Annotated in this window: 48 protein-coding genes, 4 tRNA genes and 1 pseudogene (1 of these 53 running past the window's edge); 30 read left to right on the forward strand and 23 right to left on the reverse strand. The window is 55.2% G+C overall.

Translation table 11 applies throughout. The annotated features are described in order from the left end of the window. Positions 1-99 precede the first annotated feature (99 nt). The 3 genes and pseudogenes from ACOTX3_RS16480 to ACOTX3_RS16490 all read left to right on the forward strand — a co-directional run. Positions 100-720: pseudogene (locus ACOTX3_RS16480) on the forward strand (LysR substrate-binding domain-containing protein); the annotation flags it as partial. 217 nt (positions 721-937) lie between these two features. Next, on the forward strand, positions 938-1,000 hold the full coding sequence (gene yoeI / locus ACOTX3_RS16485) for a membrane protein YoeI (RefSeq protein WP_099458931.1): 63 nt from the start codon (positions 938-940) through the stop codon (positions 998-1,000). Beyond that, the gene (locus ACOTX3_RS16490) at positions 990-2,348 is read left to right on the forward strand and encodes an APC family permease (RefSeq protein WP_013097840.1); all 1,359 of its coding nucleotides are present in this window, start codon (positions 990-992) and stop codon (positions 2,346-2,348) included. The genes yoeI and ACOTX3_RS16490 overlap by 11 nt, the downstream gene beginning before the upstream one ends. A 121-nt stretch (positions 2,349-2,469) precedes the next feature. On the opposite strand, the gene sbcB is transcribed toward ACOTX3_RS16490, so the two are convergent. Beyond that, positions 2,470-3,906: an exodeoxyribonuclease I gene (sbcB, locus tag ACOTX3_RS16495; RefSeq protein ID WP_155686931.1), complete on the reverse strand. Its 1,437-nt coding sequence runs from the start codon at positions 3,904-3,906 to the stop codon at positions 2,470-2,472. Positions 3,907-4,104: 198 nt separating this feature from the next. Between sbcB and dacD the strand changes: the two genes are divergently transcribed. From dacD to ACOTX3_RS16515, 4 genes are all read left to right on the forward strand, one after another. After that, entirely contained in the window at positions 4,105-5,271 is a 1,167-nt protein-coding gene (dacD, locus tag ACOTX3_RS16500) for a serine-type D-Ala-D-Ala carboxypeptidase DacD (RefSeq protein ID WP_127869095.1), read from the forward strand. A gap of 118 nt (positions 5,272-5,389) precedes the next feature. Further along, positions 5,390-5,863, forward strand: coding sequence for a DNA gyrase inhibitor SbmC (gene sbmC / locus ACOTX3_RS16505; RefSeq protein WP_013097837.1), 474 nt, complete (start codon positions 5,390-5,392; stop codon positions 5,861-5,863). Between the two features lie 92 nt (positions 5,864-5,955). Next, the gene (locus ACOTX3_RS16510) at positions 5,956-7,014 is read left to right on the forward strand and encodes an FUSC family protein (RefSeq protein ID WP_013097836.1); all 1,059 of its coding nucleotides are present in this window, start codon (positions 5,956-5,958) and stop codon (positions 7,012-7,014) included. A 168-nt stretch (positions 7,015-7,182) separates the two neighbouring features. Continuing rightward, the gene (locus tag ACOTX3_RS16515; RefSeq protein ID WP_010432067.1) at positions 7,183-7,518 is read left to right on the forward strand and encodes a DUF496 family protein; all 336 of its coding nucleotides are present in this window, start codon (positions 7,183-7,185) and stop codon (positions 7,516-7,518) included. Between the two features lie 49 nt (positions 7,519-7,567). On the opposite strand, the gene ACOTX3_RS16520 is transcribed toward ACOTX3_RS16515, so the two are convergent. Then, positions 7,568-7,900 (reverse strand): gamma-glutamylcyclotransferase family protein, encoded by a 333-nt coding sequence (locus ACOTX3_RS16520; protein WP_029881834.1) that lies wholly within the window; start codon positions 7,898-7,900, stop codon positions 7,568-7,570. Between the two features lie 54 nt (positions 7,901-7,954). After that, a tRNA-Asn gene (locus ACOTX3_RS16525) sits at positions 7,955-8,030 on the reverse strand. A gap of 161 nt (positions 8,031-8,191) precedes the next feature. On the opposite strand from ACOTX3_RS16525, the gene emmdR reads away from it, so the two are divergent. Both emmdR and ACOTX3_RS16535 read left to right on the forward strand, forming a co-directional pair. Continuing rightward, positions 8,192-9,646 carry a multidrug efflux MATE transporter EmmdR gene (emmdR, locus tag ACOTX3_RS16530; RefSeq protein ID WP_120727113.1) on the forward strand — a complete coding sequence of 485 codons (1,455 nt, stop codon included), beginning with the start codon at positions 8,192-8,194 and terminating at the stop codon, positions 9,644-9,646. Between the two features lie 103 nt (positions 9,647-9,749). Further along, positions 9,750-9,825 (forward strand) — tRNA-Asn (locus tag ACOTX3_RS16535). A gap of 137 nt (positions 9,826-9,962) precedes the next feature. Here the strand turns inward: ACOTX3_RS16535 and ACOTX3_RS16540 are convergent. The 3 genes from ACOTX3_RS16540 to shiA all read right to left on the reverse strand — a co-directional run bounded on the left by ACOTX3_RS16540 (position 9,963) and on the right by shiA (position 14,595). Beyond that, a complete protein-coding gene (locus ACOTX3_RS16540; protein ID WP_058679659.1) occupies positions 9,963-11,735 on the reverse strand; it encodes an aminopeptidase P family protein in 1,773 nt (590 codons plus the stop codon). Between the two features lie 18 nt (positions 11,736-11,753). After that, entirely contained in the window at positions 11,754-13,208 is a 1,455-nt protein-coding gene (locus tag ACOTX3_RS16545; protein WP_013097832.1) for an AMP nucleosidase, read from the reverse strand. Positions 13,209-13,281: 73 nt separating this feature from the next. After that, a complete protein-coding gene (shiA, locus tag ACOTX3_RS16550; RefSeq protein ID WP_058679658.1) occupies positions 13,282-14,595 on the reverse strand; it encodes a shikimate transporter in 1,314 nt (437 codons plus the stop codon). A gap of 192 nt (positions 14,596-14,787) precedes the next feature. Between shiA and ldtA the strand changes: the two genes are divergently transcribed. After that, a complete protein-coding gene (gene ldtA, locus ACOTX3_RS16555; protein WP_058679657.1) occupies positions 14,788-15,723 on the forward strand; it encodes a L,D-transpeptidase in 936 nt (311 codons plus the stop codon). Between the two features lie 85 nt (positions 15,724-15,808). On the opposite strand, the gene ACOTX3_RS16560 is transcribed toward ldtA, so the two are convergent. Further along, a tRNA-Asn gene (locus ACOTX3_RS16560) sits at positions 15,809-15,884 on the reverse strand. A gap of 320 nt (positions 15,885-16,204) precedes the next feature. Here ACOTX3_RS16560 and nac point away from each other — a divergent pair. From nac to ACOTX3_RS16625, 13 genes are all read left to right on the forward strand, one after another. Further along, a complete protein-coding gene (gene nac / locus ACOTX3_RS16565) occupies positions 16,205-17,122 on the forward strand; it encodes a nitrogen assimilation transcriptional regulator NAC (RefSeq protein ID WP_058679656.1) in 918 nt (305 codons plus the stop codon). Between the two features lie 96 nt (positions 17,123-17,218). After that, positions 17,219-18,169 (forward strand): HTH-type transcriptional regulator Cbl, encoded by a 951-nt coding sequence (gene cbl / locus ACOTX3_RS16570; protein WP_058679655.1) that lies wholly within the window; start codon positions 17,219-17,221, stop codon positions 18,167-18,169. Positions 18,170-18,641: 472 nt separating this feature from the next. Next, positions 18,642-19,082, forward strand: coding sequence for a Rid family hydrolase (locus ACOTX3_RS16575; RefSeq protein WP_058679654.1), 441 nt, complete (start codon positions 18,642-18,644; stop codon positions 19,080-19,082). Then, the gene (locus ACOTX3_RS16580) at positions 19,075-20,265 is read left to right on the forward strand and encodes an MFS transporter (RefSeq protein ID WP_052516069.1); all 1,191 of its coding nucleotides are present in this window, start codon (positions 19,075-19,077) and stop codon (positions 20,263-20,265) included. The genes ACOTX3_RS16575 and ACOTX3_RS16580 overlap by 8 nt, the downstream gene beginning before the upstream one ends. Positions 20,266-20,313: 48 nt before the next feature. Next, positions 20,314-21,564: a cation:proton antiporter gene (locus ACOTX3_RS16585; protein WP_161496914.1), complete on the forward strand. Its 1,251-nt coding sequence runs from the start codon at positions 20,314-20,316 to the stop codon at positions 21,562-21,564. 4 nt (positions 21,565-21,568) lie between these two features. Beyond that, the gene (locus ACOTX3_RS16590) at positions 21,569-21,832 is read left to right on the forward strand and encodes an acyl carrier protein (protein WP_014884442.1); all 264 of its coding nucleotides are present in this window, start codon (positions 21,569-21,571) and stop codon (positions 21,830-21,832) included. Positions 21,833-21,834: 2 nt separating this feature from the next. Beyond that, positions 21,835-23,280, forward strand: coding sequence for a class I adenylate-forming enzyme family protein (locus ACOTX3_RS16595; protein WP_080396571.1), 1,446 nt, complete (start codon positions 21,835-21,837; stop codon positions 23,278-23,280). Positions 23,281-23,289: 9 nt separating this feature from the next. After that, positions 23,290-23,973, forward strand: a complete 684-nt coding sequence (locus ACOTX3_RS16600) for a hypothetical protein (protein ID WP_058679651.1) — start codon at positions 23,290-23,292, stop codon at positions 23,971-23,973. Between the two features lie 57 nt (positions 23,974-24,030). Next, positions 24,031-25,146, forward strand: coding sequence for a beta-ketoacyl synthase N-terminal-like domain-containing protein (locus ACOTX3_RS16605; RefSeq protein ID WP_058679650.1), 1,116 nt, complete (start codon positions 24,031-24,033; stop codon positions 25,144-25,146). Positions 25,147-25,161: 15 nt separating this feature from the next. Next, positions 25,162-25,650, forward strand: coding sequence for a hypothetical protein (locus tag ACOTX3_RS16610; RefSeq protein WP_105826581.1), 489 nt, complete (start codon positions 25,162-25,164; stop codon positions 25,648-25,650). 19 nt (positions 25,651-25,669) lie between these two features. After that, on the forward strand, positions 25,670-27,361 hold the full coding sequence (locus ACOTX3_RS16615) for an NAD(P)/FAD-dependent oxidoreductase (protein ID WP_058679648.1): 1,692 nt from the start codon (positions 25,670-25,672) through the stop codon (positions 27,359-27,361). Positions 27,362-27,403: 42 nt separating this feature from the next. After that, positions 27,404-28,729 carry an aminotransferase class III-fold pyridoxal phosphate-dependent enzyme gene (locus ACOTX3_RS16620; RefSeq protein WP_058679647.1) on the forward strand — a complete coding sequence of 442 codons (1,326 nt, stop codon included), beginning with the start codon at positions 27,404-27,406 and terminating at the stop codon, positions 28,727-28,729. Next, entirely contained in the window at positions 28,716-29,210 is a 495-nt protein-coding gene (locus ACOTX3_RS16625) for a flavin reductase family protein (RefSeq protein WP_065187072.1), read from the forward strand. The genes ACOTX3_RS16620 and ACOTX3_RS16625 overlap by 14 nt, the downstream gene beginning before the upstream one ends. 41 nt (positions 29,211-29,251) lie before the next feature. Here the strand turns inward: ACOTX3_RS16625 and ACOTX3_RS16630 are convergent, their stop codons facing one another. Further along, on the reverse strand, positions 29,252-29,860 hold the full coding sequence (locus ACOTX3_RS16630; protein WP_040019886.1) for a glutathione S-transferase family protein: 609 nt from the start codon (positions 29,858-29,860) through the stop codon (positions 29,252-29,254). Between the two features lie 170 nt (positions 29,861-30,030). Between ACOTX3_RS16630 and ACOTX3_RS16635 the strand changes: the two genes are divergently transcribed. Beyond that, positions 30,031-30,924 carry a LysR substrate-binding domain-containing protein gene (locus ACOTX3_RS16635; RefSeq protein ID WP_058679645.1) on the forward strand — a complete coding sequence of 298 codons (894 nt, stop codon included), beginning with the start codon at positions 30,031-30,033 and terminating at the stop codon, positions 30,922-30,924. A 129-nt stretch (positions 30,925-31,053) separates the two neighbouring features. On the opposite strand, the gene ACOTX3_RS16640 is transcribed toward ACOTX3_RS16635, so the two are convergent. After that, positions 31,054-31,983, reverse strand: a complete 930-nt coding sequence (locus ACOTX3_RS16640; RefSeq protein WP_058679644.1) for a LysR family transcriptional regulator — start codon at positions 31,981-31,983, stop codon at positions 31,054-31,056. A 141-nt stretch (positions 31,984-32,124) separates the two neighbouring features. Between ACOTX3_RS16640 and ACOTX3_RS16645 the strand changes: the two genes are divergently transcribed. Continuing rightward, positions 32,125-32,514, forward strand: a complete 390-nt coding sequence (locus tag ACOTX3_RS16645) for a RidA family protein (RefSeq protein ID WP_013097827.1) — start codon at positions 32,125-32,127, stop codon at positions 32,512-32,514. A gap of 165 nt (positions 32,515-32,679) precedes the next feature. Here the strand turns inward: ACOTX3_RS16645 and ACOTX3_RS16650 are convergent. From ACOTX3_RS16650 to ACOTX3_RS16675, 6 genes are all read right to left on the reverse strand, one after another. After that, a tRNA-Asn gene (locus ACOTX3_RS16650) sits at positions 32,680-32,755 on the reverse strand. Between the two features lie 168 nt (positions 32,756-32,923). Beyond that, entirely contained in the window at positions 32,924-35,113 is a 2,190-nt protein-coding gene (locus ACOTX3_RS16655; protein WP_013097826.1) for a TonB-dependent siderophore receptor, read from the reverse strand. Positions 35,114-35,139: 26 nt separating this feature from the next. Then, positions 35,140-36,465: a lysine N(6)-hydroxylase/L-ornithine N(5)-oxygenase family protein gene (locus ACOTX3_RS16660; RefSeq protein ID WP_023620164.1), complete on the reverse strand. Its 1,326-nt coding sequence runs from the start codon at positions 36,463-36,465 to the stop codon at positions 35,140-35,142. Further along, on the reverse strand, positions 36,462-38,204 hold the full coding sequence (gene iucC, locus ACOTX3_RS16665) for an IucA/IucC family protein (RefSeq protein ID WP_072205209.1): 1,743 nt from the start codon (positions 38,202-38,204) through the stop codon (positions 36,462-36,464). The genes ACOTX3_RS16660 and iucC overlap by 4 nt, the downstream gene beginning before the upstream one ends. Further along, the gene (locus ACOTX3_RS16670) at positions 38,201-39,148 is read right to left on the reverse strand and encodes a GNAT family N-acetyltransferase (RefSeq protein WP_058679643.1); all 948 of its coding nucleotides are present in this window, start codon (positions 39,146-39,148) and stop codon (positions 38,201-38,203) included. The genes iucC and ACOTX3_RS16670 overlap by 4 nt, the downstream gene beginning before the upstream one ends. Next, positions 39,148-40,890: an IucA/IucC family protein gene (locus ACOTX3_RS16675; protein WP_127869252.1), complete on the reverse strand. Its 1,743-nt coding sequence runs from the start codon at positions 40,888-40,890 to the stop codon at positions 39,148-39,150. The genes ACOTX3_RS16670 and ACOTX3_RS16675 overlap by 1 nt, the downstream gene beginning before the upstream one ends. A 138-nt stretch (positions 40,891-41,028) precedes the next feature. Here ACOTX3_RS16675 and ACOTX3_RS16680 point away from each other — a divergent pair, with 138 nt between their 5' ends. Beyond that, positions 41,029-42,240, forward strand: coding sequence for an MFS transporter (locus ACOTX3_RS16680; protein WP_058679641.1), 1,212 nt, complete (start codon positions 41,029-41,031; stop codon positions 42,238-42,240). On the opposite strand, the gene mtfA is transcribed toward ACOTX3_RS16680, so the two are convergent. Then, positions 42,237-43,034 carry a DgsA anti-repressor MtfA gene (gene mtfA, locus ACOTX3_RS16685; RefSeq protein ID WP_029881844.1) on the reverse strand — a complete coding sequence of 266 codons (798 nt, stop codon included), beginning with the start codon at positions 43,032-43,034 and terminating at the stop codon, positions 42,237-42,239. The two genes, ACOTX3_RS16680 and mtfA, sit on opposite strands and share 4 nt — an antisense overlap. A gap of 384 nt (positions 43,035-43,418) precedes the next feature. Between mtfA and ACOTX3_RS16690 the strand changes: the two genes are divergently transcribed. Beyond that, positions 43,419-44,321: a LysR family transcriptional regulator gene (locus tag ACOTX3_RS16690; RefSeq protein WP_029882549.1), complete on the forward strand. Its 903-nt coding sequence runs from the start codon at positions 43,419-43,421 to the stop codon at positions 44,319-44,321. Here the strand turns inward: ACOTX3_RS16690 and ACOTX3_RS16695 are convergent. From ACOTX3_RS16695 to ACOTX3_RS16705, 3 genes are all read right to left on the reverse strand, one after another. Then, the gene (locus tag ACOTX3_RS16695) at positions 44,293-45,084 is read right to left on the reverse strand and encodes a substrate-binding domain-containing protein (RefSeq protein ID WP_058679640.1); all 792 of its coding nucleotides are present in this window, start codon (positions 45,082-45,084) and stop codon (positions 44,293-44,295) included. The genes ACOTX3_RS16690 and ACOTX3_RS16695 overlap by 29 nt on opposite strands. Position 45,085: 1 nt before the next feature. Next, positions 45,086-46,384 (reverse strand): MFS transporter, encoded by a 1,299-nt coding sequence (locus ACOTX3_RS16700; RefSeq protein ID WP_040019901.1) that lies wholly within the window; start codon positions 46,382-46,384, stop codon positions 45,086-45,088. Positions 46,385-46,724: 340 nt separating this feature from the next. After that, complete coding sequence (locus ACOTX3_RS16705; RefSeq protein ID WP_045292555.1) at positions 46,725-48,023, reverse strand: serine hydrolase domain-containing protein; 1,299 nt, start codon at positions 48,021-48,023, stop codon at positions 46,725-46,727. 94 nt (positions 48,024-48,117) lie between these two features. Here ACOTX3_RS16705 and ACOTX3_RS16710 point away from each other — a divergent pair, with 94 nt between their 5' ends. Then, positions 48,118-49,020 (forward strand): LysR family transcriptional regulator, encoded by a 903-nt coding sequence (locus ACOTX3_RS16710; protein WP_045292670.1) that lies wholly within the window; start codon positions 48,118-48,120, stop codon positions 49,018-49,020. Here the strand turns inward: ACOTX3_RS16710 and fumA are convergent. Both fumA and ACOTX3_RS16720 read right to left on the reverse strand, forming a co-directional pair. Beyond that, positions 49,009-50,658 (reverse strand): class I fumarate hydratase FumA, encoded by a 1,650-nt coding sequence (fumA, locus tag ACOTX3_RS16715; protein WP_058679639.1) that lies wholly within the window; start codon positions 50,656-50,658, stop codon positions 49,009-49,011. The two genes, ACOTX3_RS16710 and fumA, sit on opposite strands and share 12 nt — an antisense overlap. A gap of 52 nt (positions 50,659-50,710) precedes the next feature. After that, positions 50,711-52,219, reverse strand: coding sequence for an anion permease (locus ACOTX3_RS16720; RefSeq protein ID WP_072205207.1), 1,509 nt, complete (start codon positions 52,217-52,219; stop codon positions 50,711-50,713). Between the two features lie 607 nt (positions 52,220-52,826). Between ACOTX3_RS16720 and ACOTX3_RS16725 the strand changes: the two genes are divergently transcribed. Beyond that, positions 52,827-55,607 carry a flavocytochrome c gene (locus ACOTX3_RS16725; protein WP_045292552.1) on the forward strand — a complete coding sequence of 927 codons (2,781 nt, stop codon included), beginning with the start codon at positions 52,827-52,829 and terminating at the stop codon, positions 55,605-55,607. Positions 55,608-55,701: 94 nt separating this feature from the next. After that, positions 55,702-56,664, forward strand: coding sequence for an FAD:protein FMN transferase (locus ACOTX3_RS16730; RefSeq protein ID WP_045292550.1), 963 nt, complete (start codon positions 55,702-55,704; stop codon positions 56,662-56,664). On the opposite strand, the gene dcuR is transcribed toward ACOTX3_RS16730, so the two are convergent. Together dcuR and ACOTX3_RS16740 are read right to left on the reverse strand one after the other, a co-directional pair. Then, a complete protein-coding gene (gene dcuR / locus ACOTX3_RS16735) occupies positions 56,645-57,364 on the reverse strand; it encodes a two-component system response regulator DcuR (protein WP_013097755.1) in 720 nt (239 codons plus the stop codon). The genes ACOTX3_RS16730 and dcuR overlap by 20 nt on opposite strands. Then, positions 57,361-57,671, reverse strand: partial view of a sensor histidine kinase gene (locus ACOTX3_RS16740; RefSeq protein ID WP_045292548.1) — the end only. Its footprint extends 1,306 nt past the window's final position; the window shows 311 of its 1,617 coding nt (coding positions 1,307-1,617); its start codon lies beyond the right edge, outside the window; it ends in the stop codon at positions 57,361-57,363. The genes dcuR and ACOTX3_RS16740 overlap by 4 nt, the downstream gene beginning before the upstream one ends.

Genomic DNA, 57,671 nt, shown 5'->3' on the forward strand with positions numbered 1-57,671 from the left:
AAGGCGCGGGAATAAAATCCCATTCAGACGCCGGATAGATTCAAGCAAGCCAACTTGTCGTCAAAATCGGTGTTGCAAAAACGGGAGTGACCATAGATTCCGTTTTCCCTGCTGACGCCGCTAATTGAAGCGTTTTATCAGCGCCACAGCGTGACCCGCCTGATTTTTATTAATGGTGTACTGGGCGGCTCCTGGGAGGCCTTGGTTCAGGGGAGGGCGGATATCATCGTCGGCGCATTACATGAACCTCCTCAACTGAGCGATTTTGGGTTTGCCCGCCTCGGGATACTTGAGCAAGTTTTCGCGGTTGCTCCGCATCATCCGCTGGCCCGGGAGCCTGAGCCCATTAACCGGCGCGTTATTAAAGGTTACCGTGCCATTGTGGTGGGCGACAGTTCACGGCCGGAATGTGCCGTATCGTCGCAGCTGCTTGATGAGCAGGAGGCCATTACCGTTTTTGATTTTAAAACCAAGCTGGAATTGCAAATCAGTGGGCTGGGTTGCGGCTATTTACCTCGCTATCTGGCGTAGCGATTTCTTGATAGCGGCGCGCTGATTGAAAAACAGGTCCTGGCTCAAAGCAGTAATGAATCTGTCTGGGTTGGCTGGAATGAACAAACGGCGGGGTTAGCCAGCGCCTGGTGGCGGGACGAAATTTTAGCAAATAGTGCTATCGCCGCTGTCTATACGCAGAGCAGCGTCCACAAATCAGCCAGTTAGCGCAGGAATATTTACAATGCCTTTGTAAAGTATTGCGTTTTGTATCTGATGTGGGGCAAAATGCGCCGCAGCAACCAAAGGAATAATCGACGATATAAAAGGCGTCGGTTATTTTTTTTTGCATGTATGAAACGAAACTAAAAACCAAGAGGCCGGGCTTCGTACCGGATAGATATTTACTAAAATCCGACAGTTGTTGTCGCTGAGGAAGAAAGAAATGGGGCAATTTTTCGCTTACGTGGCGGTTATCACCGTAAAGGAGAATAACTATGTCGCATAACGCAACTCCAAACACCTCTCGCGTGGAATTACGTAAAACACTTACGTTGATTCCGGTTGTTATGATGGGCCTTGCCTATATGCAACCAATGACGCTGTTCGATACATTCGGTATCGTATCAGGCCTTACTGACGGTCATGTGGCAACGGCGTATGCCTTTGCACTGGTCGCTATTCTCTTTACAGCGCTGAGCTACGGTAAACTGGTTCGCCGTTTCCCGTCTGCAGGCTCTGCCTACACCTATGCCCAGAAATCCATTAGCCCGGCGGTTGGCTTTATGGTGGGCTGGTCATCGCTGCTGGACTACCTGTTCATGCCGATGATCAACATTCTGCTGGCAAAAATTTACTTCGAAGCGCTGGTACCTTCCGTACCGTCGTGGCTCTTTGTTGTTGCGTTAGTGGCCTTTATGACCATCTCTAACCTGCGCAGCATTAAGACCGTGGCGAACTTCAACACCCTGATTGTTATTCTGCAAATGGGTATTGTTGCGGTTATTGTGGGTTTGATCATATACGGTGTTTCTCACGGTGAAGGCGCGGGCACGCTGGTCAGCTCTCGTCCGTTCTGGTCTGAAGGGGCACATGTGGTGCCGATGATCACCGGTGCGACTATTCTGTGCTTCTCGTTCCTGGGCTTCGACGGTATCTCTTCTCTGTCTGAAGAGACCAAAGATGCAGAACGCGTGATCCCACGAGCCATTTTCCTGACTGCGTTGATTGGTGGCATGATCTTCATTGGTGCCTCCTACTTCCTGCAGCTCTACTTCCCGGATATCTCTCGTTTCAAAGAGCCGGATGCTTCACAGCCTGAAATCATGCTGTACGTAGCAGGGAAAACCTTCCAGTGGGGCGTACTGATCTTCTCCAGCGTTACCGTTCTGGCTTCTGGTATGGCTGCGCATGCTGGGGTTTCTCGCCTGATGTATGTAATGGGTCGTGACGGTGTGTTCCCAACCCGTTTCTTCGGCTACGTTCATCCGAAATGGCGTACTCCGGCGTGGAACGTGCTGTTGGTTGGCGCAATCGCCCTGATGGCCATTAAATTTGACCTGGTGACGGCAACGGCACTGATTAACTTTGGTGCGCTGGTGGCCTTTACCTTTGTTAACCTCTCCGTGATCTCGCAGTTCTGGATCCGTGAGAAGCGCAACAAAACGCTGAAAGACCACTTCAATTACCTGGTTCTGCCAATGTGCGGTGCGCTGACGGTCGGTGCATTGTGGATTAACCTGGAAGAGAGCTCTATGATTCTGGGCCTGATCTGGGGTGGTATTGGTCTGGTTTACTTGGCCTGCGTGACGAAGAGCTTCCGTAACCCGGTTCCTCAGTACGAAGACGTTGCGTAATACCGTGTCGGGTGGCGGCTACGCTTACCCGACCGACAAAACCCGTAGGCCCGCGTAAGTGCAGCACCATCGGGCAAAAAAAACCGGAGACCATCGCCTCCGGTTTTTTTATCGTTGAATTTCAGACTATCTCTTGTACGTACTTGAACAGTGCTTTCAGCAGCGCCTGCTTCTCTTCATTCCCTTCGTATTGGCCATAAAGCATCTCCAGCTCCTGCGCATAGCCGTGCAGATATTCAGGCGTAAACACATTACGACGATGCTGCAGCCAGCGTTCCTGCTCAGCTTCATCCAGCGTGCCGGGATAGTTACGCGCGCGGTAGTTAAATATCAGCTTCTCAATGCGTTTATCCGCAAAGGTGATGTCCAGCGCGGGCAGGTTACGCGGTTCGGTTTGCAGGACGATGTTCATCGCAGCACGGTCGGCATCGCTGAAGAAGCCGTTATACAGCTGCGCATCCACATTTTCGGACGGCACGAATGGCTCGGCTTCGGCAAATATGGCGACGACTTTCTCGCGCACCTGCGGATTTTCGCGCAGTATTTTAAGGTTATCCAGGCAGTGCTGGCGGTTGATCCCGAGCCTGTCGGCATCTTCCGGGCGCAGCGTATTGGCCTGCGCCAGCACGGGACATTTATTGATATGCACCAGTTTGACCGGCACCGCGGGCAGGTCTCCCAGCGCATCTTTCGGGGTATAGAGGCGCTCACGCAAGGTATCGCTGTCGAGCTCCAGCAGCGGGGAGATATCCCCGGCTAAATCCACCATGATGACCGCGTTACGGTTATCCGGATGCCAGGCCAGCGGTGCCACCCAGCTGGTGTTGCCGCGCCAGGCACCAAACATGCCGGAGATATGCACCAGCGGTTTCATCTGCGGCACATCAATCAGCGTCATCAGTTTCTGCTTACTGCGATGACTCAACAGATACTCAAACAGGCGTGGTTGTGCGGTTTTAACGAGCTTCGCCATGGCAATGGTGGCGTAGACGTCGGCCATCGCGTCGTGGGCATTACTGTGCTCAATGCCGTTGGCGCGCGTCAGGTGCTCCAGCCGGAAGCTTGGCAATCCGTCTTCGTTCTCTGGCCAGTTAATCCCCTCCGGACGCAGCGCATAACAGGCGCGCATGATATCCAGCAAATCCCAGCGCGAATTGCGGTTCTGCCAGCTCCAGGCGTAGGGATCGTAGAAGTTGCGGTAGAAGATGTTGCGCGTCACTTCATCATCGAAACGGATATTGTTATACCCGACCACGCAGGTATGGGGAACGGTGAACAGATCGTGGATACGGCGGGCGAACTCTGCCTCGTTAACGCCTTTTTCCCGCGCTTCCTGGGGCGTTATCCCCGTGACCATGACCGCGCCGGGCTGCGGCAGGTAGTCATCGGCAGGTTTGCAGTAAAAGACCTCTGGCTCACCAATAATATTGAATTCGTCGTCAGTACGGATGGCGGCAAACTGCGCCGGTCGGTCCAGCGCCGGGTGGGTGCCAAAGGTTTCGTAGTCGTGGAATAAAAAAGTCGGGCGTGCGGCAGAGTCAGACACCAGTAATACCATCCTGTTAAAAAGTGACGTCACTATGGTAAACGATCGTGAGGGACAGACCGAATAAAAAGCGCCGTCATACCGCAAATTTGCGAGCGTGGTTCCGGGAAAAACATGCTTCCTGTCACATTTTTTTGCAATTAAGCCAGGTAACGACACCAGAACTCCCGTAAAAAGGTCATCGATTTTTAATGACCTGAGGATATACCGTTGAAACGCCGTCTGTTTATTGCTGTTTCTTTACTCGCTTCGAGTGTCTCATCTGCTTTTGCGGCCGATCCGCTGGATTTTTCGCCGCAGCCTCCGGCCATTCAGGCCAGCTCCTGGGTACTGATGGATTACACTACGGGTCAAATCTTAACGGCGGGCAACGAACATCAACAACGCAATCCGGCGAGTCTCACCAAGCTGATGACCGGCTACGTTGTTGACCGCGCTATTGATAGCCACCGCATTTCCCCGGATGACATTGTCACCGTCGGGCGCGACGCGTGGGCAAAAGGTAACCCGGTATTTGACGGTTCGTCACTGATGTTCCTGAAAGAGGGTGACCGCGTTTCTGTGCGCGACCTCAGCCGCGGTCTGATTGTTGATTCTGGTAACGACGCCTGTGTGGCGCTGGCGGATCACGTGGCCGGTGGCCAGCCGCAGTTCGTGAAGATGATGAACGACTATGTGCAAAAGCTGAATCTGCGCGATACGCACTTCGAAACCGTTCATGGTCTGGATGCCCCAGGCCAACACAGCTCCGCGTATGACCTGGCCGTGCTGTCCAGAGCCATCATCCACGGCGAGCCTGAGTTTTACCACATGTACAGCGAAAAGAGCCTGACCTGGAATGGGATCACGCAGCAAAACCGTAACGGTCTTCTCTGGGATAAGACCATGAACGTGGATGGTCTGAAAACGGGGCACACGTCAGGGGCCGGATTTAACCTGATTGCTTCCGCCGTGGACGGTCAGCGTCGCTTGATCGCCGTGGTGATGGGGGCTGACAGTCCGAAAGGGCGTGAGGATCAGGCCCGTAAACTGCTGCACTGGGGACAACAGAATTTTGATACCGTGCAGATCCTGCACAACGGTAAAAAAGTGGGCACCGAGCGGATCTGGTACGGCGATAAGGAACAGGTGAACCTGGGCACCGACCAGGATTTCTGGCTGGCATTACCGAAAGCAGAAGTACCGAACATCAAGGCAAAATACGTGCTGGATACAAAAGAGCTGGAAGCGCCGATAGCCGCCCATCAGCGGGTAGGCGAGATCCAGTTATACGACCGCGATAAAGTGGTCGCTCACTGGCCGCTGGTGACGCTGGAGCGTGTTGATAAAGGTGGCCTTTTCTCCCGTCTGAGTGATTATCTGCACCACAAAATCTAACCTTTCTGGGCAGACTGGCAGGGTTGCGAGTCTGCTCACATAATAAATACTCCTTGATTGCCGATTATAGAAATTCTGCTTTATAGTGTATAAATATACAGTGATAAACGGAGGCAGTATGGACTACAGCATCAGGCAGGAAAAGAAACGTAAGATTGCCGGTTTTCACCTGGTCGGGCCATGGGAACACACGGTAAAACAGGGCTTTGAACAGCTGGTCATGTGGGTCGATGGCCGACACATTCAGCCGCTGGAGTGGGTTGCGGTTTATTACGATAACCCGGACGAAGTCCCGGCAGAAAAATTGCGCTGCGATACGGCCGTTACGGTACCGGATGATTTCGTTATCCCGGAAAACAGCGAAGGGGTGATGATGACGGAAATTGCGGCCGGAGATTACGCCGTCGCGAAAGCACGTGTTGAAAACTACGACTTCGCCACGCCGTGGTACCAGTTCTTTAACTCCCTTTTGCAGGACAACAAATTCCAGATGGCTCTGAAACCGTGCTTCGAGCGCTATCTCAATGATGGCAACGCCGACGGGTACTGGGACATCGAAATGTTTATCGCCGTAGAGCATAAAGCGGGGTAGTCCTGTTAAATACAGGGTTTTTCAGCCGGGTGTGATCCGCCCGGCTGAAAACACAGTACAATTGTGATTTGCCGTGTAGCTGGAGAGCGGGTGTGCGTCCCGACAAATCATTAACGTCTTTTGAAATTCGGTTGTATAAACACTACCGCGTGGTTCATGGGTGCCGTATCGCGCTGGCATTCGTTCTGACGTTTGTGCTGGTCCGTTTACTGGATGTTCCTGAAGGAACGTGGCCGCTGATCACGCTGGTGGTGGTCATGGGGCCTATCTCGTTCTGGGGGAACGTTGTCCCGCGTGCCTTCGAGCGCATTGGCGGTACGGTTTTTGGTTCAGCCCTTGGGTTGATTGCCCTGAAGCTGGAGCTTATTTCATTTCCGGTGATGTTGGCCTGGTGCGGTGTCGCCATGTTCCTCTGCGGCTGGCTGGCGCTGGGTAAAAAGCCCTATCAGGCGCTGCTGATTGGTATCACCCTCGCGGTGGTGGTCGGCGCGCCAGCGGGTGATATGACCACGGCACTGTGGCGAAGCGGGGATGTTATCCTTGGTTCACTGCTGGCGATGCTTTTCACTGGTATCTGGCCGCAGCGCGCTTTCCTGCACTGGCGCATTCAGATGGCAAATTACGTCACCGCTTTTAACCGCGTCTACCAGGCCGGTTTTTCACCTAATCTTGTCGAACGTCCCCGGCTGGAGAAGCACCTTCAGCAGATCCTTAATGACGTGGTCAAAATGCGCGGTCTGATTACCCCTGCCAGCAAAGAGACCCATATTCAGAAATCGATTTTCGAAGCTATCCAGACCGTGAGCCGCAATCTGGTCTGCATGCTTGAACTGCAAATCAACGCGCACTGGGCCTCGCGCCCCAGCCATCTGTTAATGCTGAACGCGCAAACGCTGAAGGAGACGCAGCAGATGACGCAGCAAACCCTGCTGACCATCGCTCATGCCCTTTATGAAGGTAACCCGCAGCCCATCCTCGCAAACAGCGAGCGTCTGAATGAGATCGTTGCCGAACTGAAACAGCTGATCAACGAGCGACAGGGCGATAACGTAGCGGAAACCCCAATCCATGGTTACGTCTGGCTGAGCATGGAACTGGCGCGTCAGCTTGAGTTGCTGTCGCATCTCATTTGCCGCGCACTGCGCAAATAAAGAGCAGCTATCGCCATATGTGACGGCTGCTGCTTCGATTCAGCATCAATTGGGGTTATGATAGTTTTAAACGATATACTCATTGTCATTCGCAGCCGCTGTCAGTAAGGTTATTGTTACAACGGTTGCTTTAACGAATCCGAATCTCACATTATCAGGGGTGTAAAAATGGAAACTACCAAGCCTTCGTTCCAGGATGTTCTGGAATTCGTCCGCCTGTTCCGCCGCAAAAACAAACTGCAGCGTGAAATCCAGGACGTTGAGAAGAAGATCCGTGACAACCAGAAACGTGTTCTGCTGCTGGATAACCTGAGCGACTACATTAAGCCAGGTATGAGCGTTGAAGCTATTCAGGGCATCATCGCCAGCATGAAGAGCGACTACGAAGACCGCGTTGATGACTACATCATCAAAAACGCTGAGCTGTCTAAAGAGCGTCGTGACATCTCCAAAAAGCTGAAAGTGATGGGCGAAATCAAAAACGCTGAAGCCAAAAGCGAATAATCGCTGCTGATTGCAAAAAAGGCTCTCTGGTGACAGAGAGCCTTTTTTATTACGCAGAGCGCGGCTGAAGCTGGTAGATCCAGGCCTTAACCTGGTCACCTTCGGCGGTGGTCACCATGACCTCGACCCGATCGTAGCCGTCTTCAAATTCGTCCAGCATCGGCCAGTGTGCCTCAAGGTTACTGGAGATAAACAGATAACCCTCAACGCGCGGGCCATCGGCGTGCAGCACGATACCCGGAAAATCTGCCGCAGCGCCCCAGCCACGCGCATAAAATGTCCCGGTGACAAAACCGGCCTGCCATTCACCGCCGATGCTTTCGAGAATATGTGCATTTGAATGGCCCGGGCGTAACGTACCGTAGACAAACAAAGAGTCCATTTTTCCTCACCAGAAAAGCAAAAAGCCCGCTTTAAAAGCGGGCTTTTCAGAATGTGGCTCCTCTGACTGGACTCGAACCAGTGACATACGGATTAACAGTCCGCCGTTCTACCGACTGAACTACAGAGGAATCGTTGTGGAGGCTTATCTTAGCGGCGAAAAAACTTTTGTCAAACCTGATCTTAGTGATTAGCGATCGATTGCCGATTCTGTCATCAGTTTGTTGCAAATCCAGACATCTTTTTATGGAAAATACTTTGCAGGATGAGCTTTTCTCCCCCATCATTTGAAATGGAGTTTCAACTTTTCTCGCTAAGGTCCATTTTGAACGTTACTGCCACTCTCCGCCAGGCGATTATGCGCACGCCATGGTATGCAAAACGTAAAAGTTATCGTGTTCTGTTCTGGCGTGAAATCACCCCGCTTGCCGTACCTATTTTTCTGGAGAATACCTGCGTTCTGCTGATGGGGGTGTTAAGCACCTTCCTGGTGAGCTGGCTGGGTAAAGAGGCGATGGCCGGGGTCGGGCTGGCGGACAGTTTTAATATGGTGGTGATGTCTTTCTTTGCCGCTATCGATCTTGGTACCACGGTGGTGGTGGCCTTTAGCCTGGGCAAGCTGGATCCGAAGCGTGCCCGCGAAGCCGCCCGGCAGTCGCTGATGATCATGACCCTTTTTTCGATCATCCTGGCGGCGGTGATTCATTATTTCGGCAAAGAGATTATCGACTTTGTTGCGGGTGAAGCGACGAATGAAGTTAAGGATCTGGCGCTGACCTATCTGGAAATGACGGTCTTAAGCTATCCTGCTGCGGCTATCGCGCTGATCGGTAGCGGCGCGCTGCGCGGGGCGGGCAACACAAAAATTCCGCTGCTGATCAACGGCGGAATGAACATCCTGAATATCATGATCAGTAGCGTCCTGATCTACGGTGTTTTCTCCTGGGAGGGGATGGGGTTTGTTGGTGCAGGCCTGGGGCTGACTATCTCCCGCTACATTGGTGCGGCAGCCATCCTCGGGGTGTTGATGGCGGGGATCACGCCATCGCTGCGCCTCACGTTAAAAAGCTACTTCCGACCCTTTAACTTCGCCATTATCTGGGAAGTGATGGGGATTGGTATTCCTGCCAGTATCGAGTCGGTACTGTTCAACGGCGGTAAACTGCTTACCCAGATGTTTGTTGCCGGTATGGGGACAGATGTGATTGCCGGTAACTTTATTGCCTTCTCCATCGCCTCGCTGATTAACCTGCCGGGTAACGCCTTAGGGTCGGCCTCCACCATCATCACCGGTAAACGGCTTGGCAAAGGGCAGATAGGGCAGGCGGAGCGGCAGCTGCGCCATGTCTTCTGGCTGTCGACCATAGGTCTGACGATAATTGCGTGGGGGAGCGCGCCCTTTGCCGGGTTGATGGCCTCGTTCTATACCCACGAAGATGATGTTAAAGAGGTCGTTAAGATCCTGATTTGGCTCAACGCGGCCTTTATGCCGATCTGGGCGGCGTCCTGGGTACTGCCTGCCGGGTTAAAAGGGGCACGCGATGCCCGCTTTGCGATGTGGGTGTCTATGCTCGGCATGTGGGGTTGCCGCGTGGTAGCGGGTTATACGCTGGGTGTCATGCTCGGTATGGGGGTCGTCGGGGTCTGGCTGGGGATGTTCCTTGACTGGGCCGTGCGTGGGGCATTGTTCTACTGGCGTATGGTAAGTGGGCGCTGGCTCTGGAAATATCCGCGGCACAATGCCTGACAAATGTGCGAAATGTTGAATAAATCGGCAAACGATCGGAAATCTGCATTCTGCCTTTGACAACACCGGGTAGCATCGATAATATGCGCCCCGTTCACACGATTCCTCTGTAGTTCAGTCGGTAGAACGGCGGACTGTTAATCCGTATGTCACTGGTTCGAGTCCAGTCAGAGGAGCCAAATTTGAAAAGCCTGCTTTTAAAGCAGGCTTTTTGCTTTTGTGCAGCAGGTTAAAATTGCCCGGTGGCGCTGCGCTTACCGGGCCTACGGACGAGTAGGCCGGGTAAGGCGAAGCCGCCACCCGGCAATAAACCGCACTAATGTTTCACACGAATCGGTGCCGTCGCCTCCACCAGCCACGGACGCGCGTCGCTCTCCACCAGCGGGGACAGCGCTTCGCGCACCTGTTGATGATACTCATCCAGCCACTGCTTTTCCTGCTCGTTTAACAGATTGAGTTCGACCTGGCTGAGGTCGATTGGGATCAGCGTCAACGAGGCAAATTTGCAGAATCCTGGAGAGCTTTCCACAATCTCCACCTGATTTTCAATGCGGATCCCATGGCTATCCGCCAGATAGTATCCCGGCTCGATAGTCATAATATTGCCCGCCACCAGCGGCCACGGGTTGACCTTTTTAGCGATGCGATGCGGGTTCTCATGGATAAGCAACTGATGACCCACGCCATGGCCCGTTCCGTGATCGAAATCCAGCCCCATCTCCCACAGCGGCCGACGCGCGAAGGCATCCAGCTGATGCCCCTGGGTGCCGGACGGGAACTGCAGGGTAATCAGCGACAGAAAGCCTTTCAGCACGGCGGTGTAATGTAATCGCTGCTGCGGGCTGACCTTGCCCCACGCCAGGGTACGTGTGGCGTCAGTGGTACCATTATGATACTGACCACCAGAATCATTCAGATAAAAGTGGTCATGGCCGATGGGTTTGTTGCTGGCTTCGCTTGAGTGGTAGTGGCACATCGCCGCATTGCTGGACGAGGCCGAAATGGTCGCAAAACTCTGCTCAATAAAGCCAGGCTGCTGCTCGCGAAACGCGAGTTGCTGTGCCTGGGCCTCCAGCTCGGTCAGCGGCTGACCTGCTGCCGCACGTGCGGGCACTTCACGGCTCAGCCAGGCCAGGAAATTGACCCACGCGGCACCGTCCTGATGATGACACTCCCGGTAACCCGCCAGTTCTACCGGATTTTTATTGGCCTTCATCAGCGTGATGGGGTCGGTGCGCCAGAGAATGTCACCGTGTGGCTCAATGGCAAAACGCAGAGCCACCGGCGCTGAATCGGCATCTACCATCACCCGTTTACCGTGAGAAAGGCGCTGGCAGCGTTCAATAAAGGCATCCTGCGGCGCAATGGTGAAAGCGTTTCGCACGCTATCAGGCAGGTTGCTTAGCTTATTGTCGTTAACGAACCACTCAACGCTACCGTCCCGACTGAGCAGGGCAAAAGAGAGCGGAACCGGGCTGGTGGGAATATCTGAACCGCGCACGTTAAGCAGCCAGGCGATGTTATCCGGCAGGGACACGGCCAGATAATCGGCATTGTTGGCGGCCAGCACGGCGGCGACGCGCTGACGTTTATCTGCGCTGCTTTCACCACTGATTTCAACGGGCATCTCGCGGATAAGCCCCGCCGGAGCGGCAGGGCGATCGGTCCATAACGTATCAAACGGTGACTGGTTAAGCGGCACCATCTCACACGGTGTCGCAGATAGCGTCTCATAATCGGCATTGGTCATCAGCAGCGCTTCAAAACCAATCCGCGTGCCAGCCTCAACGTTGGCCGTCAGCCATTGTGCCAGCGGCTCGTTGTGCAGATGATGGATCTCTACTTCATCCATATTGACCTGCACGCGGGCCTGAACCTGATAGCGGCCATCGACAAAGAGCAGAGCCTTGTCTTTTAGCACCAGTGCCAGCCCCGCCGAGCCATCGAAGCCGGTCAGCCAGGCCAGTTTTTCATCATACGGCGCGCAGTATTCGCTCTGCCAGGCATCTGCGCGCGGGACGATCATCCCGTCGAGCTTATTTTCCTGTAGCCACTGACGCAGGGCCGATAACGGTGATGGGGTGTGCATTATTTTTCCTTATTGTTATCAGCGGAATGGCGGTTCGTTAAAGGTACGCAGCTTGCGTGAGTGCAGCCGGTCACCTTCTGCCCGCAGCAAATCAATGGCGCGAATGCCAATTTGCAGGTGTTCGGAGATAGCCCCTTCGTAGAACCGGTTTGCCTGTCCCGGAAGCTTGATTTCACCGTGCAGCGGTTTATCGGAAACGCACAGCAGCGTACCGTAAGGCACACGGAAGCGATAACCCTGAGCGGCAATGGTGGCGCTTTCCATGTCAATCGCCACCGCGCGGCTCAGGTTGAAGCGCAGGGCAGAGGCGGAGTAACGCAGCTCCCAGTTACGGTCATCTGTCGTGACGACCGTGCCGGTACGCAGACGCTGTTTGACCTCTTCACCCGGCATGCCGCTCACCTCTTTGGTGGCGTCATACAGCGCGCGCTGCACTTCGGCAATGCTTGGGATCGGGATGTCCGGCGGGAGCACGGCGTCAAGCACGTGGTCATCACGCAGGTAGGCGTGGGCCAGCACGTAGTCGCCAATCAGCTGGCTTTCACGCAACCCACCGCAATGACCAATCATCAGCCAGACGTCCGGGCGCAGCACCGCCAGATGGTCGCAGATGGTCTTGGCGTTTGACGGACCCACACCGATGTTGATAAGCGTAATGCCCTGGCCGTCGGCGGTGATCAGGTGCCAGGCTGGCATCTGGTGCTTCTTCCATGCCAGATCGGAGATAGCCTGCTCAGGCGCTTCGGTTTCAGCGGTGATCCAGATCCCGCCGGCACAGGAGAGGGCGATATAAGGGCTCTCCGGGTCAAGGATTTGGCTACAGCCCCAGCGGACAAATTCGTCGACATAGCGGGTGTAGTTGGTAAACAGCACGAACGGCTGGAAATGCTCGGCTGGCGTCCCGGTGTAGTGACGCAGGCGCGCCAGGGAGAAATCCACACGGCGGGCGTCAAAATGCGACAAGGGGGAAAACTCTGCCGGATGATAAATGCCGTCGGCGGTCTCATCGCCAATCTGCGACAGCTCGGTCGTCGGGAAATGGCGCGTCAGCCCTGCGCTCATGGAGCGATCGAGCGTTAACGCCGAACCGTCAATCACGTACGGATAGGGGATTTCATGCTGTGATGGCTCAACGGCAATGTGTGCGCCGTAATCCTGATAGAGCAGAGTGAGTTGCTCCTCAAGATAAGGACGAAACAATGCAGGGCGGGTCACGGTGGTGCTGTAGCAGCCGGAGTGGGTAAAACGCGCGTAGGCACGGGTCTTTGGCGTGGTACTGGCGCTGCCGTCCCAGGTGACAGAGAGCGATGGATAAACAAAAAGGCCCTGGGTTCTGGCCTTTTCGTCGGGAAGTTTCCCTGTTTCGATGTACTCACTGATGGCGCTGCGCAGCGCATTGACGGACTGTTCGTACAGCGCGTCGAGTTTTTCCAGTGCCTGAGCCGGGGTCAGGCTGGAGCCCTTATTATTCATGTCTGTCTCCTTGTTCCACAGGTGTGCTGCTATACCCGATAGTATGTCACACGCCTGTGAAACAAAAGGGAGATCAGGGATGGTGTGTCTCTTTCATCACCAGCGCCGTGGCGGCCGACAGCAGGCAGCCTGCCAGCAGGTAGCCTGCCACGCTGTGCCAGTTTCCGCCGGAGAACGTCACCAGCGCGGCGGCAATAAACGGCGTAAATCCGCCGCCCACGACGCTCGCCACCTGGTATCCTACGCCCGCCCCGCTGTAGCGGTAGCTTGCGCCGAACAGTTCGGTAAACATCGGTTGCTGCACGCAGACCACCATGTCGTGGGCAATGTTGGCGAGCATAATGGCAAAGAAGACTATCCAGAAGACCGACTGTGCCTCCAGCGCCATAAAGAACGGCCAGGCGCTGAGGGAGCCAATCAGCGCACCGGTAATATAGACGCGGCGGCGGCCAAACCGATCCGCAAGCCAGGCGAAGCAGGGGATTGTCAGACAGCTGATCCCGCCCACCAGCAGACCGATATTCAGGAACAGCTCACGGGGGAGGCCGAGGTTCTGCGTGGAATAGTTCAGGGCAAACGCGGTGACGATATACATCGTCAGCAGCTCGCACAGGCGCAGGGCGATAATTTTCAGAAAAGCGCCAGGATGACTTACAAGCGCCTCCATCACCGGCAGCCGTTTTCTGGCAACGGGGTTTTCCCGCTGCTGTTCAAACTCGGCGGACTCTTCCATTCCGTTACGGATCCACAGCGCGGCGATAACCAGTACAATGCTGAAGATGAAGGGAATGCGCCAGCCCCAGCTCAGAAACTGCTCATCGGTCGTGAAGTGACTGATAAGCGACACCAGCCCGGTGGAGAGCAACAGACCCACGCCGTACCCAACCTGCACGCCGCTGCTGTAGAACGCTTTCTTATTTTTCGGTGCGCTTTCGACCGATAACAGCGCCGCGCCGCCCCATTCGCCGCCCACGGCAAAGCCCTGAATGGCGCGCAGGGTGACCAGCAGTACCGGAGCCCACCAGCCAATCGTGGCAAACGACGGCAAAATACCGATGAGCGCAGTGGCGATCCCCATCATCCAGACGGTGAGCATCAGCATGCGTTTGCGGCCAAGTCGGTCGCCAAAGTGGCCGAAGATCACCCCGCCCAGCGGGCGGAACAGGAAGCCGACGCCAAAGGTGGCAAACGCGGCGAGCGTGCCCATGGCGGGGCTAATTTGCGGAAAGAATTCGCGGTTAAACACCAGAGCGGCGGTGATGCCGTAGAGCAAAAAATCATACCAGTCCACGACGGCCCCCGCGAAGCTGCCAAAGGCGGCGCGGCGGGCACGGTTAAGGCAAGGGGTCCCCTCGCCGGGACGTTTGGAGATGAGGGTGGAGTCCATAGTTGTCCTGTCTGCACTGATTTTTTATTTATTGGTATAAGAAAAGGTTACTCACAAAGCCATCGTCATAGCGACGCGATCTATGAGACTACCGCGACGGGCGGCACGAGGAAACTGATTTTATTTCCTGATGGGTAATGCAAAGCGGCTACGCTATGCTTAGCAAATAGTGAAGCGACTAAGGAAGGGAATATGCGTCGTAGAAATGTGCTGGGCTGTCTGGCTGCCTTGCTCATAAGCCAGAGTGTCCAGGCGGTGAGTTATCCTTTGCCGCCCGCCGGGAGTCGGCTGGTGGGCAGCGCGCAGGTTATTACCGTACCGGACCACAATACCTTGCCGCTTGAAGCGTTTGCCGCGCAGCTCGGGCAGGGGCTGAGCAACATGCTGGAGGCAAACCCCGGTGTTGATCCGTTTTTACCGCAATCCGGTACCCGACTGGTGGTACCTCAGCAGCTCATTCTTCCCGATACGGTTCGCAAAGGCATCGTGGTGAACGTGGCGGAAATGCGCCTTTACTATTATCCGCCAGGCAGCAATACCGTTGAGGTGTTTCCCATTGGTATTGGCCAGGCCGGGCGCGAAACGCCACGCAACTGGGTGACAGCCGTCGAGCGCAAGCAGGAAGGACCAACCTGGTCGCCCACGCCAAACACCCGGCGTGAATACGCGAAAGAGGGGAAAACGTTGCCCGCATTCGTGCCCGCCGGGCCGGATAACCCGATGGGGTTGTATGCGCTCTATATTGGCAGGCTTTATGCCATTCACGGTACCAACTCGAATTTCGGCATCGGCCTGCGCGTCAGTCAGGGGTGCATTCGCCTGCGTAATAACGATATCAAATACCTTTTCGACAATGTGTCGCCAGGCACGCGCGTACAGCTTATCGATCAGCCTGTAAAAGTGACGACGGAGCCGGACGGCAGCCGCTGGGTGGAAGTGCACGAACCGCTGTCGCGCAACCGCGCAGAATTTGAATCAACCAATAAAGTGCCGCTGCCGATTACCCCCGCGTTGCGGGCACAGCTAATAAACGAGGGGGCGGGCGCTGAGCTGGAACGTCGATCCGGGATGCCGGTTAAGCTTGCTTTGCCCGGTGGCGCTGCGCTTACCGGGCCTACAGTCCCGTAGGCCGGGTAAGGCGAAGCCGCCACCCGGCAGTTTTCCAGAACGCACAAAAGCAAAAAGCCTGCTTTAAAAGCAGGCTTTTCAAATTTGGCTCCTCTGACTGGACTCGAACCAGTGACATACGGATTAACAGTCCGCCGTTCTACCGACTGAACTACAGAGGAATCGTGTGAACGGGGCGCATAGTAACGACCTGCGTACGCCTTGTCAAAGGGTGAAACCACGTTTTGCGTCTGTTTGCTGACAATTTCAGCAAAGTGGCGATTTTGCCAACGTAATGCACCGTTGTGGTGCGGATATACCTCTTATGGGGCAGATCATAAACCGCTGTTTCAGTAATAAATCCGACACCTATGATTAGGTTTCCTTATTTTCAGGCGCTTAGCGAACAAATCAGACCTGCTGGTAAAACTGGCATTCATATTGCAAAACCTGTTCAACAACAACAGCCAGTACCGGCACAGCATTTCGAACAGGGGGCAAAATGAACTTAAGACGACTGAAATACTTCGTAAAAATCGTCGATATCGGCAGCCTGACTCAAGCGGCGGAAGTGCTGCATATCGCGCAGCCTGCGCTGAGCCAGCAGGTGGCTACTCTGGAAGGCGAAATGGATCAGCAGCTGTTGATCCGCACCAAACGCGGCGTGACCCCAACGGAAGCAGGCAAGATCCTGTATACCCACGCGCGCACCATTCTTCGTCAGTGCGAACAGGCGCAGCTGGCGGTTAATAATGTTGGCCAGACGCTGAGCGGACACGTTTCCATCGGGCTGGCACCGGGGACCGCTGCGTCCTCCATCACCATGCCACTGCTGCAGGCGGTGCGCGCTGAGCTGCCGGAAGTGCTGGTCTATCTGCACGAGAACAGCGGCTCTGTCCTGAATGACAAGCTGCTCAATGGCCAGCTGGATATGGCGGTGCTTTACGATCGCTCTCCGGTTGAGGGGATCACCAGCCAGCCGCTGCTGAAAGAAGATCTGTATCTCGTGGGCACCCGCGATTGTCCGGGGCAAAGCGTTGACCTCACTGCGGTTGCAGAGATGAATCTTTTCCTGCCGCGTGATTACAGCGCCGTGCGCGTGCGCGTGGACGAAGCGTTCTCCCTGCGCCGCCTGACGGCGAAAATCATCGGTGAAATTGACTCCATCTCCACGCTGACTGCGGCGATCGCCAGTGGGATGGGCGTCACGGTGCTGCCGGAATCCGCCGCCCGCTCGCTGTGCAGCGCAGCAAATGGCTGGATGGCGCGCATCACCACGCCATCAATGAGTTTACCGCTGTCGCTGAACATGTCCGCCCGTGGCTCGCTGTCGCCACAGGCGCAGGCGGTGAAAGAAATTTTAATGTCACTGGTCAGTAAGCCATCGCTGGAGAATCGTGAACTGCAGCTCGTGAGTTAATATTCCAGAAAAGCATAAGATGCTGGTTTTTATTATTTGTTCTGCAGCTCAGCTGACTCTAACAATAGAGCTATGTCAGATGCGCCGGAGTGAATCGTGAATTTCCAGCAACTTAAAATTATCCGTGAGGCGGCCAGGCGGGACTATAACCTGACCGAAGTCGCCAATATGCTCTACACCTCCCAGTCGGGTGTCAGCCGCCATATTCGCGAGTTGGAAGAGGAGCTTGGCATTGAGATTTTTATCCGTCGCGGCAAGCGCCTGCTTGGCATGACGGAGCCAGGTAAAGCGTTGCTGACCATCGCTGAGCGGATCCTCAACGAGGCCAGCAATGTCCGTCGCCTGGCGGATCTCTTTACCAATGATGCCTCCGGCGTGCTCACCATCGCCACTACCCATACTCAGGCTCGGTACAGCCTGCCGCCAGTGATAAAAGCGTTTCGTGAAATTTTCCCTGACGTTCGCCTGGAGCTTATTCAGGGCACGCCGCAGGAAATTGAAATGCTGCTGCAAAACGGTGGGGCGGATATTGGTATCGCCAGTGAACGGCTGAGCAACGACCCGCTGCTGGTGGCCTTTCCATGGTTCCGCTGGTACCACAACCTGTTGCTCCCGCTCGATCATCCGTTGAATCAGGTTTCACCGCTAACGCTGGAAGCGATCGCGAAATGGCCGCTGATTACGTATCGTCAGGGTATTACCGGGCGTTCGCGCATCGATGAAGCATTCAACCGCAAAGGGTTAACGCCGGATGTGGTGCTGAGCGCGCAGGATTCCGATGTGATCAAAACCTACGTTGAGCTGGGGCTGGGCATTGGCCTGGTCGCGGAACAGTCCGGCGGCGAGGGCGATACCGGGAACCTCGTGCGTCTGGATACACGTCATCTGTTTGACGCCAATACCGTATGGCTCGGCCTGAAGCGCGGGCAGCTACAGCGCAACTACGTGTGGCGCTTTATCGAACTCTGTAACGCCGGGCTGTCCGTTGACGAAATCAAACGCCTGGTGATGGAGCCGGAAGAAGTGGCGATTGATTATCAGATTTAAGCCCTCATAGCACGACTCCCTCGTAGACAAGAAGCCAAAGCCTGCCCTTAAAGCAGGCTTTTCTCTATTGGACCATTTAAAATTCTGCCCCCCGGATTATTAAAAGTCTCCCATCAATAACGATAAATTGTGACGTCATAAGGTTGTCTTATATTAAAATATTTCTCATATTTTCCATTGGGTTACATATAAGAATAAGTGGCGGAATACCCTTCTTTTTGAGTGCTGTATTATTTATGCTTAATAAACATACTCGATTAAATAAATGGAGAATTATTTTAATTTTTATTTATTTTGGTTGATGTGGTTTTTTGGATATTTAACTGGTTATTCATTGCTTAATTTTTTTAATTTCATTTTTGATTGGTTAGCTACGCTTACAGCTTATCCAGGAAATGCTTACTTAATTATCGGCTAAATCCCAAGTCAATTTTTTGTTATTTTTTCTGGACAAATTTGATCGGATTGTAATATGTTTGTTTCACCCAGTGATGAAAGGCATGACATTGTGGAATCAAAAAGACTTATTACTTCCGGCAGCAGCTGGGAGGAGGCTTTCGGTTTCTCGCGAGCGGTAGAAGCAGACGGTTGGCTATATATATCAAAAACGGGACCTCTTAATTCTGGTGGTGAGATTGAATCTGATGATATCTCACTGCAAATGGAATGTGTTCTTAATAAGATCAAGGGGATACTTGAATTGAATGGGTATGCGTTAGACGATGTAATACAAAGCAGGCTGTATCTGACTGAAATTGATGAATGGCAGCAGGTGGCCCGTATTCATGGGTGCTATTTCCGTGATTCCAGACCTGCATTTACGTTATTGCATGTATTACCCTTTCCCGAGAAAAAAATGAAAGTAGCAATTGATATTGTGGCAAAAAAAAGACAGGGGGCAATTAATGAGTGATATCGCACAAGAAAATGCGGTTTCGCCGTTGTTTATCTGGTTTGCAAGTATTGCGGCCGGCACCGCCATGGCGAATAACTATATTCTCCAGCCCGTATTACCTGCTATCGCGACATCGTTGCAGTTGCCCCTGTTTTATACCGGCTTCATTGCGGCGAGCATGCAAATAGGTTATATGCTGGGAATACTCTTTCTTGTTCCGCTGGGAGACAGCGTTAACCGTAAAAAACTGATCGTTTGTCAGTTTTTCCTCCTCTCGCTTGCGCTGTTCGCCGCTTCCCTGACCCGCCAACCGTTGCTCCTTTTTAGCGCGGGAATAGTGACGGGCGCGATGGCGACAAGCGCAGTGCAGCTGAATGCGCTTGGGTTTCACATTACGCCAAAAGGCGCCACGGTCGGCCTGATCACGATGGGCATCTCGGCAGGGATCCTGCTCGCAAGGCTAGTGGGCGGCAGTCTGGCCGATGCGCTTGGCTGGCGAGGAATGCTGGCCATCTTCGCCACCGTTATGGCCTCCATGGCGTTACTGGCCATCAGGTGTTTGCCCGATGTTAAGCCCGCAAGGGAGACGGGGTATCTGAGCGTCATGGCGAAATTGCCGGGTTTACTGCGTAACGCGCGGCTGATTGAATCTGCTTTAACCGGAGGAGCATGGTTTTTTGTCTTTAGCCTGTTATGGGTGACCATCATGCTTCATCTGCAAAGACCGCCTTTGCATCTGCCGGCGGGAACCGCCGGATTATTTGGCCTGGCGGGTATCGTCGGTCTTGTACTGGCGAATTATGCGGGAAAACTGGCTGACCGCTTCGGGTGTCGCAGCGTGATTTTTGGCGGAATGGTATTCGTGGTTGCGGGAATAACCGTCCTGTTTCTCTTTCCTGCGTCCTTACCGGGGCTTACGCTGGGCATTATCTTATTCGATTTAGGGTGTTTTGCCGCGCAGGTGGCTAACCAGACGCGAGTTCTCGGCTTACACCCGGATAAAAGAAGCAGCCTCTATGCGCTTTATATGTTCTTTTATTATGCAATGGGAGCAGCAGGATCCGTAACCGGTCCGTGGGTGTATGAAAGGTGGGACTGGCAGGGCATCTGTTTAGTGAGCGTCGTGATGGTGATTATTGCGATGATGACCACCGCAATAGGTCATTTTAACGAAAATAGCGTCGCCCACGTTTCGAACTGAACGTTTTTAAAATCAATAAACTCAACGCTAGCTATGGCGGGGATACCCATGTTTATTATTCAGCTTTCCGTGATCGTTTTAGCCTGCTATGTCGTGGGCAAACTTATGGAGCAGATTGGTCAGGCGCAGGTCATTGGTCATATTGCTGCAGGCGTTTTATTAGGACCGACGTTCTTTCCCGGAATAATGTCTCTGTTCTCATTTCAAACATCTTTATTTAGCCAGGAGTCGCTGACCACCATAGATAAGCTTGCGAATCTGGGCATGATTTTGCTCATGTTTGACATTGGGTTGTCGCATTTTCATGGTAATAACCATGGTCGCCGTAAGCAAACTATCGCTGCATTAAAAATAGCGGTATTAGGCATGCTGCTTCCTTTTATCGGTGGTGTATTAGCGGGGAATTCGGTGCATGCCGAACTGGCGCCACAAACCGATCGTCTTTTATTTAATGTCTTTATGGGAACGGCATTGGCGGTATCCGCTCTGCCGGTGATTGTGCGGATCATTGAAGACTTAAAGATGCTTCACCTGGCTATCATTCCTCCCGTCATCACCGCCGCTATTCTTACCGATGTGACAGGCTGGGGAATTTTGGCTTTGGACAGCGTATTTGCTGCGGTTGAAGGAAAATCCGATTCGCTGTGGTCTTATTTATCGGTCGTGACGGTAACCCTGATACTTTATTGGCTGGTGACCTGCAAAGTCGTGGTCCCACTGCTCATTAGGTATGCGCACAAGCCTGATATGAGGTTTCCAGCGATTATTTTTTGGATTTTGATCAGCGCGTGGGGAGCGGATTATCTTCACCTGCACAGTGGTTTCGGTGCATTGCTGGCGGGCAGTATGCTCGCGCGGATACCCGGGTTAGCCAAGCAATGGCACGGGAGTATGAATGGCTTCATGCACTATCTTTTACTGCCCGTGTTGTTTGTCAGTGCCGGTCTGAAAACGCATTTCGACTTCAGTATGGCATCGCAGGATATTGCCTGGATTGTCGGGTTCACCTTACTGGCATTTATTACCAAATTCAGTGGTGCTCTGCTCGGGGCGCGTATTTCAGGCTATTCACTGCGTGAAGCCTCCATGATTGGCGCGCTTATGAACACGCGTGGTCTGATGGAACTGGTCGTGCTGTCTATTGGGCTCGAATTGCACCTAATTTCGCAACGGGTCTACTCGATTATGGTCATCGTGGCGCTCGTGGTGACAGCAACTACGCCGCCAATATTACGTTGGTTAAATAAAGAATCCTCTTCTGTTGTAGTCAATAAAACGCTTGAAAACATTAAAGGGTAAAATTATGAAACTGGATATGCCTGTGATTGTCGATCGTATTAAAGAAATTATCGCTGAACGTATTGGTCTGGACGTTGAGCGCGAAGATATTGCTGACGAGACCGGTCTCGCCTCAATGGTAGGAATGGATTCTATTGGATTTGTAGAATTACGCTTTCAGTGCGAGGAAGAGTTTAATATTAAAGTTGAAGATAAAGAGTTTTCACCCGCGAATTTTTATTCGTGCCAAACCCTTTCGCGTTTCATTATGAATAAGCTTGGAGCCTGAGAATGCTAACGCGAGCAAAAGAATGTGCCGCATTTGTTCCCTATGAGCCAGCCGGATTATTTTCTCCGGTGCTGGCAACGTCTGCGGTGGGGACCAGCGGCACTGAGGGAGAGAGTTATCAATACTATGTCGATTACTGGCAGCGGCAGAGTTTAGAACCCGGTCGGGTAGTGCTGATAGCGATGCCGAACTGCCCGGATTTGATGTACATGTTCTTTGCCGTCCTCAACAGCGGCTTTGTGCCGGCGCTGATCCCGCCGCTCACGCCAGCAGAACGGATCCTGCAGATGCTTGAGGACTTTGCTGCAGGGGCGCTGGTGCGAATGCCGGTTCAGCAAGGGCGCTGGCAGGAGCTGGGGGTGAGCGCGGCCGAAAGCTTAGGGCGCTGGCAGGTGGGAAAATGCCGTCATGGCGGCCCCGTACAGACACAACCGGGGCAGGTCGTGATTGCCACGTCCGGGACGTCATCGTCGTTCAGCAGCGGGTGTGTTCATCATTTTGATTCTCTGCGCCGTAACGCGCTGCGCCATGCCAAAAGCATCGGTATGAGCGCCAGTGACAGGGTATTGATCAGTTTGCCGATGTGCTATTCCACCGCGCTGGTTGCACAGATGGTTGCTGCCCTGGAGACAGGCTGTGAAATGGTGATCAGTGGACCTCCGTTTTCTGTCCCCCATTATCTGGATGATTTACAGCGATACGGCGTTACCCTCAGCTCGCTCACTCCCGTATTGCTGCGTCAGCTAAATGCCTGGGAAACCACGCTTCCACCGGGTTTGAAAAAACTGACGATCGGGGGCGATCTGGCTGCGCCGCAAGAGGTGGAAGCTTTCTTGCTCCGGCAGCCATGGCTTGAGTTATATCTAACTTATGGCATCAGCGAGGCCGGACCGCGGGTGTCGACGTGCCCGGCTCATCTGCTGGGGAGAGGATATTATGCGTCAGCCGGACGTCCTATTGACCAGACGGAAGTTCGCATCCTGCCAGGTGCAGACGGGCAGGACGGGCAGGGGGAGTTGCTGATTTGTTCTGATACGTTGCTTGTAAAGCGTATCGGTCGGGGTAACCGACAAACGTTTATTGAACTTGATGGTAAACGCTGGCTCCGCACCGGGGATATTTTCTTCCAGGACGCTGATGGGTTCCTGTTTTTCAAAGGCAGAATCAGTGATTTCATTGTTATCAGGGATGAGAAGGTCAATATCGGTGCCGTTAAACAGCTGTGCCGGGAAATTAAAGGGGTGATGACCTGCAAAACCCAAATCGTTAATGATGGCGATCAAATCGCGGGGTTCGATATTTTCTTGACCTGCGATGAATCAGTAATCAATGAAACCAACTGCCAGCAGCACAGCGCCAGCCTGCTGAAAAAGCTCAAACGCCACGAACGGCCGCGAAATATAAACTTTGTTTATTGTGGTGCGGCCTCTTTAACACAATATAAGTAAGGTGATGTCATGAATGATGAACTTCGGGAACTGGCACGGGCGGTCATTGAAAAATATCACTTAATGAACCTCGATGATATTTTGCGTGAAGTGCCAAAAACAATGTGCCATGTCCTTCAGGAGTCTGACGTGTTTGAAACATGGCCAGCGGATATCGTTCGCCTCAAGTTCCCTGAGGAACACTGGGATTATTATATTTCACGTTACGAGCATTTTCGCGACGAGGTCATACATAACCTGACGCCTAAGAATTATCTTATTGAAATGCTGGGACAAACACAGCGCTTACCTTGCTTCTGCTCGGAAATGGCCGATGTCTCGGCGATACTGTATAGCCAGATGATTAATAAACCGGTGTATTCATTACGAAATATCTTTGTTAATTACCTTTATTTACCCCGTCCGTGGCATTGTATTAATGCGGTGGTTGAGGATGAGCGGATTCGGTATTTTGATATTTCTGCTTATGCCCAAGTGCTGGACCGTAAAAGAAGGAAAGTGGTTAAGCCTGCCGAGTTGGAGGGATTTGATGCGACAGATATCGCATTCGATTTTATTGAAGGTCCACGCTGGCTACAAAAAGAGCCTTATCAACGGAAAATAGAATTAACTGCAGGTGAAATCAAAGATAATTTTTATCCTTCTCCGCTTGAGGATAAGCCCTTCAACGAATTTTTACGCACGTTCAACTGATATATCGTAAATTCAATTAAACCAGCTTGCCGTATTATTTTCGGTAAAGGAAAAATGATGACTACTACAACGTATGTCGCAAATGTTGTCGGCATGGGATGGACAACTGCGTCTGGCGATCGTATCGAGGATGTTTTTCAGACCTTACTGGAAAGCCAGACCGGTATTGCGCCAGCGCCATCGGAGCGAAGTCTGCGTTCCGATCTGGCCGCTATGCTGCCGGGCGAATGGTCCGCAGAAATGCGTGAAAAACTGATCGCGCTGACAAAACGTACTGCCCTCCAGGCGCTTGAAGATTCGGGGGCAGGAGAACCCGTGCCGGAGGAGCGACGCTTTTTGATTGTGGGTACCAGCCTTGGATTCCGTCTCGACAGCGAGGCGTTTTGCCGGGAGCCTCTCGACGGTTGGGTTAACGAGGTGGCGGCGTCGCTTGGGATGGAAGGGATCGCCCTCTCTACCGCCTGCTCTTCGGGCTCAGACGCCCTTCTTCTGGGGGCGCATTTAATTGCGACGGGGCAAGCGGACCTGTGCGTATGCGGCGGGGCGGATATTCTTACTGATTCAAAACGTCTGGCCCATAGCGCGCTGGGGACGCTCTCCCTTTCTACCCTGAAATCGTTCGATGCCACACACGAGGGGACGATACTTGGAGAAGGGGCCGGTTTTCTGGTGCTGCAAAGGGAAGGCGGGTCTGCGCCACGCGTGCTGGCAAGGCTTGTCGGCGCGGGGGCCTCTAACGATGCGGCGGGGTTGACCGCGCCGGATGAGCAAGGCAATGGCATCCGCCTGGCATTGCAGCGTGCCCTGACGCAGGCGGGACTTGAGCCTGGCGATATTGCGCTTATTAATGCGCACGGTTCGGGTACCTTGACCAACGATCGGGTTGAAAGTAATGCCTACAACCTGTTTTTCACCCATCGTCCCTGGGTCTTCGCTACAAAGGGTAATTTTGGCCATACGCTGGGGGCTACAGGGGCGCTGGAAGCCATCGCGCTCATTCACAGCCTCAATGCGGGCACGATCCCCCCGGTCTATGAGCTGAAAAAGCCGATTGATGGCCTGCGCTTTAATTTACCCGCTGCACGGCCTCAGCCCTTAAAGGGAAAAACGGGTATGAGCATGACGATTGGGTTTGGTGGTTTTAATACCTGCCTGATATTTACCGTAATGTAAAAGATGGGTCAGCTAATGAAAATCGTTTCTTCAAGTACCGCAAGCTCATTAATCTGGTCCGATTTAGATGAGACCTTGCGCCGGGGGGTAAAAACAGCAGACCCGTTGTCATTAAATGTGCTGTTCACTGTCGATGAAATTTATCAACAGCATCAGGCATTGCTGGATATGCATCATGAGAGTGTCGGGTTTATTCAGTTTGGTACGGCATTCCCTTTAAATACCAGTGAGAAAATTATTAATGACATGGCGATAAAATCGCGCGTCTCGCCGGTCGATTTTATTAATGCCAATGTGGGAGCGCCCGTTTCCATTTGCTGTACACGCTATCGCTTTCAGGGACCCACAATGGTACTGACGATGCCGCAGCGCACCGGCAAAGAGATTGCCATGTCCCTGGCGAGGGAATGGTTAATGCAACAAGCGACATATCTTTTTCTGATTCAGGCCGATCACGCGCGTGAAAATGAAATTGAAATAACAACACAGTTAGTCACTCAGTAATATTATTAAGGGTAAAGCAATGAAACAAAGTCATTATGATGTGGCCATCATCGGGAGTGGTATTGCTGGAACCATGCTCGGCGCTATTCTGGCAAAACAGAAATTAAACGTGGTGATTATTGATGCAGGTACCCATCCTCGCTTTGCAGTGGGGGAATCGATGGTGCCGGAAAGTGCTGTGCTTTTGAAAATTCTTGCCCGCCAGTACAATATTCCTGAGCTGGCATGGCCGGGGGAGATTCACGCGCTGATGGAGAATATTGGCACGTCGAGCGCAGGAATTAAACTGGCATTCAGCTTTGCATGGAACGGGAAGAATAAAGCGCATAATCCGCAGGACGTTGTGTCGACACCGGTACTGTCTCCGGAAGCACATCTGTTCCGCCAGGATATTGATGCCTATTACCTGGCGCTGGCTGCGCGTCTCGGTGCAGACATTCGCCAGCAAACCCGCATCCAGTCTATTGAAGAAACCGGCGACGGGATGCTGCTGGATCTGGGTAAAGAGCAGATTAAGGTCAAGTACGTCGTGGATGCTGCAGGGTTTCGCTCACCGGTTGCCGATAAGTTCGGTCTGCGCGAAGGTGCACGTGAGATGCAGAGCCGTACCCGTTCGTTGTTCACACACATGACGGGAGTCAAACTGTATGAAGACGTCATTGCCTCAACGGACGTGACCGGTTCGCCGACCCCGCTCTCACAGAGTACGCTGCATCACATGTTTGAAGGCGGCTGGCTCTGGATTATTCCTTTCAACAACCACCCCTATTCGACCAATACCTTATGCAGCGTCGGCCTGCAGTTTGATATCGATAAACATGGTCCTGCAGGAGACCCGGAAGAAGAGTTTACCCGTTTTCTCGACGAGCACCCCTCCGTTGCCCGCCACTTTGAGAGCGCAGCCCGGGTACGTGAATGGACCGTTGCACCTCGCCTGAATTACACCAGCCGCGAAAGCGTAGGGGAGCGTTACTGTCTTTTAGGCCATGCGGTTGGCTTTGTCGATCCGCTGTTCTCGCGCGGGTTGGTTAATACGTTCGAATCGATTCTGCGCGTCGCGCCTAAAATTGTTCATGCCGTCAGACAGGATGACTGGTCAAAAGAGCGTTTCGCCAGCTATCAGGATTACAGCCTGGAAGTGGTAAAAGTTAACGACAGGCTGGTGGCAAATTCATTCACCGCATTTGATAGTTTCCCGCTGTGGAATGCGTGGTTCCGTATCTGGATTAGCGGCAGCTACATTGGCGTCTTGCGTCTGCGTAAAATCCTGAGCGACTACCAGCAGCACGGCGATGACGAGCGGCTCGAAAAGGAATTTGAAAGCGCAACCTATCCCGGCCACCTTTCCATTGAAAGCCCATACTATGAGGCTATTTTTGATAAGGCCTGCGAAACAATGGAAGCCTATCGCGCCGGTAACCTTCCTGAAAAAGAGGTAATTGCTACGCTTCATGCGCTTTTTGCTGACAACCGCGAGCATTTCCCCATCGATTTCTCAGATTTCACAAATCGCTACCTCTCCCGGGCAACGGAGGAATTTGCCGATTCCCTGTTCTACTGGGCTCATAACGCCCCCGGCGGCATTGGCCACTTGTTCGATCGCGGAGATAAACCGGTCCGATTCGATTTCCTCGATCCTTACCGCTATGGCGATCGTCAGCAGTTAAACCAGCATGCTGATGCCATGTTGCAGCAGGCGCGTCATCAATAACCTGACGGGCGGCTGTTCGGGCCGCCCTCTGAGGAGAGCGTTATGGATACTGTAGTCGAGCAGCTTTTACAGCGACGGGAGGGCGCCGTAGCCCGTGGCATAAACCAGATGCACCCGGTGTACATTCAGCGAGCGGAAAATGCGGTGATATATGACGTCAATAATCGACGCTACATCGATTTTTCCGGCGGCATTGCCGCACTGAATACCGGGCATCTCCATCCTAAAGTCATTGCGGCAGTAGAGCGCCAGCTGCATCAGTTTACCCACAGTTGTTTTGCCGCCACCCCTTATGAATCGTATATCGCGGTGTGCGAACGTATTAACGCCTTAATGCCGGGAGATTTTGACCGGCGCAGTTTTCTTCTGACGACGGGGTCTGAAGCGGTGGAAAGCGCGCTTAAGGTTGCCCGTGCGGCCACGCGGCGAAGCGGGGTGATTGTCTTCAGCGGTGCCTATCACGGGCGTACGTTTATGACGCTTGCGATGAATGGCAAAATTGCGCCCTACAGCCAGGGGATGGGTATTATGCCTGGCCCGATCTTTCGGGCACCTTTTCCGCAGGGCGAAACGGAACGTGATATTGCTCAGGCTCTGGCTGGCCTCAGGGCGATATTAACGAGCGACATTGCGCCGCAGGATGTGGCCGCCATCGTCATCGAACCCGTTCAGGGAGAGGGCGGATTTTATGTCGTGCCTCCTGCGTTTATGCGTGGTCTGCGTGAACTCTGCGACCGGGAAGGTATCGTGTTAATCGCTGATGAAGTCCAGTCTGGCGCGGGCCGCACGGGAACATTCTTTGCTATCGAACAAACCGGCGTTGACGCTGATTTAATCGTGTTCGGTAAATCTGTTGCCGGCGGACTTCCGCTGTCCGGCGTTGTCGGTCGCGAGTCGCTTATCAACCAGGTGGCACCGGGCGGTCTTGGTGGAACCTGGGCAGGCAATCCGCTTTCCTGCGCGGCGGCGCTGGCGGTACTTGACCTCTTTGAGGAGAAGGATCTGCTGGGCGCAGCCCGCCGTCTGGGTCAGCGTCTGCGCAAAGCCCTGGAGTCCATTGTCAGCCCGCTGGCGATTGGCTATGAGATACGCGGAGTCGGGGCCATGATTGCGCTGGAGCTTTTTTCTCTGGAGAACGGAGTGCGAACGCCGGCGACCGGGCTTATCGATCGGTTAGTCAAAAGCTGTACCCGTGATGGCCTAATTCTTCTTAAATGTGGCAAACAGGCGAATGCCATCCGCTTTTTAATGCCCCTGACGATTGAAGACAGCGTTCTGGATGAAGGGTTGACAATTTTTGCTGGCGCGCTGCAACAGCAGATCGCGTATTCAGGTTTAGCAGAGGTTAAACGATATGGCGCAGTTTGATAGCCGAGCCTTACGGAACGTATTTGGTCAATTCGCCACTGGCGTATGTGTCGTGACTATGATGGATAAAGATAACAATCTCCATGGGTTAACCATCAGTAGCTTTAACACCGTTTCCCTGGAACCCCCACTGGTACTTTGGAGCCTGCGTAAGCAATCCTGGTATGCTCAGCATTTTCTGAAGACAGAAGCCTTTGCGATAAATGTTCTGTCGGGCCATCAGCATCAGGTTAGCGATATTTTTGCCAGCGCAGGCAGCGATAAATTTCATCGTGTAGACCACCGGGTCAGTAGCTATAAACTGCCTTTAATTGACGGCGCACTTGCGCACCTTGAATGCAAAATGTGGCGTCAAGTAGACGGTGGCGATCACTGGATCTTTATCGGTGAAGTGGTGGACTCGTTACATACTGAAGGTGAGCCGCTCATCTTCTTCAACGGTCGCTATGCGACCACCGCCGGTCTGTCGATTCCAGCCTAAAAAAAGGGGCTGAAAAGCCCCATAACACGCCGAGCGAAGCGTTAACTGAAAGGGTACTTCTTAAATGCTGCCTGGTTTTCGAAAACGTCGGCAACCGCCTGAATCTTTTTAAAATCACTGGCATTAACGACGTGAGGGATCATTGACTGAATAAATGTCCAGATAACCGTACTGGTGACCGCAACCTGATCGGCCACCGCATTATCCGGACGCCGTTCCAGCAGCGTGTTCCATTCCCGGCAGGCAGCCAGCAACTGGTGGGTGATGCGTTCTATCCATGGATTGTGCTGCTTCTCCGCCGGGCGCAGGTGGTGTTCATACACATTTTGTACCGCCTTCTCCGCGGCGGCGAGGATAAAGCCCAGCGTCTGAAGATCGTTTGCCAGCGCATCCGGTGCCACGGGCAGCAGTCTCCGTTCAGGGGCAGCCTTGGACTCAAAATAATTCAGTATCAGCGATGAGTCCATCAGACGCGTTCCATTATCCAGAACCAGCGTTGGCGCTTTTACCGCAGGGTTGATCCGGGAAAATTCCTCAAATGTGCTGAATACCGACAGCGGCTGGCTTTCAAACGCAACGCCATAAAGTTCCAGGGAGACCGCCACGCGGCGTACATAAGGAGAATCCATCATGCCAATCAGCTTTATCATGATTCCTGTTTTCCTGTCTGTGTGAAAAAACGCTTCATTGAAGATGATAAACAGACATTACAATAAATTCGTTATGGCGAATATCATCAGTATCTTACGGCCTGAGTTAGTATTACTGACATATTGGCCGGTTGCCGTTTATCTGATTCAGCATATGAGGGAGTGGTTTCATGTCGGATTTTCCACCTATCGCAAGTTTGCGTAGTTTTGAAGCTGTGGCTCGCCTTGGCAGCGTAACGCTTGCGGCGAAAGAGCTTCATGTGACCCATTCTGCCATCAGTCAGCAGATTAAAGTGCTGGAGGAAATGGTGGGTGTGAAGCTGTTTATCCGTCATGGCCGAGGGGTACAGATCAACGAAGAGGGGCGGCTCTACGCGTTACAGGTACGCGAGGCGCTGAACCATATCGCAGATGCTACCCGGCTCGTGCAGGTGAAACCGAGAATACTGGAACTGACGCTGGCGATGGTGCCGTCTTTTGGTTGTCACTGGCTGTTGCCGCGTCTGGAACGGTTTCGGGAAAAATATCCGCACATCACGCTGCGACTCCAGGCCAGCCTGACGATCACCAGCATGCAGCAGGAAGGAATAGATATTGCGATACGCATGGGGAAAGGGAACTGGGAAGGAAGCGACTGCCATTATCTTTTTTCTGATGAGCTGATTGTTGTTGCATCGCCCGGTTATAACGGCGGTGTCCTCCCGGCGACGCCGGCTGAGGTGGCGAAAAGCCAGATCATATTCTCTATGGAGTCGTGGAAAACCTGGTGTTTTAATGCGGGGCTGGAAAAAGATATCGTGCCCGGCGGCTTATGCATTAACGATTCAAACTTAGTTCTTGAGGCTGTCCGACTCGGGAAAGGCATTGCGCTGGAGCGCCGTTCTCTGGTGCAGGATGCTATCACCCGGGGAGAACTGGTCCAGCTTACCTCTTCCACTGCGCCGTATCCCTGGCCGTACTGGCTGGTGACATCGCAGTTAACGGAGGCGAAGCCGGAGGTGGCTCTCTTTGTCGAGTGGCTTGATGAGGAAGTGGCGGCCTGGCGTCTGCTCACGGAGTCCTGAACTCTTTTTTACAATACTGCCCGCAATACGGTGAATGCCTGACGGGGGATTCACCGAAATACTCCTGCACGTCTTCAGCTTTCACATAACAACACATGGAGCATACACGTGCTCTCAGGATAATCGCTGCTATAGCTTTACCGCTATGTTGGTGTTGGGGACATGCTGCTGTATCAATTCAACGATCCAGTCAATAAAAACGCGCAGTCTGGCATTGACATGGCGGTTCGGCGGAAACGCCAGGTACAGGGGCATTGGAGCAATACGCCAGTGTTCAAATAGCGGAATCAAGGCACCGCGAGCCTGATGCGCTGCCGCCATATAGAGTGGCAGCGCGATCACGCCTAATCCCGCTAACCCGGCTTCGAGGTAAGCATTGCCATCATCCACAGCGAGTACATAGCTGCCCGTGATTTCAATACGTTCACTCTCACTGCGTAGTACCAGAGGATCAATCTTACCGGTGCGTGAGGACAAGAACCCTACTCTGCGATGGTCGGTGTTTTCCAGTTCTCGCGGGTGCGAAGGGGGGCCAAGGCGTTCCAGATAACTGGGGGCGGCGTAGACGCCGATTTGCAAATCTCCGACATGGCGTGCAATCAGGGACTGATCGGTGATCTCGCCGCCGCGTAGCACGCAATCCACGTTGTCGCCAATCAGGTCCACCACCCGGTCGCTCACGCCCATGTCGAACTGAATGTCAGGGTAGCGTGCATGGAAAGCCGGTAGCGCCGGCACCAGGATGAGGCGGGCCAGCGGACTGGGCACATCCACCCGTAGCCGTCCCCTGGGCGTAATTGCCGCACTGGACAGGCTGTTTTCAGCATCTTCCATGTCCGCCAGCAGGCGGATGACGCGCTCGTAGTAGACCGCGCCATCTGGAGTGACGCTGAGCTTGCGGGTGGTGCGATGGAGCAATCTGACGCGCAGGCGCGCTTCCAGCTGCTGAATAAGCTGCGTCACCGTGGTTTTGCTCATATGAAGCGTTTGGGCAGCCTTTGTGAAGCTACCTGCCTCTACCACGCGAGCAAAGGCGCGCATCGCATCGAAACGATCCATTCCTTATCCTCTCTTTTCACCGATTGTTTGGATATTACAAACAATGATGGACAAAGTCGCTTGTTTATCCGCCCGATCCTGCACCTGTAAAGTGTCTTTAAGTTCATTGGGCAGATTTCGCCCCATTGCAAAGGTGTAAATATGACAGCACGCGAAGCAGTTTTTCCCTCAGGACGCCAGGCGCTCTATGAGCGCAATCGCTATTCACCGGCCATCAAATCTAACGGTTTCCTGTTTGTTTCGGGGCAGGTGGGTAGCCGTGAGGATGGTTCGCCTGAGCCCGATCTAAAAGCGCAGGTCAGGCTGGCATTCAATAATCTTAATGCTGTCCTCGCGGCTGCAGGCTGCACGTTCGATGACGTAGTTGACGTTACCCTTTTTGTCGTCGATCCCGAGTCAAACCTCGACGCTATCTGGAGTATCCTGCCTGAATATTGGGGAGAAGCACCTTACCCAACGTTGACCGGGATCGGCGTAACGTGGCTGTACGGATTCCAGTTTGAGATTAAGGTGATTGCCAGGCTGCCCTGACCGTTAGGGGCTTTCCGCCAGTCGAAAGTCAAGACAGAGGAAAAATGATGAAAGCAGCGGATTATTGCCCGATGGCGTAAGCCGGGTAAGGCGAAGCCGCCACCCGGCAGTTTTCCAGAACGCACAAAAGCAAAAAGCCTGCTTTAAAAGCAGGCTTTTCAAATTTGGCTCCTCTGACTGGACTCGAACCAGTGACATACGGATTAACAGTCCGCCGTTCTACCGACTGAACTACAGAGGAATCGTGTGAACGAGGCGCATAGTAGCGACCTCGGTTCGCCTTGTCAAAGGGTGAAAACACCCTTTTTGATCGTTTGCCGACAATTTCAGCAAATCGCTGATTTTATAGCAAATTTGCGGTGAAATTACACAGCAGGATGCGCCGCCCGCGGGCAGGCGGCGCAGTTGTTTAGAACAGAACGGAGTAGTTCAGACCAAACGTGCGGCCACGGCCTTTATAGGTATACAGACCCGGTGCGCCATACGTTGGGCTATACAGCCCCGGTGCGCGCTGTCCCCAGGCGGTGGTGTAGTCTTTGTCCAGCACGTTTTCCACGCTGAAACTCACTTTACCCACCGGCAGGGCGTAGCTGCCCAGGAAATCTACCGTGTTATAGCCATCGATCTTCTTACCGTCGGCATCAGAGACGTCAAAGGTCTGGGTACTCTGCACGCGCAGGGTCCAGTCGCCCGGCGCCCAGTTGACCCAGGCGCTGGCTTTCGACGGGCTGGCACTGTCTACCGTCAGCTTCTCCCATTTACCGTTTTCACGGGTTTCAGACTTAATGGCGTTAAAGTTCGCGCCGGTGCTCCAGTCGCTGTCGGTGAAGAAATAGTCCACCTGACCTTCCACCCCGTAGATACGACGCTTGTCGTCTTCCAGGTTGATGGTCATATCGGTTTTGTTGATGGTGATGGTTTTATCCGAGAGCGAGTAGTACGCCGCAACCTGTGTGCGCAGGTTATCGCCGGTGTAGCGCCAGCCCAGCTCGTAAGCGTTAACCTTAATGCCGTCCAGCGTCGAGTCGTTAACGTTCACGCTGTTCAGCAGGCGATAGTGCCCGTCGACAAGCTGATAGGTGCCGGAGCCGTAGTACTTCGCCAGGTCCGGAATTTCAAAGCCCTGAGAGAAGTTAAACCACAGCTGCTGCTGTTCGGTCAGGCGGCCAAGGATCCCGGCGTTAAACAGGAAGTTGTTGTAATCGGTCTTCCCGCCCGGCACCGCGTCTGCTGAGGTGGCTTTCCCGGTGGCAATGGCCTGCTGCTGGGCGTAGCCAACAAAATCATCCACCTTGTTTTCAGTGTACTGGTAACGCACGCCGCCGCTCAGGGTGATGGCGTCAATGTCGTAGCTCGCCTGCAGGAACGGGGCGAGGTTGGTAATGCTGTAACCCGGATAACGCCCCACGTTGTACGCATTGTCCAGCTTCATGCCGCCGCTCGCTGCCGCTTTACTCAGGTCGAAGAACTGCTGGTTGGCGTCAAAGGTTTCATGGTCGGCGTCCACGCCCCAGGTGAGCGTCAAATCATCCACCGGCTTGCTGTTCAGGGTCAGCTTACCGCCGTAAAAATCGGTTTTCTGCTGGGAGGCACCGATGCTGGTCACCGTCCCTTTGCTCAGGGTCGGGAACGGGTAGTAGGTCAGGCTCTCGTCACGATAGTAGATTTGCGCGACCAGGTCCTGACCCCAGAAATCGGTATTAGAGTACTGCAGGTTAATCAGATGGCGCTCGGTACCGGGAATACGGTCAGAATCCAGGTTGTTTTTGTTATACGCGGTGGCATCACCCGTAACCGCCGAGAAGTTCTTCCCGAGGTACAGGCCGTGTTTGCCATCGGATTCGCTCTTGTAGTACTGGGTGGTTAACTGCAACTGCTGATGATCGTCAATATTGATGGTGCCAGTGCCCATCACATCAATACGGTCAGAATACTGTAAGCCGGTCTGGGTGTTATCGATAATCACCTCGTCGCCGTTGCCGTCATACCAGCCGCCGTAACGCTGATAAGAAACGGACAGGCGACCAGACGCATTATCATTGCCGCCGCTGACCGCCGCCGACACGTTCTCATCGTGGTCGTTGTGGCTGTTAAACCCGCTTTTTGCCCCGGTCTGGAATTCGACTTCCGTCTCCGGCTGACCTTTTTTGGTGACGATGTTCACCAGGCCGCCGGTACTGCCGCCGCCGTACAGTGAAGTAGCGCCGGAAATCACTTCGATACGGTCGATGTTGAACGGATCGATAGAGTCAAGCTGACGGCTGTCGCTGCGGGAGGAGTTCAGACGCACGCCGTCCACCATCACCATCATTGAACGGCCGCGCAGGTTCATACCGTAGTTGGTGCGCCCCTGGCTGCTGACGTCCATGCCCGGGATCAGCTGCGCCAGCACGTCTTTAATCTCTTTCCCGCCCTGAACCTGCTGCTCAATTTCCGCACGCTCGATAACCCAGGTGGTCTGCGCCATCTCCGCCACGCTGCGGTGTGCGCGGCTGGCGGAGACAACGATATTTTCTTCCTTTTGTTCTTCTGCCCACGCAGAGGTCGAAAGCATGGCAAGCAAGCACGGATTTAAAACCCAAAGATGAGAACGTTTCATTGTTATGTTGATCCTGATTGTGTGTGTCAGTATTCGGTGGTCTGTGCTAATGATTTAAAAACCTGGCTGTTATCCGTGCTGGTGGTGCTACGCCAGTGGATCACGCCGGGGGTAGTAGCCAGCTCAAACGGCTCGTCGTCGTGCGCGCGATTGAGAATTCGCGCGGCGCGCCAGGCCATCAGGCTGAGCTGGGGTTCGGCAATACCGAGACGGTGCATCCCGGCATTCACGGCAAACAGGCGGTTGCTCTGCGGGCCGTCCCATTCAAGGGTGAAATCGTTGTTGATGTGAAAAGCTTCGTCGGCATCCAGGTGCAGACGATGGGAGAGTGGCGCCAGAAACGCAGGCTGCGCGGCGCGGTAGCCCGTGGCAAAGATCACCACGTCGCTCTCCAGCTGTTCACGGCCACCGTCGAGGTGATGCTGTAGCGTCAGGCGTTGCCCGTTTTGCAGCCGCGTGAGTGCGGTTACCGAGCGGGACGGCATCAGGTGCGCCCAGGGTTTTTCACGCAGCACTTCAAAGCGGTGGTACATGGCGCGGTAAATCGCCAGCAGGGACTCGGTGGTGATACCGTCAGAGGTCATCTTCTGCTCGTGCAGCATCTGACGACGGGCCTCTTCACCAAGTGTGGAGAAGCTGTCCACGTACTCCGGCGTGAAATACTCGTTGGCAAACGCGGCCTCATCCAGGGCGTTGTAGTTGTTGCGGCGCGACACCCAGTTCAGGCTCAGCGGCTGACCCCACTCCCCGCGGAAGATATTCAAAAACAGATCGGCACCGCTCTGGCCGCCGCCAACGACGGTCACCCGTTTGCCCGCCAAATCTGGCGTGCGCAGCATCATCTCGCTGGCGTGGAAGCAGCTGTCATCCTGCGCGGTCACACAGTCGGGGAGGTTGATCTGTTTACCAATCCCCACGCAGACGTGGCGTGCCAGGAAGCGATCGCGCTGGGTTACTACCTCAAACAGGCCCTTTTTCTCATCAAAACTCACCTGCTGTACCTGCTGGCTGAAGGCGAGGTTGGTGAGGTTTTCCGCCGCCCAGCTCAGGTAATCAGCAAACTCCTCGCGGGAGACAGTGCGCTGCTCGGTGGTCAGAAAACGGTAGAACTTTTTACGCTGTACCAGGTAGTTCAGAAAGCTATGGCGGTTGGTCGGCTCCACGGCGCTGACCAGATCCTTCAGGAAGCTGGTTTGCATGTGGCAGTCCGGCACCATCATCCCCGGGTGCCAGGAGAAATGCGGCTTACGTTCAAGAAACAGTGAACTGAATCCGTCCAGTCCCTCTGCGAGGGCAGCGATGCTGAGGTTAAACGGGCCAATACCAATGCCGATGAAATCATACGTTTTCATTGCGCTGACTCCTGGGAGACCAGAAAAAGGGGGTTATCGAGATCGCAGACGTAGTTAGGCAGCATGCGGCTGCCACCGTCGTGTTCGGAGAAGGTGAGTTTGACCGGGTTGAGGATCACGCGAATGATCTGCGGCTTAAACAGGTCGAACTTCGCGAAACGTTCTGCAAGATCCGGATGTGCGGCCATATAACGGCGCAAAACCTGCGCCAGGATCTGGTAGAAGCGGGTTTCGCTGACGCCGCTTTGCTGCGTGAGACGCGAGATAAAACGCAGCACCGTCACGAAGTTGCCGGTTTGCAGGTCATGGATGATGTACTCCGCGCTCAGGCGCGCCGTGACGGCTTTCACCTGTTGCGGCAGGCTTTCCGCCTGCGGGAAATCTTCATCAACCAGCCGCATATCACCCTGGAAATCCTTCAGCAGAATGCGCTGTGGCACGTAGTCTTTCATCACCAGGGTTACGTTCTGGCCATGGGCGATGAGTGCCACGCCGTAGCGGCAGAGCAGGTGATAGAAGGGGACCACCGTGGCATCGAACAGTTTTTCCAGCCAGGCTTCGGCGGTTAATCCGGAATGGGCAATCCACGCGTCAATCAGCGGGCGTCCGGCGTTGTCGGTCTCCATTAGCGCCGCCATCAGTACCGCCTGCTCGCCGTCCTGCAGATAGCAGGACGGGTTTTCGCGCCAGATCACACCCAGCATCTCCTGATAGCGATAGGGCGCTTTCGGTAGTGCGGCGTAACCGGTATGCGCCAGATATCCGGCGGCGGGTTCGCCAAGCACCTGCGCGCCAGAGCGGGTGAGGGTGGCGTCGCTGGCAAACTGCTGCTGTAACCAACGCGAAGCCAGCGGACCGGCGGCAATGTACTTGCCCGGAATACCGCGATAGCAGGAGGTGTTGTAGATGGTCAGCGGCAGCTTGATGTCATACGGCGCGCGGCGGCTGGCGTTGGTCAGCGTGCGCAGGGACTGTTGGGCCAGATACTCATCGCCAAATTCCCCCAGCTCTACCATCTCACCGCGCGCGAGCTGGGCCAGGAAATGGACGGCAATTTTTTGCTGCCACTGCCACGGGTGCAACGGCACCGGTAGCCAGCTGTCGTCAAGCTTCAGCGCCTGCCAGCGGGCGTCAAAGCGCGCGCGCTCGGCACTGTCCATGGTGCTGGCCAGCAGGGTGTTGATATCGCAATCGACATCGCTGCTCCAGACCAGATGCTCGCGCTGCACGGCAACCCAGTGCAGGCGAAAACGGCCACGGTATTCCGGCGCGTACTGGCGCAGCGCCTCCAGCCCCCAGCCGCGGCGTCCTTTGTTAAAAATGAACTTGGGATGGCCGCTCATCAGACACTGGAGTTCGTCCGGGTCGAGATGAATAAGCGCGTCGGCATCCAGCGTCTCTCGCGCCTGCAGCAGCTGCATGTCGCCCCGCAGCGTGGCGTAAAGATCTTCCAGATGCTCTGCCGTTTGTGCGTCGCTCATCTCCAGCACCGTCGCCAGCTGCAGAAACGCGCTTTCCGCTTCCACGGCGGCTCCGCTGGCGGTGGTCAGACTGGCGGGATCGATATGTAACCAGCCCCAGATGCCGCGCGTGGCGCGAAACTGCCAAGTTTCGCTGCCCATGGTGATTTGCCAGCGGTCAGCGGCCAGCGGCTCGGCGCTCAGGGTACGTTCGTATTCCAGCTCGGCGAGGATCTTCGCCACCATCTCGCGGTTCACTTTTTGCCAGAGTGCGTTCACAGTCCCACCTCGCTGAAGAAGCGGTGACGCTCGCTCATGATGAGGCGCGAACGTTTATGCGGGAAGTCGAACTCTTTAACGGTGTCGAAACCGGCGGAAGCCAGATGGCGGAACAGGCGCTGGTTGTCGAAACGCGGCTCAGCGACAATGCGCGTCGTGCGCGGTTCATCCAGCCACAGATAGTGGCTCAGACCGCGCAGCCAGCTACGGATATACTGCGCGCCGCGCCAGTTCTCTTCGCCGACCAGCATATGCAGCCCACGGTCAAACGGCTGCCAGCGATAGTGGCGTCCGATACGGTCTTCTGCGGCCCAGTAGAGCTCAAAATAGCCGAACGGCTGATCGTCAAAGCAGCCGATAACCGGATAGCAGTACGTCGAGTCGAGCTGACGGCGCAGGTAGTTTTCCTGCTCTTCCTGAGGACCGGCCATCTCCCAGAACGCGTTGACGCGCGGGTTGTTCATCCACTGGGTAAAACGCTCACCGTCCAGCGCCACGTCGGCCACGCGGAAGCTCAGGGTGCGTTTAATTTGTGCATCGTAACGGCGATAGACTTCCCCTTGCGGACGGTGAGGGCGCAGCGGGAAGTAAAGCTGACGGCTCTCATCGAATTGCATGCCACCGCTGGCCTGCGGACGCTCCCCCTGCAGCCACAGCGGCAGCTGCCAGAAGGTCTCACGGGCCAGATAATCGCCACTGGCAAGCGCGAATAACGCCTGCGCCTGTGGTTCATTCTGCCAGGCTGCCCACGGCAGCGTGATGCCGGTCAGTGCCGGTGCGGCGACAAACAGCTGATCCAGCGCCTCGACCAGCCAGCCGTCCGGGATATCGCGCAGGCGCTCCAGCACCGCGCTGCCGTCGAGGCCTAATGTCAGCGGCAGAGACGTGTCCGTTGCGGTGCAACGAAAGCCGTAGCCGGAATGGACGATTTTCGCGTTAGCCATCACGCCTTCTCCTTGTAAAACGGGTTGCTAAAGTCGAAATAGATCACTGCCGGATCGGCAATCGTGTTTTCGTTGCGGTCGTGCAGGTAGCAGAAAAAGTTGCCTTTGCAGTTCCAGGTCGGGCTGTCCAGCACGTAGTCAAGGCAGCGGGTCTGCTTCGCGGTCTGGCGCAGGCTGGCCAGCGCGTCACGCACCCGTGACATCAGGCTCTCTTCGCTGTCGAAACCTGCGGCAGCGAGGGCGGCGGTGACGGCGAGTGTGGAGTTCAACAGCAGGTAATACGGGAAGTAGCGCAGCAGCTGGCTCTCGCCGAAGCGGTTTTCCACCTCGCTTTCACCTGCCTCTTTCAGCCACGCGTCGGCCCCTTCGGTCCAGGCGCTGCCCTGGCAGTCACGGTAGATAAGCCCGACCGGGAAGTCCTGCTGCATCTCCACATGAATGTTTTGCTGATGTGCCAGCAGGACCAGACCGTAATCGGCTTCGGCGCTGAACAGCGGAAGGAGAACGCGGTCGCAATAGGCTTCCAGCCAGCAACGCGCGGCCTGGGCGAGGGGGAGATCCAGACGCTGGCTGAGACGGCGGACCGCAGCCGCCAGCAGGCTGTCACCACCGTCCGGCGCGGCCTGCGTTAGGCTCACCAGCACGTTGGTTTGCGTATCCGGCGTATCAAACAGCAGGTTCACGCGCAGCGCCATCAGGCTCTCTTCCTGAATGACGCCGCTTTCGTCACGCAGACCCGCCCAGCCGTCTTCCTGCATCACGCGCATAGTGGGGTAGCGCGCCTGGAGCTCCTGCCAGCGCGCCGTTTTCGCCAGACGTGCCAGACGCATCCCGCGCTTAACCTCTTTCACCGACAGCGTGCGTACCGAGTTGGTCAGGCGCACGCTCAGGGAAAACTTAATCATGTCGCTGTTGGTTTCGCAGTACAGCGAGCGGGAGGAGCTGGTGGGCAGCCACTGCGCGCCCGCTTCGCCCAGATCCTGCAAGGCTCCCTTCGCCACCAGTCGCTGGCACCAGTCCTGACCGAGCAGGTACTCCGCCTGCCACGGGTGCATCGGCAGCAGCCAGCGGGTGTCGGTGAAATGACCGAGCAGTTCAGGGGCGCTCTGGGCTGCGAAGCGCAGCAGGCGTTCACGCAGGGAGACGTTCAGGCTCTCGCCAGCGATCAGTTCACTCTCAACGGCAAACCAGCGCAGCGGAAAGCGGGAGGCGAAATCGGGCAAATAGCGGCGGGCTTCGGTTTCGTTAAACGGCTCGTGTGACTTCGGGGCCGGATGGAATGCGTGGCCGACCAGCAGCGCCTGTTCCGCCTCGGCGAATGTCAGCGGCGTGTCGCGCAGGTTTGCCCAGCGGTGACGCAAGTCGATCGCCTGCCAGGTATGGGCATGGCTTTCAAGGGCGCGCTGCTTAAAACGCGCCAGCGTATCGGCATCCAGTGAGCCTTTTACATCGGGTTTTTCAAGAATTAAATCAACCAGTTGAGGGAAAGTGACGGCGTCACTACGGTCGCTGTCGGTCTGGATGAGCGTTGCCGGGAAGCGATACTGATGATGCTGGGTTGGGGAGAAATAGTGTACTGAAACCCGGATGGCCTGGGTTTGCGAGAGCGGGATATGGATCTGCGATAGCTCATCCGCAGCGGTAGCGGGGAGATAGCGCCAGTCCTTCGTTTCGCGCAACAGGGCGTTTAAAAAACACTGGGCCGCAACGTCTGTACCGGCAGAGCGGGGCAGAGTACGCATAGATGTACCTCATTCCATGACTGATAATAATTCTCGTTATGATATTCATTCTGTTTACAGTCGCAACTATTTTTGCAATATTTGTTTTCATAAACTTCATGATTTCCACACATTTATTGACACTATCTTCACAATTCTATGCGCTCACTTTCCGACACTCTGACCGACAATCTCATCCCGAAAGCGAACTGGCCCCTGGCATTGTGTGCCGGTTTACTGGGGATTGGGCAAAACGGTTTGCTGGTCATGCTGCCGCAGCTGGTCACGATGACCGAGCTATCGCTCTCCGTTTGGGCGGGTCTGTTGATGTTCGGTTCGATGCTCTTTTTACCGGCTTCGCCCTGGTGGGGACGCCAGAGCGAGCGGCACGGCTGCAAAAGCGTGATGCTGGCCTCGCTGAGCGGCTATCTGGCAAGTTTCTTCGTCATGGCGCTGGTGGTCTGGGCAATGGCGAACGGGATGCTTAATGCCGCCTGGGGGCTGGCAGGGCTTATCCTCTCGCGCACCCTGTACGGCCTGACGGTCTCTGGTCTGGTGCCGGCGGCCCAGACATGGGCCATTCAACGTGCGGGTCTGGAGAAAAGAATGGCCGCGCTGGCGACAATAAGCTCGGGCCTCAGCTGCGGGCGTCTGCTGGGGCCGCCGCTGGCAGCGCTGATGCTCAGCGTTAACCCGGTGGCACCGCTGTGGCTGATGGCTATGGCTCCGTTTATCGCCCTGCTGCTGGTGCTGCGTGAAGTGGCCGATCCACCTTTACCGCCAGTGGCGCAACAGGCGACGCGGCTGCAGGTATCAATGCTGCCTTATCTTATGCTGGCGCTGTTGCTTGCCGCACTGGTGAGCCTGATGCAGCTGGGTCTGTCACCCCATCTCCGTCCGTTGCTGGACGGCAATGCGGCGCAAATCAGCCATCACGTCGCGCTGCTGCTGAGCCTGGCCGCGCTGGCAACGCTCGCTGCCCAGTTTCTGGTGGTGCGTCCGCAGCACTTTCGCCCGATGACGTTACTTTGCCTGGCAGCGGTGTTGATGGTGGTCGGACTTGGGGTGATGTGTCTCGCGGATGTGGCACTGTTCTATGTGGGGATCGTCATTACCTCGCTGGGGGCGGCGATGGCAACGCCCGGCTATCAGCTGCTGCTGAACGACAGGTTAACGACAGGCAAAGGGGCGGGGGTGATCGCCACCAGCCATACGCTGGGCTACGGCGTCAGCGCGTTGCTGGTGCCGCTGGTGACGCGCGCATTCGGTGAAACGTTTTTAATCGTGGCCGCCTGGGCAATGGCGCTGCTGTTTTTAGCCTTGAGCTTTGGGGTACGGTCGGTTGAGCGTACCCCAGAAACAGGGGCCTAGTGGACGTGTCGGGAGGCGGTGCTGCCGGAACCCTCACTCTGGCGCAGACGCTGCAGGGGATCCTGCTGATAAAAATGACAAAAACGTTGCCACAGGGCCGGGAAACGCGGGGCGAACAGCTCCGGAGCGCTAAAGAAATACTCTGACAGCACCGCAAAACATTCGGCCGGATCGGTTGCCGCATAGGCATCAATGCTGGCCGCGCTTTCCCCGACAAGGTCAATCTCATCCTGGATATTTTCCATCGCCGCATGCAGGTCGTGCTCCCAACCGGCGACTTCACGCAGGGGGATCAGCGGAACACCGCTGGCGCGATCGCCGTTGCGGGTATCAAGCTTATGCGCCACTTCGTGAACAATCAGGTTAAACCCGGACGCGTCGAACGAGTCCTGAATATCCAGCCAGTTGAGGATGATGGGGCCTTGCTGCCAGCTTTGCCCGGACTGCACCACGCGCTGGTTATGCACCAGGCCAATATCATCTTCCCACTCGTCATCAACGATAAACGGCGCGGGGTAGATCAGCACTTCGTGGAAGCCATCCAGCCACTCGATACCCAGTTCGAGCACCGGCAGGCAGAAAAGCAGGGCGATACGCGCGCTTTTAAGTGCATCCAGCTCAAACCCCTGCAGCGGAACCAGCCGCTTTTGCTGCAAAAAGCGATCCGCCAGTTGAATGAGCTTTGACTGTTCATCCGGCTGGAGGTTGGCCAGCACGGGGATCGCCAGCGCGTCATCCCACGGCAGCGCCACATGTTGACCAGCGTCATTTGATTTCCAGGGCCACTTAATCATCGCTGTGCTCGCAAACTCGTCACGTGAACAAAATTGAAAGGTCAGGTTCCGTTAACATGCCAAAGAACCCGGCATGAAGGCAACTATAAAACGTAGAGATGTGGGAATGGCAGGAGAGGCCAGCCCTCTGCCATTATTCAAACACTTATCCCGTTTCCTTTCAGTGACAAAAATCCCATTGAGACGATCCCCAGCGGAAAACATGGCACAACGGGTGATACAGAGCGTTTATCGACGTTTGATTTCCCCGAGCGCGTCGATCAGTTGCGCCTTCTCCACGGATATTGGCTTATTGTCCTGAAGCGGTGCTAGTACCTCTCTGATTCATAAGTCGCTATTATGAATGTTCGAGTTTCCAGAAAGCGCTAAGGATTGCCAGAATCTATGCCCGTCAATTTCGACCTCAACGATCTTTATGCCTTCAGAGCGCTGGTGGAGTACGGTAACTTCCGTATTGCCGCAGAATCTATCTGCCTCTCCCAGTCCGCCTTAAGCCGCCGCATTGAAAAGCTGGAGACCGCCGTCGGCGCGAAACTGTTCGACAGAACCACCCGGCGCGTGACGCTGACGCTCTTCGGGCAGACCTTTGCCGACCGCTGCGGGCAGCTTCTGGAAAACGTGGAAACGATGCTGGCGGACATCGACAAGGTGAGCGAGGAGCGCACCGGGCTAATTACCGTTGCCACCGTGCCTTCGGCGGCCTGCCATTTTATGCCGGAGGTGATCCGCCAGTTTCATCGCCGCTATCCGCGCGTGCGCATCAAGCTTATCGACAGCAGCGCGGGCAACGTCATTGACGCGGTAGCCAGCGGGCAGGCGGATTTTGGTATCTGTTTTGCGAGGAGCCTGCAGCCAGATCTCACCTTTATTCCGCTGGTGGAGGATGTATACGTCGCCGCGTGTCGTCGCGATCATCCGCTGGCGGGACGCAAAAGTCTGACCTGGCAGGCGTTTTATCAGCAGGATTACATCAGCCTGGACATTACATCGGGCAACCGGAATCTGCTCGATCAGATGCTCGGCCATATTAAGCCGGAGCGCCCGGGGATCTGCGAGACGCGCCACGTCACCACGATGCTGGGAATGGTGGAGGCGGGGATTGGTATTGCTGCCGTCCCCGCCATGTCAATGCCGCACTCTGAGCACTCCTTCCTGACGCACATTCCGCTGACCGAGCCCGAGGTCAAACGCACTGTCGGGCTGATCCGGCGCAGCGGGCGTATTCAGTCGTGGATTGCCGCTGAGCTTGAAACACTCATTACTGCACGTTATCGCGCGGCGGAGTGACGGGGAGCATCCCGGTGGCGGTGATGGTCTCCTGCGCGTTTGCTGATGCGAGGTAATCCAGCAGCGCTTTACCTTCGGAAGGATGCTCCGCGTGAGCGGTGACCGCGCCGGCAAAACGGGTGATGTACTGCAGGTTATCCGGCAGTTTGCCGACAAAGGTTACGCCGGGCACGGGTAACAACTCGCTGACCTGCTGGAAACCCACGGCGTATTTCCCTTTTGCCACCTCGGAGGCGACCGGTATGCGCTCCACCTTATGCGCTTTGCCCTCTACCTGTGCTTCAATCCCCAGCTTTTTGAAGAGCTCTGTTTGCACATACCGGCCGCTGGCGCTGTCGGAATAGGCGATGGTGGTGGCCTTAAGCAGAGTCTGTTTGAGCGCGCTATCGGTCGCGATATCCGGTACCGGCGAGCCGGCTTTCACCACCACGCCGATGGGCGAATCCGCCAGTTCAACGCGCGAGCCTTCTTTGACCATCCGGTCCTTCGCCAGGTGCGCCAGTGCATCACCCACCATAATCACCACGTCTGCTTTTTCACCGCGCGCCAGTCGGTTGGGGATCGCCTGCGGCGTCTGTCCCATCGACGGCCCCGGGATCAGCACGATATGGTCGCCCGTCCGGGCTTCATACTGGGGGGCGAGTTTTTCCAGCGCGGCCTTAAAACCGCCTGAAATCATGACCGTCACCTCCTGGGCCAGCGCGCCTGCGCTGGTCGCCAGTATTACCAGCCCGGTCAGACCTGAACGTACAAATATGCGCATATTATCCTCTCTGTACTTGCAGACTCATCGCGCTGCGACGGTAGAGATAAAGCGTTGCCAGCAACGCGCAGATCGCCGCGAAGCTCATCCAGTAGCCCGGGGAGGCTTTATCGCCGGTGTACTCAATCAGGGCCGTTGAAATGACCGGTGTAAACCCGCCGAAGATCGCGGTAGCAAGGCTATACGCCAGTGAGAAACCGGCAACACGCACTTCAACCGGCATGATCTCCGTCAGCGCCGGGATCATCGCGCCGTTATAGAGGCCATAGAGGAAGGAGAGCCACAGCAATACGCTCAGCATCATGGAGAAGCTCGGTGCCTGCGCCAGCAGCGTCAGGGCCGGATAGCTGGTGATCAGCGCCAGCAGCGTCATGGCAACCAGCACCGGTTTACGGCCGAAGCGGTCCGACAGGGCTCCGCCCACCGGCAGCCAGATAAAGTTGGAGATGGCCACCAGCAGCGTCACCAGCAGGCTGTCGGAGGCGCTGAGCATTAATACTTTTTTGCCGAAGGTAGGCGCATAGACGGTGATCAGATAGAACGCGGTGGTGGTCATGGCGACCATCAGCATGCCCGCGACCACAACCGGCCAGTTCGCCAGCAGGGTGGTAAAGACCTGACGCATCGCCAGCGTGTGACGGCGGGTGCGGAACTCCTCGGTCTCTTCCAGCTTGCGGCGCAGGAAGAAGATAAACGGCACAATCAGGCAGCCGAACAGGAACGGGATCCGCCAGCCCCATTCACGAATGGCGCTCTCTTCCAGCATTGCGTTCAGCGCAAAGCCCATTGCGGCGGCCACCATAATCGCCACCTGCTGACTGCCGGACTGCCAGCTGGTAAAGAAGCCTTTGCGACCCGGCGTGGCAATTTCAGCCAGGTAGACCGACACGCCGCCAAGCTCCGCCCCGGCGGAAAAGCCCTGCAGCAAGCGTCCAGCCAGCACCAGCAGTGGCGCCCACAGGCCGATGCTCTCATAAGAGGGGATCAGCACAATCAGGAAGGTGCCGGCCGCCATAATCGACAGGGTGGTGATTAACCCTTTACGGCGACCCACCTTGTCGATGTAAGCCCCGAGGACAATCGCGCCAATGGGGCGCATTAAGAAGCCTGCGCCGAAGACGGCGAAGGTCATCATCAGCGAGGCAAACTCACTGCTCGCCGGGAAGAAGGTATGCGCGATGTAGGTGGCATAGAACCCGAACAGGAAGAAGTCGAATTGCTCAAGGAAATTGCCCGAGGTGACGCGAAGTATCGCGCCCGCTCTTGCGCGAACGGTTGCAGGTGGGGTTGAGGAAATCATGGTCGTCTCCAGTTTTTTATTGACGTGTTGTCCGTCTGTTTCTGAAAACTGGCGCATTAAACGGAAATTAATAAGCGCAAATCACGCATCAACTGATGCGTGCTGCACATTAATGACAGGACGTTGACCGGGATTTACATACCTAACAATAACTTAACAATTCATTGATTTTTCATTCACCATAATTCGCTAAGTGGCTGATATCGCTATTTTGTGATATCGCGCAGAAGGGCAGAGTAGCCGCTGCTCTTGTCGGGTGGCGCTTCGCTTACCCGACCTGTGAATTTTGTAGGCCCGTGCAAGCGTAGCGCCGCTGGGCAAAACTGGCAGAGCGCTCTATTCAGCGCAGCGCCTGTGCAATCGCGCTAAACATCAGCGACGCTTCCAGCGGCTGGGCGCTGAAAGACGGCTCCGCCTGCGGCCAGGTGGACCACTGGACGATCACCAGGTTTTCCTTTTGATTCACCATAATCATCTGGCCAAAAATCCCCAGCGCCCAGAGTGAATCTTTCAGGGAATCCTCTGGCGCGGGCTTAACGTCTTTTGCCGTGGCGGGCACCTCGTTATTCCACCACTGATAGCCGTACAACCCTTTCGGATGCGCGTCTGAGACGGAACCTTTCGCCTGCGTCCAGTCTGACGACTCTTTTACCCAGCCGTCAGGCAGGATCTGTTTGCCCGAAGGGAGCGTACCGTTATGCAGGATAAATTCGCCGAAGCGGCCCCAGTCTTCCAGCGTGGCGTTAAAGCCGTGCGCGCCGACATCGTGCTGGCCTTTACGGTAGGCATGCCATACGCCGTCGTTCGCCATCCCGTACGGCTGCCAGATGCTTTTCTCCAGGTACGCCGCCAGCGTCATACCGGTGGCGCGCTCCAGCACGTCACCCAGCAGCCACGCGCCACCCGATGAATAGGACCAGTTCTCTCCGGCCGGGTGTTCCCGACGTAATCCCTTCACCAGCTTACGCACGCAGTTGTAGGTGCCCGGCTTAGCTTCGCATTCGGTAAGCTGCGCGAAATCAGACTGTGGGTTGGTGTAGTCTTCGTTCCACGCCACGCCAGAGGTGTGAGTGATGAGCTGTCTCAGCGTCACGCCATCCCACGCCGTGCCTTTTAAATCGGGTTCGTAGCGGGTGATAAGATCGTCAAGGGAGTGGATTTTGCCCTCTTTAAGGGCGACCCCGACCAGCCCAGAGACCACGGATTTCCCCACCGAACGTGATGTCCAGAGCGTGGAATCGGTATTGCCTTCACCCAGATATTTCCACGCTATTTTGCCGTCCTTCAGCACCAGCATGCCGCTGACGTTCTGGCGTTTCACGTAATCCTGGAGGGTATAGGTCTTGCCATTAACCTGATAGCGGGCGTCGGTAAGCGGTTTCTCTGCTGCCAGCAGCGGTGTGGCCTTTCCGTGGCGGAAAACATCGCCCGCGTAGTTGCGGTAGTCGTTACGAAAGCCCACCACGCGATCCGCCTGACTCCAGGTGAGCATGCTGTGTGTGTCGGGAAGGGTTGCGTCAAACGGTGCAGGGCACTGGTTGAGGTCGGTGCCGTGACAGGCAGCCATAACGGCAGGGGATAAGAGGCTGCTGACCACCAGTGCGGCGAGCAGGCTGCGGTTTAACGTTTTGTTTTTCATGTTTATCTCGTTTGGTTCAGGAAGGACTTCAGTTTAAGAAGCCGCGCCCTATAATAAAAAACGGGTTATGGGGGAAATTCCCCCGAAAAACGGAATGAAGGGAGAGGAAGCGATGGTCTATTCATTTGCCCAGCTGGAGGCGTTTACTGCGGTGGCAGAGCACGGCAGCCTGATGAAGGCGGCCATTAAGCTCGATAAAGACCGTACGACCCTGCGCGATCTGATCGATTTTCTTGAGGACGGGCTGGGTTATGCCCTGTTCCTGCGCGAGGGACGCAGCGTGCGGCTAACGCCTGAAGGGGAACAGCTTCAGCGACAGGCGCACCTGCTGATGCGTCAGGTGAAAGCCTTTGAGGCCTTTGCCAGAGCGGTGCCGGACAGCGCGACGCAGGACATTGCCCTTGTTTACGATCCGTTCACTCCCCGGGCTTTTCTGCAGGCGCTGATTGCAGAAATGGCGGCACAAAAAATACGCCTGAGCCTGACCAGCGCGTCGCGTGACGAGGCCGAAGCCCTGCTGGCGAGCGGAGAGGCGGATTTAGGTATCTGCCAGGCGCGCAACCGTAGCGTGGGTAATGAGATGGAGTGGCGGGCTCTGGGAGCCATCGACATGGATTTTTACGCCGCAGACGCGCTTTTTGCGAAGGTTGCCACGCCGGTTTCGCTGCTCGATCTCTCTCTGGTTCCGCAGGTGGTTATGCATGCCGCGTCAGATGAACCGGTTGCCCGTCGTCTGCAAATTGCCGGGCATACCCTTTTCACTAATGAAATTGAGATGCTGCGCGGCCTGCTGGAGCAGGGCTGTGGCTGGGGCTTTTTGCCGACCCATCTTCATGCGACACAGTGGAAAAACGTAAAAAGGCTGCCCACCGAAGTGGGCAGCCAGGGGATAAGTCAGACGATGGTCACTATCTGGAAGCCGGGCAGCGACAAGCGTGAGAGGATCAATCAAACGTTGTCGCGGCTGCCGGCACTATGGAAACGCTCAGCGCTGTGAACATCCCTGGCACTGTTTGTTCTGGATCTGCTGGAAGAAGTCGTTACCTTTGTCATCCACCAGGATAAACGCCGGGAAGTTCTCCACTTCAATTTTCCAGATGGCTTCCATTCCCAGTTCCGGATACGCCACGCACTCCAGGCTCTTGATGCTGTTTTGCGCCAGTACCGCCGCCGGGCCGCCGATGCTGCCCAGATAGAAGCCGCCGTGTTTGTGGCAGGCATCCGTCACCTGCTGGCTGCGGTTGCCTTTGGCCAGCATGATCATGCTCGCGCCGTGGGACTGCAGTAAATCCACATACGAGTCCATGCGGCCCGCAGTGGTTGGGCCGAGGGAGCCGGAGGCATAACCTTCCGGTGTTTTGGCCGGGCCCGCGTAGTAAATCGGATGGTCTTTAACGTACTGCGGCAGTTCCTCGCCGTTGTCGAGCAGCTCTTTCAGCTTCGCGTGGGCGATATCACGCGCCACGATGATGGTGCCGTTCAGCGACAGGCGGGTAGAGACCGGGTACGCGGAAAGCTGCGCCAGGATCTCGTTCATCGGCTTGTTGAGGTTGATGCTGACCACGTCACCTTCGCCCTGCTGGCGCAGCGATTCAGGAATGTACTGACCCGGGTTGTGTTCCAGTTTTTCAATCCAGATCCCGTCGCGGTTGATTTTCGCTTTGATGTTACGGTCTGCGGAGCAGGAGACACCCATGCCGATTGGGCAGGAGGCACCGTGGCGCGGCAGGCGGATCACGCGGATATCGTGAGCGAAGTATTTACCACCAAACTGCGCACCCAGACCCAGGTTCTGCGCTTCCTGGAGCAGTTCCTGTTCGAGCTGAACATCGCGGAACGCCTGGCCGTGTTCGTCCCCCTCGGTGGGCAGGGCGTCGTAGTAGCGGGTGGAGGCCAGCTTCACCGTTTTCAGTGTCGCTTCCGCGGAGGTTCCGCCAATCACGAAGGCAATATGGTATGGCGGACAGGCCGCGGTACCCAGGGTGCGCATTTTCTCCACCAGATAGTTTTTCAGCTTCGCCGGAGTGATCAGCGCTTTGGTTTCCTGATAGAGGTAGGTTTTGTTGGCTGAACCGCCGCCTTTCGCCATGCAGAGGAATTTGTACTCGTCGCCGTCGACGCTGTAGAGGTCGATCTGCGCAGGCAGGTTGGTGCCGGTGTTCACCTCTTTATACATATCCAGCGCCGCGTTCTGGGAGTAGCGCAGGTTGTCTTCGATGTAGGTGTTGTACACCCCCTGACTCAGCGCGGCTTCATCGCCACCGCCGGTCCAGACGCGCTGGCCTTTTTTACCCATGATGAGCGCTGTGCCGGTATCCTGGCAGGTTGGCAGCACGCCTTTAGCGGCGATTTCAGAGTTACGCAGGAACTGCAGGGCAACGTACTTATCGTTCTGGCTCGCTTCCGGGTCGTTAAGAATGGCGGCGACCTGCTTCTGATGGGAAGGACGCAGCATAAACGCAGCATCGTGGAACGCCTGCTGTGCCAGCAGTGTCAGCGCCTCTGGCTCGACTTTCAGGACTTCCTGACCGTCGAACTCGGCAACGGAGACGTGCTCTTTGGTCAGCAGATAGTATTCGGTGTCGTCGTGCGCGAGTGGGAAGGGGTTTTGATAAAAAAACGGTTTGTTTGACATAGCTTGCTCCAGAAAAATAAAACCGCCGGAGGAGAAGTCCGGCGGTCAGGAATCAGAACATCATGGACATCCACGGATAACCAATCAGCAGCAGGGCCGCCAGGAAGATGGCACCGAAGATAGTGCCCAGGCGCCAGTAGTCTTTGGTTGGCAGGTAGCCACTACCGTAGTAAATCGGGCTTGGGCCGGTACCGTACGGGGTGATGATCCCCATCACACCCAGCGAGGTCACCATCAGCAGGACGAAGACTTCCATATTCATGCCCGGAATGGTGGAGGCGATGGTCAGCATCGCCGGCAGCAGCGCGGTGGTGTGCGCGGTGGTGCTGGCAAACAGGTAGTGCAGCAGGTAGAACGCCAGCAGCAGTACGATGGTGGCAACGCCCGGCGAGATACCGCTCATTAACAGACCGCCCTCTTTACCCAGCCAGCTGATAAAGCCGGTAGAGGAGAGGCCATCTGCCAGCGCGACCAGGGTGGCGAACCAGACGAAGGTATTCCACGCGGCTTTATTGCCGGTGATATCGTTCCACTCCAGCACGCCGGTCCACAGCATCAGACCCACAATCAGCAGGGCAGCCATGGCTGGTTCAATCCACGCGGCGGCGAAGATCCACATCAGCAGCGCACAGCACACGAACACCAGCAGCAGAATTTCATTGCGGGACAGTTTGCCCAGTTTTTCCAGTTCACGGGTTGCCCACAGCGGTACTTCATTATTCACTTTGACTTCTGGTGGGTAGAACCAGTAGGCCAGCAGCGGCATGGTCAGAATCAGCAGGATGCCCAGCGGCAGGAAGGCGAGGAACCAGGTACCCCAGGAGATATCAATCCCTACCGTGCTTTTCACCAGCGCCAGTGCCAGCAGGTTCGGCGCAAGGGCGGAGAGGAACATCGAGCTGGTGATACAGGCCGCGGTGATCGCCACCCACATCAGGTACGAACCAATTTTACGCGCGCTTGGGTCGTTTGTTTTTGAGCCATACAACGGCGGCAGGTTAGCGATGATCGGGTAGATGGTCCCGCCGCTACGTGCGGTGTTGGACGGCGTAAACGGTGCCAGCAGCAGGTCCGCGAAGGTGATGGCGTAACCGAGCGTCAGGCTGCGACGGCCGAGATATTTCACCAGAATCAGCGCCAGACGGCGGCCGAAGCGGGTTTTATCATAGCCCGCGGCGAACATGAAGGCGCCGAAGATCAGCCACACAGTCGAGTTACCAAACCCGCTGACCGCCCACTTAAAGGAGGCACCCGCCAGCTTGAATTTCGGGTCGGCCAGCTGTTCAGGGCTGAACAGCACCCACTGGCTGCACAGCGCAATCGCCACCACGCCAGTCAGACCGATCACCGCGCCCGGCAGCGGTTCGAAGATTAAGCCGACGATCACGCCGACAAAGATCGCGAAGTAGTGCCACGCATAAGGCGGCAGCCCTTCCGGTACCGGAACAAACAGCAGCAGGACGGCGACGATGACGGGCAATGCCATCATCAGCAGTCGTTTTGCTTTCCCATTTGATGCCTGGTTCGCCACAGGGGGCGTTACAGCAGTTTTTGTATTCATAGTTTCACGTCTTAAGTTGTCAAAAATTCGGTCGCACTGAAAAACAAAATTGCTTTCTTAAGTTTCTTTGCTTTTTTTAGTTATTAAAGGTGCTGATTTGTATTTTCAGTAATAGCGATTTAATGCATTTTGGTTTGCGCTAAATTAAAAATTGATGATGTTTTATATTGCGCTTTTGGATGCCATAACTATTGATCGCGATCAAAAAAAGAGAATTGCAGCGTTATTTTTATGCTTTTATTAATAACCACTCTGGCGTATGTGGGTATTACGTATATTATGAGTTCAATTTATCATTTCTGTAACAATACCGAATTTTGATAATTTTTATTTGATTGATTTGTATGGGTTTGATTGGTTTTTGGAGAAATGGTTTTACCATTGATTATTTAACGAATTTTAAATTATTGTGAATGGCTAAATTACAATCGCTAACACCAATGTGTTATTTGTGTTATCGCAGGGATTAAATAGTTTTTTAACTAACGTAATAACTTTAGAAACTAAAAAAATCATTATATTAATATCATGACATCGGCAAATAACGACGAAATAAAAAATCAATCCGATAACGAATTCTTAATTTTTAAAGTTTGGAGTTTCAATTATGAGCACTAACGAACGTATTCTGAGCCCCTTCACATTACCGAATGGCACCGAACTGAAAAACCGTTTGTTAATGGCACCCATGACCACCTGTACTGGCTATTACGACGGCACGGTCACCAGCGAGCTGGTGGAGTACTATCGGGCCCGTTCCGGCAGCATTGGTACCATTATTGTTGAATGCTGCTTTATCGATGATCTCGGCCTTGCGTTCCCCGGCGCGATTGGTATCGATAACGACGAGAAAATCGCCGGGCTGGCGAAAATCGCGGACGCCATTAAATCCAAAGGCTCGAAAGCCCTGCTGCAGATCTACCACGGCGGCCGTATGGTCGATCCAAAACTGATCGGTGGCCGCACGCCGGTTGGCCCAAGCGCCGTTGCCGCGCCGCGTGACGGGGCCGCCACGCCGGTTGCCCTGACCGGTGAAGAAGTGGAAGGCATGATCGGCAAGTTTGGTGAAGCCGTTCGCCGTGCTATTCAGGCTGGTTTCGACGGGGTTGAAATTCACGGCGCAAATACCTACCTGATTCAGCAGTTCTACTCCCCGAACTCTAACCAGCGCGACGACGAGTGGGGCGGCAGCCGCGATAACCGCGCTAAATTCCCGCTGGCGGTGCTGGATATCACGCACAAAATGGTGCGCCAGTACGCGGACGATGCGTTCATTATTGGCTACCGTTTCTCCCCTGAAGAGCTGGAAGTCCCGGGCATCCGCTTTGAAGACACCATGTACCTGCTGGAAAAACTGGCGGCACGCGGTGTGGATTATCTGCACTTCTCCGTAGGGGCGACCCTGCGTCCTTCCATTGTCGACACCCAGGACCCAACCCCGCTCATCAAAAAATATTGCGCCATGCGCTCTGAAACCCTGGCTCAGGTTCCGGTGATGGGTGTCGGCGGCGTGGTAAATGCCGCAGACGTTAACGAGGCGCTGGATAGCGGTTACGACCTGATTGCCGTGGGCCGCGCCACCATCGCTTACCCGGACTGGACTGACCGGATCGCGGCCGGTGAAAGTCTGGAGCTGTTTATGGACAGCACCAAACGCGAAGAGCTGAGCATTCCTGAACCGCTGTGGCGCTTCTCGCTGGTGGAATCGATGATCCGCGATATGAGCATGGGCGAATCAAAATTCAAGCCAGGCATGTTCACTGAGAAGGTGCAGGACGATGTTAACGAACTGGTAATCAACGTCAGTCTGGAAACCGATCGCATCGCCGATATTGCGCTGGCGTCTGGACCGAGCGAAGACGTTGAGTTTGTCACCAGCTTTGAAGAGATCCGCACCCGCATTCTGGACGCCAACACCCCGCACGTGGATGCCATCACGGGTGCAACCAGCCAGAGTGAAGCGGTGAAAAAAGCGGTCTCTAAAGCGATGCTGAAATCCAGCAAAGCGCTTGCGGCAGAAGAGGGCGCTGACCCGAACGCGACCCGCAGCGTGGATGTGGTGGTAGTGGGTAGCGGCGGTGCCGGTCTGGCCGCAGCCATTCAGGCCCACGATGAAGGCGCGAGCGTGCTGATCGTTGAGAAGATGCCAACCATCGGCGGGAACACCATCAAAGCTTCTGCCGGGATGAATGCCGCCGAGACGCGTTTCCAGCGGGTGAAAGGGATCCAGGACAGCAAAGAGCTGTTCTACCAGGAGAGCCTGAAAGGGGGCGGTAACAAGAACAACCCGGAACTGCTGCGCCGCTTCGTGGAGAATGCGCCGCAGGCGATTGAATGGCTGGCAACCCGCGGCATTATGCTGAATGACATCACCACCACCGGCGGGATGAGCATTGACCGTACGCACCGTCCAAAAGACGGCTCTGCGGTAGGCGGCTATCTGATCAGCGGCCTGGTGCGTAACGTCAATAAGCGCAACATCGACGTAATGCTTGATACGTCTGTCAGCGACATCCTGTTCGAAAACGGCGAAGTCACCGGCGTGCGTCTGACCACAGAAGAGAACGAAACCCTTACCGTGACCACTAAAAGCGTCATTGTCGCCACCGGTGGCTTCAGCGCCAACAGCCAGATGGTGGTGAAATACCGCCCTGACCTGGAAGGTTTTGTCACCACCAACCACAAAGGGGCAACCGGCGGCGGTATCGCGCTGCTGGAACGCATCGGTGCCGGTACGGTAGATATGGGCGAGATCCAGATCCACCCAACCGTTGAGCAGAAAACCTCGTACCTGATTTCCGAATCCATTCGCGGCGGCGGGGCGATTCTGGTGAACCAGCAGGGGAACCGTTTCTTCAATGAGATGGAAACTCGCGATAAAGTCTCGGCGTCAATCATCGCACTGCCGGAGAAATACGCGTATATCGTCTTTGACGAGCACGTTCGTGCCAAAAACAAAGCGGCGGATGAGTACATCGCCAAAGGCTTTGTGACCAGCGCCAGCTCGCCAAAAGCCCTGGCCGAGGCGCTGGGAATGGATTACCACGCTTTCCTGGCGACCCTTGAGCGCTACAACGGCTTTGTTGAAAAACAGCATGACGATGATTTTGGCCGTACCACCGCGCTGCGTGCGCCCATCAACGAAGGGCCGTTCTATGCCATTCAGATTGCGCCGGGCGTGCACCACACCATGGGCGGCGTGACCATCAACACCGAAACCTGCGTGCTGGACAGCAACCACAACGTGCTGCCAGGGGCGTTTGCGGCCGGTGAAGTGGTCGGCGGGATCCACGGCGGTAACCGTATCGGCGGTAACGCGGTGGCAGATATCATTATTTTTGGTACGCTTGCAGGACATCAGGCGGCTATGCGTTCGAAAAAGCAGTAAGACCCCTGTGTTGTATGCCGGATACGCGCAGCGTTATCCGGCATTTTCCCCGGCGGCGCGGTGCTTGCCGGGGCTACATCTGAGGACTCATGCTATGCCTGATGACCATCGCGTTTACAGTTATTCCGCCGTCCTGATGGGATCGCCCATTCTCCTCAAACTCTTTTCCCATGACGAAGCCCTCGCCTCCCGCGTGTTTCGCCTGATCAAACAGTACGAAGATCTGCTTACCGTTAACCGTGCGCACTCTGAAGTTATGGATATCAACCATGCGGCGGGGCAGCGGCCCGTCAGCGTCAGCCGTCCGGTGTTCGAGCTGATCCGCTGCGCAAAAGCGGCGAGCCTGCTCAAGGACAGCGCGTTTAACCTGGCGATTGGCCCGCTGGTGAAACGGTGGAAAATCGGCTTTCGCGGCGACAGCGTGCCGCCCGCCGAAGACATCGCCGCCTTGCTGGCGATTACCCGTCCTGAGGATGTGGTGCTGGACGAGGCCAGCAGTAGCGTCTTTTTGACCCAAAAAGGGATGGAGATTGATCTGGGCGCCATCGCCAAAGGCTATATCGCTGACAGGGTGCGGGATTATCTGCGCAAAGAGGGCGCTGAACTTGGGCTGATCAACCTCGGGGGCAATATCCAGACGCTGGGCTCGCCGGAGGGGGGCTGGAGCGTGGGGCTTAAAAAACCGTTTGCGGGTGATGAGCTGATCGGCGCGATGACGGTAGAGAACCGCTCCGTGGTGACGTCGGGAACCTATGAACGCTACTTTGAACAAAACGGCAGGCGCTACCACCATATCCTTGACCCGCGTACCGGGTATCCGCTGGATAACGAACTGGACAGCGTGACCATCATTTCAAACGATTCCATCGACGGGGATATCTGGACCACGCTGATGTACGGCATGGGCGTGGAGAAAGGCTGCGCGGTGCTGCGCGCGCGACCTGATATTGAAGCGATTTTTGTGACCAAAACAAAAGAAGTGGTGCTCTCTTCAGCGCACCACTTCCGCTTTACCTTGCTGGATAACAGCTATCGCATTACTGACAGTACTGTTTGAGCAGGCCTGTCTGCTCGGGCTGGAGACGGTAACGATATACCGGGCGCCCGGTAGCGCCATAGTGAATGCTGGTGAACAGGATATTGATTTGCGCCAGCCAGATCAGATATTTGCGGCAGGAGACGCGCGAGATATTCACTGCACTGGCCAGGTCATCGGTGGAAAACTCGGTCTCCGGGTGAGCGTCAATCCACTGGCAGATAGTGCGCAGCGTTTGCGGCGTTAACCCTTTTGGCAGCTTTTTGCTGTCTGCCAGCTCCGGCGCGCCGCCGTGGATCAGCCTGTCGACGTCCGCCTGCTCATAATACTGGTGCGAGCCCATCAGGCTGTGCTTTGCCTTCCAGCCGTTCAGCGCCTCTTCAAAGCGCGGGAACTGGAACGGTTTAATCAGATAATCCACCACGCCGTAATGGATAGAGGTCTGGATTGTCGCGGCGTCCGCAGCCGAAGAGATCATAATGACATCGATTGGGCGACCGGAGGCGCGGATCACCGGCAGCAGATCCAGCCCGTTATCCTGCTGCATGTAGACATCCAGCAGCACCAGATCAACCGGCTGGGCAGGGTTGTTAATAATGGCCTCGGCCTGGTTCAGCGTGGAGGCGACGCCGCAGCAGCTAAAGCCTTCAACACGGTTAACATACAGACGGTTGAGGTCGGCTACCATGGCGTCATCATCGACAATTAATACATTTATCACGCGATATTCCTCTCGCTATCCCAGGGGATGTGAACAAAAAATTGGGTAAATACGCCAGGTTCAGATTCGACGGTGATATCACCGCCCAGGTTCTGAATTTGCTGGCGGGCAAGGAACAGCCCAACGCCCCGGTTTTCACCTTTTGTTGAGAAGCCTTTAGTAAAAATAGTCTCCAGCTGGGCGGGATCAATTCCCGGGCCGTCATCGCTGACTTCACAGCTGAGCCAGCCATTCTGATAGTGCAGCAGCAGGGTGATTTCGCCTTCCGGCTGGCCCTCCATCGCGTCCAGTGCGTTTTCAATCAAAT

Origin of the sequence: Enterobacter cloacae complex sp. IR5384, assembly GCF_049237265.1 — a bacterium.
GTDB classification, from domain to species: Bacteria; Pseudomonadota; Gammaproteobacteria; order Enterobacterales; family Enterobacteriaceae; genus Enterobacter; species Enterobacter cloacae.

What these genes read in the sequence shown, in the direction of transcription:
- ACOTX3_RS16625 (WP_065187072.1), top strand. Translation starts at nt 28,716, where the DNA reads ATGGCGCAGTTTGATAGCCGAGCCTTACGGAACGTATTTGGTCAATTC.
- ACOTX3_RS16630 (WP_040019886.1), bottom strand. Translation starts at nt 29,860, where the DNA reads ATGATAAAGCTGATTGGCATGATGGATTCTCCTTATGTACGCCGCGTG.
- ACOTX3_RS16520 (WP_029881834.1), bottom strand. Translation starts at nt 7,900, where the DNA reads ATGGACTCTTTGTTTGTCTACGGTACGTTACGCCCGGGCCATTCAAAT.
- ACOTX3_RS16590 (WP_014884442.1), top strand. Translation starts at nt 21,569, where the DNA reads ATGAAACTGGATATGCCTGTGATTGTCGATCGTATTAAAGAAATTATC.
- nac (WP_058679656.1), top strand. Translation starts at nt 16,205, where the DNA reads ATGAACTTAAGACGACTGAAATACTTCGTAAAAATCGTCGATATCGGC.
- ACOTX3_RS16710 (WP_045292670.1), top strand. Translation starts at nt 48,118, where the DNA reads ATGAAGGGAGAGGAAGCGATGGTCTATTCATTTGCCCAGCTGGAGGCG.
- ACOTX3_RS16545 (WP_013097832.1), bottom strand. Translation starts at nt 13,208, where the DNA reads ATGAATAATAAGGGCTCCAGCCTGACCCCGGCTCAGGCACTGGAAAAA.
- sbcB (WP_155686931.1), bottom strand. Translation starts at nt 3,906, where the DNA reads ATGGTATTACTGGTGTCTGACTCTGCCGCACGCCCGACTTTTTTATTC.
- ACOTX3_RS16575 (WP_058679654.1), top strand. Translation starts at nt 18,642, where the DNA reads ATGTTTGTTTCACCCAGTGATGAAAGGCATGACATTGTGGAATCAAAA.
- ACOTX3_RS16540 (WP_058679659.1), bottom strand. Translation starts at nt 11,735, where the DNA reads ATGCACACCCCATCACCGTTATCGGCCCTGCGTCAGTGGCTACAGGAA.
- ACOTX3_RS16670 (WP_058679643.1), bottom strand. Translation starts at nt 39,148, where the DNA reads ATGGCTAACGCGAAAATCGTCCATTCCGGCTACGGCTTTCGTTGCACC.
- ACOTX3_RS16700 (WP_040019901.1), bottom strand. Translation starts at nt 46,384, where the DNA reads ATGATTTCCTCAACCCCACCTGCAACCGTTCGCGCAAGAGCGGGCGCG.
- ACOTX3_RS16680 (WP_058679641.1), top strand. Translation starts at nt 41,029, where the DNA reads ATGCGCTCACTTTCCGACACTCTGACCGACAATCTCATCCCGAAAGCG.
- ACOTX3_RS16690 (WP_029882549.1), top strand. Translation starts at nt 43,419, where the DNA reads ATGCCCGTCAATTTCGACCTCAACGATCTTTATGCCTTCAGAGCGCTG.
- ACOTX3_RS16660 (WP_023620164.1), bottom strand. Translation starts at nt 36,465, where the DNA reads ATGAAAACGTATGATTTCATCGGCATTGGTATTGGCCCGTTTAACCTC.
- fumA (WP_058679639.1), bottom strand. Translation starts at nt 50,658, where the DNA reads ATGTCAAACAAACCGTTTTTTTATCAAAACCCCTTCCCACTCGCGCAC.
- ACOTX3_RS16645 (WP_013097827.1), top strand. Translation starts at nt 32,125, where the DNA reads ATGACAGCACGCGAAGCAGTTTTTCCCTCAGGACGCCAGGCGCTCTAT.
- ACOTX3_RS16580 (WP_052516069.1), top strand. Translation starts at nt 19,075, where the DNA reads ATGAGTGATATCGCACAAGAAAATGCGGTTTCGCCGTTGTTTATCTGG.
- ACOTX3_RS16655 (WP_013097826.1), bottom strand. Translation starts at nt 35,113, where the DNA reads ATGAAACGTTCTCATCTTTGGGTTTTAAATCCGTGCTTGCTTGCCATG.
- ACOTX3_RS16615 (WP_058679648.1), top strand. Translation starts at nt 25,670, where the DNA reads ATGAAACAAAGTCATTATGATGTGGCCATCATCGGGAGTGGTATTGCT.
- ACOTX3_RS16730 (WP_045292550.1), top strand. Translation starts at nt 55,702, where the DNA reads ATGCCTGATGACCATCGCGTTTACAGTTATTCCGCCGTCCTGATGGGA.
- ACOTX3_RS16720 (WP_072205207.1), bottom strand. Translation starts at nt 52,219, where the DNA reads ATGAATACAAAAACTGCTGTAACGCCCCCTGTGGCGAACCAGGCATCA.
- ACOTX3_RS16725 (WP_045292552.1), top strand. Translation starts at nt 52,827, where the DNA reads ATGAGCACTAACGAACGTATTCTGAGCCCCTTCACATTACCGAATGGC.
- emmdR (WP_120727113.1), top strand. Translation starts at nt 8,192, where the DNA reads ATGGAGTTTCAACTTTTCTCGCTAAGGTCCATTTTGAACGTTACTGCC.
- ACOTX3_RS16595 (WP_080396571.1), top strand. Translation starts at nt 21,835, where the DNA reads ATGCTAACGCGAGCAAAAGAATGTGCCGCATTTGTTCCCTATGAGCCA.
- mtfA (WP_029881844.1), bottom strand. Translation starts at nt 43,034, where the DNA reads ATGATTAAGTGGCCCTGGAAATCAAATGACGCTGGTCAACATGTGGCG.
- ACOTX3_RS16635 (WP_058679645.1), top strand. Translation starts at nt 30,031, where the DNA reads ATGTCGGATTTTCCACCTATCGCAAGTTTGCGTAGTTTTGAAGCTGTG.
- ACOTX3_RS16600 (WP_058679651.1), top strand. Translation starts at nt 23,290, where the DNA reads ATGAATGATGAACTTCGGGAACTGGCACGGGCGGTCATTGAAAAATAT.
- ACOTX3_RS16620 (WP_058679647.1), top strand. Translation starts at nt 27,404, where the DNA reads ATGGATACTGTAGTCGAGCAGCTTTTACAGCGACGGGAGGGCGCCGTA.
- ACOTX3_RS16490 (WP_013097840.1), top strand. Translation starts at nt 990, where the DNA reads ATGTCGCATAACGCAACTCCAAACACCTCTCGCGTGGAATTACGTAAA.
- sbmC (WP_013097837.1), top strand. Translation starts at nt 5,390, where the DNA reads ATGGACTACAGCATCAGGCAGGAAAAGAAACGTAAGATTGCCGGTTTT.
- ACOTX3_RS16605 (WP_058679650.1), top strand. Translation starts at nt 24,031, where the DNA reads ATGACTACTACAACGTATGTCGCAAATGTTGTCGGCATGGGATGGACA.
- ACOTX3_RS16705 (WP_045292555.1), bottom strand. Translation starts at nt 48,023, where the DNA reads ATGAAAAACAAAACGTTAAACCGCAGCCTGCTCGCCGCACTGGTGGTC.
- ACOTX3_RS16695 (WP_058679640.1), bottom strand. Translation starts at nt 45,084, where the DNA reads ATGCGCATATTTGTACGTTCAGGTCTGACCGGGCTGGTAATACTGGCG.
- shiA (WP_058679658.1), bottom strand. Translation starts at nt 14,595, where the DNA reads ATGGACTCCACCCTCATCTCCAAACGTCCCGGCGAGGGGACCCCTTGC.
- ldtA (WP_058679657.1), top strand. Translation starts at nt 14,788, where the DNA reads ATGCGTCGTAGAAATGTGCTGGGCTGTCTGGCTGCCTTGCTCATAAGC.
- ACOTX3_RS16675 (WP_127869252.1), bottom strand. Translation starts at nt 40,890, where the DNA reads ATGCGTACTCTGCCCCGCTCTGCCGGTACAGACGTTGCGGCCCAGTGT.
- ACOTX3_RS16640 (WP_058679644.1), bottom strand. Translation starts at nt 31,983, where the DNA reads ATGGATCGTTTCGATGCGATGCGCGCCTTTGCTCGCGTGGTAGAGGCA.
- ACOTX3_RS16585 (WP_161496914.1), top strand. Translation starts at nt 20,314, where the DNA reads ATGTTTATTATTCAGCTTTCCGTGATCGTTTTAGCCTGCTATGTCGTG.
- ACOTX3_RS16610 (WP_105826581.1), top strand. Translation starts at nt 25,162, where the DNA reads ATGAAAATCGTTTCTTCAAGTACCGCAAGCTCATTAATCTGGTCCGAT.
- ACOTX3_RS16515 (WP_010432067.1), top strand. Translation starts at nt 7,183, where the DNA reads ATGGAAACTACCAAGCCTTCGTTCCAGGATGTTCTGGAATTCGTCCGC.